The 53,072-nt window shown below is 45.7% G+C and carries 47 protein-coding genes and 1 tRNA gene (1 of these 48 only partly in view); 46 read left to right on the top strand and 2 right to left on the bottom strand.

Annotated features, from left to right (window positions below; genetic code table 11):
- Positions 1 to 288 precede the first annotated feature (288 nt).
- The 20 genes from P343_RS30020 to P343_RS29925 all read left to right on the top strand — a co-directional run bounded on the left by P343_RS30020 (position 289) and on the right by P343_RS29925 (position 22,713).
- On the top strand, positions 289 to 1,185 hold the full coding sequence (locus P343_RS30020; protein WP_023510555.1) for a YitT family protein: 897 nt from the start codon (positions 289 to 291) through the stop codon (positions 1,183 to 1,185).
- A gap of 597 nt (positions 1,186 to 1,782) precedes the next feature.
- Positions 1,783 to 2,478 (top strand): cell division ATP-binding protein FtsE, encoded by a 696-nt coding sequence (gene ftsE / locus P343_RS30015; RefSeq protein WP_023510554.1) that lies wholly within the window; start codon positions 1,783 to 1,785, stop codon positions 2,476 to 2,478.
- Positions 2,468 to 3,361, top strand: coding sequence for a permease-like cell division protein FtsX (gene ftsX / locus P343_RS30010; RefSeq protein ID WP_023510553.1), 894 nt, complete (start codon positions 2,468 to 2,470; stop codon positions 3,359 to 3,361). The genes ftsE and ftsX overlap by 11 nt, the downstream gene beginning before the upstream one ends.
- 248 nt (positions 3,362 to 3,609) lie before the next feature.
- Positions 3,610 to 5,070 (top strand): S41 family peptidase, encoded by a 1,461-nt coding sequence (locus tag P343_RS30005; protein WP_023510552.1) that lies wholly within the window; start codon positions 3,610 to 3,612, stop codon positions 5,068 to 5,070.
- Between the two features lie 4 nt (positions 5,071 to 5,074).
- Positions 5,075 to 5,473: a hypothetical protein gene (locus P343_RS30000; protein ID WP_023510551.1), complete on the top strand. Its 399-nt coding sequence runs from the start codon at positions 5,075 to 5,077 to the stop codon at positions 5,471 to 5,473.
- Positions 5,474 to 5,607: 134 nt separating this feature from the next.
- Entirely contained in the window at positions 5,608 to 6,807 is a 1,200-nt protein-coding gene (locus P343_RS29995; protein ID WP_023510550.1) for a PDZ domain-containing protein, read from the top strand.
- 380 nt (positions 6,808 to 7,187) lie between these two features.
- Positions 7,188 to 7,478 carry an AbrB/MazE/SpoVT family DNA-binding domain-containing protein gene (locus P343_RS29990; protein WP_023510549.1) on the top strand — a complete coding sequence of 97 codons (291 nt, stop codon included), beginning with the start codon at positions 7,188 to 7,190 and terminating at the stop codon, positions 7,476 to 7,478.
- 287 nt (positions 7,479 to 7,765) lie between these two features.
- A complete protein-coding gene (uvrB, locus tag P343_RS29985; protein ID WP_023510548.1) occupies positions 7,766 to 9,736 on the top strand; it encodes an excinuclease ABC subunit UvrB in 1,971 nt (656 codons plus the stop codon).
- 7 nt (positions 9,737 to 9,743) lie between these two features.
- Positions 9,744 to 12,623 (top strand): excinuclease ABC subunit UvrA, encoded by a 2,880-nt coding sequence (gene uvrA, locus P343_RS29980; RefSeq protein WP_023510547.1) that lies wholly within the window; start codon positions 9,744 to 9,746, stop codon positions 12,621 to 12,623.
- A gap of 119 nt (positions 12,624 to 12,742) precedes the next feature.
- A complete protein-coding gene (locus P343_RS29975) occupies positions 12,743 to 12,937 on the top strand; it encodes a PspC domain-containing protein (protein ID WP_023510546.1) in 195 nt (64 codons plus the stop codon).
- Positions 12,934 to 13,320, top strand: coding sequence for a phage holin family protein (locus P343_RS29970; protein WP_422784813.1), 387 nt, complete (start codon positions 12,934 to 12,936; stop codon positions 13,318 to 13,320). The genes P343_RS29975 and P343_RS29970 overlap by 4 nt, the downstream gene beginning before the upstream one ends.
- 495 nt (positions 13,321 to 13,815) lie before the next feature.
- Positions 13,816 to 14,736, top strand: a complete 921-nt coding sequence (gene hprK, locus P343_RS29965) for an HPr(Ser) kinase/phosphatase (RefSeq protein ID WP_023510544.1) — start codon at positions 13,816 to 13,818, stop codon at positions 14,734 to 14,736.
- Between the two features lie 39 nt (positions 14,737 to 14,775).
- Positions 14,776 to 15,597: a prolipoprotein diacylglyceryl transferase gene (lgt, locus tag P343_RS29960; protein WP_023510543.1), complete on the top strand. Its 822-nt coding sequence runs from the start codon at positions 14,776 to 14,778 to the stop codon at positions 15,595 to 15,597.
- 70 nt (positions 15,598 to 15,667) lie between these two features.
- Complete coding sequence (gene ppaX, locus P343_RS29955; RefSeq protein ID WP_023510542.1) at positions 15,668 to 16,318, top strand: pyrophosphatase PpaX; 651 nt, start codon at positions 15,668 to 15,670, stop codon at positions 16,316 to 16,318.
- Positions 16,319 to 16,572: 254 nt separating this feature from the next.
- Positions 16,573 to 18,132 carry a tetratricopeptide repeat protein gene (locus P343_RS29950; RefSeq protein WP_023510541.1) on the top strand — a complete coding sequence of 520 codons (1,560 nt, stop codon included), beginning with the start codon at positions 16,573 to 16,575 and terminating at the stop codon, positions 18,130 to 18,132.
- 219 nt (positions 18,133 to 18,351) lie between these two features.
- Positions 18,352 to 19,302, top strand: coding sequence for a thioredoxin-disulfide reductase (trxB, locus tag P343_RS29945; RefSeq protein ID WP_023510540.1), 951 nt, complete (start codon positions 18,352 to 18,354; stop codon positions 19,300 to 19,302).
- Between the two features lie 326 nt (positions 19,303 to 19,628).
- A complete protein-coding gene (gene rapZ / locus P343_RS29940) occupies positions 19,629 to 20,495 on the top strand; it encodes an RNase adapter RapZ (protein ID WP_023510539.1) in 867 nt (288 codons plus the stop codon).
- A 4-nt stretch (positions 20,496 to 20,499) separates the two neighbouring features.
- Positions 20,500 to 21,462, top strand: a complete 963-nt coding sequence (locus tag P343_RS29935) for a gluconeogenesis factor YvcK family protein (RefSeq protein WP_023510538.1) — start codon at positions 20,500 to 20,502, stop codon at positions 21,460 to 21,462.
- 17 nt (positions 21,463 to 21,479) lie between these two features.
- On the top strand, positions 21,480 to 22,412 hold the full coding sequence (gene whiA / locus P343_RS29930) for a DNA-binding protein WhiA (RefSeq protein WP_023510537.1): 933 nt from the start codon (positions 21,480 to 21,482) through the stop codon (positions 22,410 to 22,412).
- A 34-nt stretch (positions 22,413 to 22,446) separates the two neighbouring features.
- The gene (locus P343_RS29925; protein ID WP_023510536.1) at positions 22,447 to 22,713 is read left to right on the top strand and encodes an HPr family phosphocarrier protein; all 267 of its coding nucleotides are present in this window, start codon (positions 22,447 to 22,449) and stop codon (positions 22,711 to 22,713) included.
- Between the two features lie 66 nt (positions 22,714 to 22,779).
- Here P343_RS29925 and clpP read toward each other — a convergent pair whose 3' ends face one another.
- Complete coding sequence (clpP, locus tag P343_RS29920) at positions 22,780 to 23,364, bottom strand: ATP-dependent Clp endopeptidase proteolytic subunit ClpP (protein ID WP_023510535.1); 585 nt, start codon at positions 23,362 to 23,364, stop codon at positions 22,780 to 22,782.
- A 136-nt stretch (positions 23,365 to 23,500) separates the two neighbouring features.
- Positions 23,501 to 23,573: transfer RNA gene (locus P343_RS29915), tRNA-Arg, on the bottom strand.
- Positions 23,574 to 23,806: 233 nt separating this feature from the next.
- On the opposite strand from P343_RS29915, the gene P343_RS36430 reads away from it, so the two are divergent.
- The 26 genes from P343_RS36430 to P343_RS29790 form a co-directional block, all read left to right on the top strand.
- Positions 23,807 to 24,316 (top strand): CotD family spore coat protein, encoded by a 510-nt coding sequence (locus tag P343_RS36430; RefSeq protein ID WP_023510534.1) that lies wholly within the window; start codon positions 23,807 to 23,809, stop codon positions 24,314 to 24,316.
- 423 nt (positions 24,317 to 24,739) lie between these two features.
- Positions 24,740 to 25,681: a magnesium transporter CorA family protein gene (locus P343_RS29910; RefSeq protein ID WP_023510533.1), complete on the top strand. Its 942-nt coding sequence runs from the start codon at positions 24,740 to 24,742 to the stop codon at positions 25,679 to 25,681.
- Positions 25,682 to 25,942: 261 nt separating this feature from the next.
- The gene (rpoN, locus tag P343_RS29905) at positions 25,943 to 27,253 is read left to right on the top strand and encodes an RNA polymerase factor sigma-54 (RefSeq protein ID WP_023510532.1); all 1,311 of its coding nucleotides are present in this window, start codon (positions 25,943 to 25,945) and stop codon (positions 27,251 to 27,253) included.
- 392 nt (positions 27,254 to 27,645) lie between these two features.
- Entirely contained in the window at positions 27,646 to 28,680 is a 1,035-nt protein-coding gene (locus P343_RS29900) for a sugar-binding transcriptional regulator (protein ID WP_023510531.1), read from the top strand.
- Between the two features lie 15 nt (positions 28,681 to 28,695).
- Positions 28,696 to 29,703 (top strand): type I glyceraldehyde-3-phosphate dehydrogenase, encoded by a 1,008-nt coding sequence (gene gap / locus P343_RS29895; RefSeq protein WP_023510530.1) that lies wholly within the window; start codon positions 28,696 to 28,698, stop codon positions 29,701 to 29,703.
- Between the two features lie 146 nt (positions 29,704 to 29,849).
- Positions 29,850 to 31,037 (top strand): phosphoglycerate kinase, encoded by a 1,188-nt coding sequence (locus tag P343_RS29890; RefSeq protein WP_023510529.1) that lies wholly within the window; start codon positions 29,850 to 29,852, stop codon positions 31,035 to 31,037.
- Between the two features lie 51 nt (positions 31,038 to 31,088).
- Complete coding sequence (tpiA, locus tag P343_RS29885) at positions 31,089 to 31,850, top strand: triose-phosphate isomerase (protein WP_023510528.1); 762 nt, start codon at positions 31,089 to 31,091, stop codon at positions 31,848 to 31,850.
- A gap of 117 nt (positions 31,851 to 31,967) precedes the next feature.
- Positions 31,968 to 33,251 carry a phosphopyruvate hydratase gene (eno, locus tag P343_RS29880; RefSeq protein WP_023510527.1) on the top strand — a complete coding sequence of 428 codons (1,284 nt, stop codon included), beginning with the start codon at positions 31,968 to 31,970 and terminating at the stop codon, positions 33,249 to 33,251.
- A gap of 261 nt (positions 33,252 to 33,512) precedes the next feature.
- A complete protein-coding gene (locus P343_RS29875; protein ID WP_023510526.1) occupies positions 33,513 to 34,919 on the top strand; it encodes a branched-chain amino acid transporter BcaP in 1,407 nt (468 codons plus the stop codon).
- Positions 34,920 to 35,333: 414 nt separating this feature from the next.
- Positions 35,334 to 36,425 carry a hydrogenase small subunit gene (locus tag P343_RS29870; RefSeq protein ID WP_023510525.1) on the top strand — a complete coding sequence of 364 codons (1,092 nt, stop codon included), beginning with the start codon at positions 35,334 to 35,336 and terminating at the stop codon, positions 36,423 to 36,425.
- Positions 36,418 to 38,142, top strand: a complete 1,725-nt coding sequence (locus P343_RS29865; RefSeq protein ID WP_023510524.1) for a nickel-dependent hydrogenase large subunit — start codon at positions 36,418 to 36,420, stop codon at positions 38,140 to 38,142. Before P343_RS29870 ends, P343_RS29865 begins: the two co-directional genes overlap by 8 nt.
- A gap of 17 nt (positions 38,143 to 38,159) precedes the next feature.
- Entirely contained in the window at positions 38,160 to 39,416 is a 1,257-nt protein-coding gene (gene cybH, locus P343_RS37790; protein WP_023510523.1) for a Ni/Fe-hydrogenase, b-type cytochrome subunit, read from the top strand.
- Positions 39,401 to 39,844, top strand: a complete 444-nt coding sequence (locus tag P343_RS29855) for a Rieske (2Fe-2S) protein (protein WP_152525289.1) — start codon at positions 39,401 to 39,403, stop codon at positions 39,842 to 39,844. The genes cybH and P343_RS29855 overlap by 16 nt, the downstream gene beginning before the upstream one ends.
- On the top strand, positions 39,837 to 40,190 hold the full coding sequence (locus P343_RS29850; RefSeq protein WP_023510521.1) for a hydrogenase maturation nickel metallochaperone HypA/HybF: 354 nt from the start codon (positions 39,837 to 39,839) through the stop codon (positions 40,188 to 40,190). Before P343_RS29855 ends, P343_RS29850 begins: the two co-directional genes overlap by 8 nt.
- A gap of 4 nt (positions 40,191 to 40,194) precedes the next feature.
- A complete protein-coding gene (hypB, locus tag P343_RS29845) occupies positions 40,195 to 40,854 on the top strand; it encodes a hydrogenase nickel incorporation protein HypB (protein WP_023510520.1) in 660 nt (219 codons plus the stop codon).
- On the top strand, positions 40,839 to 43,169 hold the full coding sequence (gene hypF, locus P343_RS29840; protein WP_023510519.1) for a carbamoyltransferase HypF: 2,331 nt from the start codon (positions 40,839 to 40,841) through the stop codon (positions 43,167 to 43,169). The genes hypB and hypF overlap by 16 nt, the downstream gene beginning before the upstream one ends.
- A 24-nt stretch (positions 43,170 to 43,193) precedes the next feature.
- A complete protein-coding gene (locus P343_RS29835; RefSeq protein ID WP_023510518.1) occupies positions 43,194 to 43,418 on the top strand; it encodes a HypC/HybG/HupF family hydrogenase formation chaperone in 225 nt (74 codons plus the stop codon).
- A complete protein-coding gene (gene hypD / locus P343_RS29830; protein ID WP_023510517.1) occupies positions 43,402 to 44,511 on the top strand; it encodes a hydrogenase formation protein HypD in 1,110 nt (369 codons plus the stop codon). Before P343_RS29835 ends, hypD begins: the two co-directional genes overlap by 17 nt.
- A gap of 3 nt (positions 44,512 to 44,514) precedes the next feature.
- Positions 44,515 to 45,519, top strand: a complete 1,005-nt coding sequence (hypE, locus tag P343_RS29825; protein WP_023510516.1) for a hydrogenase expression/formation protein HypE — start codon at positions 44,515 to 44,517, stop codon at positions 45,517 to 45,519.
- Positions 45,520 to 45,641: 122 nt separating this feature from the next.
- Positions 45,642 to 45,860 carry a twin-arginine translocase TatA/TatE family subunit gene (tatA, locus tag P343_RS29820; protein WP_023510515.1) on the top strand — a complete coding sequence of 73 codons (219 nt, stop codon included), beginning with the start codon at positions 45,642 to 45,644 and terminating at the stop codon, positions 45,858 to 45,860.
- A 13-nt stretch (positions 45,861 to 45,873) separates the two neighbouring features.
- Positions 45,874 to 46,629 carry a twin-arginine translocase subunit TatC gene (gene tatC, locus P343_RS29815; RefSeq protein ID WP_023510514.1) on the top strand — a complete coding sequence of 252 codons (756 nt, stop codon included), beginning with the start codon at positions 45,874 to 45,876 and terminating at the stop codon, positions 46,627 to 46,629.
- Between the two features lie 120 nt (positions 46,630 to 46,749).
- Positions 46,750 to 46,983 carry a preprotein translocase subunit SecG gene (gene secG, locus P343_RS29810; protein WP_023510513.1) on the top strand — a complete coding sequence of 78 codons (234 nt, stop codon included), beginning with the start codon at positions 46,750 to 46,752 and terminating at the stop codon, positions 46,981 to 46,983.
- A gap of 265 nt (positions 46,984 to 47,248) precedes the next feature.
- Positions 47,249 to 47,998 carry an alpha/beta hydrolase gene (locus P343_RS29805; RefSeq protein ID WP_023510512.1) on the top strand — a complete coding sequence of 250 codons (750 nt, stop codon included), beginning with the start codon at positions 47,249 to 47,251 and terminating at the stop codon, positions 47,996 to 47,998.
- A 19-nt stretch (positions 47,999 to 48,017) separates the two neighbouring features.
- A complete protein-coding gene (gene rnr / locus P343_RS29800; RefSeq protein ID WP_023510511.1) occupies positions 48,018 to 50,351 on the top strand; it encodes a ribonuclease R in 2,334 nt (777 codons plus the stop codon).
- A gap of 232 nt (positions 50,352 to 50,583) precedes the next feature.
- Positions 50,584 to 52,179 carry an HAL/PAL/TAL family ammonia-lyase gene (locus P343_RS29795; RefSeq protein WP_023510510.1) on the top strand — a complete coding sequence of 532 codons (1,596 nt, stop codon included), beginning with the start codon at positions 50,584 to 50,586 and terminating at the stop codon, positions 52,177 to 52,179.
- A gap of 19 nt (positions 52,180 to 52,198) precedes the next feature.
- Positions 52,199 to 53,072, top strand: partial view of a urocanate hydratase gene (locus tag P343_RS29790; protein WP_201767680.1) — the 5' portion only. Its footprint extends 803 nt past the window's final position; only the first 874 of its 1,677 coding nucleotides appear in the window; it begins with the start codon at positions 52,199 to 52,201; the stop codon falls past the right edge of the window.

Genomic DNA, 53,072 nt, shown 5'->3' with positions numbered 1-53,072 from the left:
CGCCTCGGTGCCCATTTAAGGGCTGGCCAGTAACAAAGGCTTTCAGCCGTAGAGCAAACCACCCGTTCACACGGGTGGTTTTGATTTGATGGAGAAGTATTTCCTGGGAAAAGTTAGAAATCACCGTAAACGCTTGGCCAGTCCACGAAAAGTAATCCAAAACGCAGATTGACCATTTTCAGGCCTATGAATTAAAATAAAAGCATTCTATTAATTTTTTCATATATTGAATCCGGTTTGATAGCAAGCGTGATTAATATTTGATCATACCGGTAAAGGAGTTTATTCATGAACTTTTTCAAAAAAAGGGACAAACACGCGGTTGTGCCGCGTGGCAAGATAGCGGTGATGATGGATTTTGTATTGGTCATCATCGGCTCGTTTATCGTTGGTATCACATTTAATGCATTTATGATTCCGACACATATTGCTTCAGGCGGTGTGGCAGGGATTAGTATTGTGCTTCACTGGACACTTGGTTGGGAACCATCCTATGTCTTATGGGGATTGAATGTGCCGATTTTTGTTATTGGCTTGTTAATTCTCGGACGCAGCTTTGGCTTTGTAGATTATGCGATGAAGACTTTACTTGGGACCGTGATGCTGCCGTTTTCGGTATTCCTGACATCCGGAATTCCTGCGGCGACGCAAAGTCCGCTGCTTGGTGCGCTGTTTGGCGGGGTTGGTACCGGAATCGGTCTCGGCATCGTGTTTCGCGGCCGTGGTTCCACCGGGGGAACGGCGCTTGCTGGCCAGATTATTCAAAAGTTCACCGGTCTGTCCCTTGGTGTCTGTGTTTCTGTACTGGACGGAATTATCGTTATCACCTCAGCCTTCTTTATGTCACTCGAGGCGGCACTCTATGCATTGGTCAGCATCTACCTGACTGCCAAGATGATTGATGTTGTGCAGCTCGGTTTTAACACAGAAAAAATGGCGCTTATCATCTCTGAAAAAGAAGACGAGATGCGTCAGGCAATCCTGGAGGAAATTGATCGGGGTGTAACCCGGATCACCAGTCAGGGTGGATATACAGGCGATGATCGTCCAATGTTGATGACCGTTGTCTCACAAGGGGAATTGACGCATCTGAAACAGTTGGTCCGCTCGATTGACCCAGATTCCTTTTTTATCCTAACGAATGCAACCGAGGTCTTCGGCAAAGGCTTTTATCAACGGACATAAGGACATTCATAGATTCAGAAAAAACGCGTGACGTGTGGTTGCCCGCGTTTTTTTGTTAAGAAAATTTCGGCTCCACTTCTTCGTGTTTCGGTTTCTGTGCGTGGCAGCTAACCTGTTGAAAAAGTAGCCCAACTTATTGGTTGAACAGTCAACATATCGGTTGAATGGTGTTTCTTGAAACTAATCTGATATAAAATTCAAAATCGCTCCGAACTCAGCACACTTAATCTCAATGCTCAGTTCATTTTCGCCGCACGCAACAAGCTCTGAATTTGACAAACTTCTTCAGAATCGATGTTTTTCGACACGATTTTTCAGACGTATGACTGATTTGAAATTGAAATGTAATAATTTTCGTAGGGAATCTGTCGGATATCGATGGTATAATTGTCATTGATTAATAGAGTTAGTTGCCTTTCTACATAGTTTGTGCGCAAGGAAATAGGGTCGGAAGTCAAACGGGAGTGCTTTCCAATAAGTGAACCCACCTTATTTTCATGGTCAGTGCGAATGGTTTACATAGAAACGGGATAATCAGACAGATTTCTGGAATTAATGACAAAATGTGCGAAAAAGAGTTTTGGGGGAAGGGACTTTATGGAAGACGTTATTTTAATGGAAAATGTCTGGAAGGCTTATCCAAATGGGGTAATGGCGCTGAACGGCATTGATCTGTCTGTCAAACAAGGCGAATTTGTCTACATCGTTGGCCCAAGTGGGGCAGGGAAGTCGACTTTTATAAAAATGATTTTCAGAGAGTTGAAGCCTACGCGAGGCAAAATTTTCATAAACAACAAGAATATCGCGAATTTGAGAGAACGGCAGGTGCCGTATTTCCGCCGTAAGATCGGGGTCGTTTTCCAGGACTTCCGGCTCTTGCCGAAACTGACAGTCTATGAAAATGTGGCGTTCGCGCTCGAAGTGATTGAAGAACATCCGCGCCAGATCAAGCGCCGTGTCATGGAGGTACTTGATCTAGTTGGCTTGAAGCATAAAATGCGCTCATTTCCGGATCAGCTCTCCGGCGGTGAGCAGCAGCGTGTGTCCATCGCGCGTTCGATTTGCAATCGGCCTCCTGTCCTGATTGCCGATGAACCGACAGGAAACCTTGACCCTGAAACGTCCTGGCAGATCATGGATGTGTTTAAAAGGATCAATGAACAAGGTACAACGATAGTCATGGCGACACACAACAGAGATATTGTTAACAAGATCAGGCACAGAGTTCTGGCGCTTGAAGGCGGCATGATTGTGCGCGACCAGCAGGAAGGTGACTACGGCTATGAAGATTAGAACATTGAAACGGCATATCAACGAAAGCTTTAAGAGCCTCGGGCGAAACGGATGGATGACCTTCGCTTCGGTAAGTGCCGTAACCGTGTCTCTCGTTCTCGTCGGTCTGTTCCTGATGGTCATGTTTAACTTAAATAAGATTGCCGGCGATATTGAGAGCGACGTCGAGGTTCGCGTGTATCTGGATCAATCGATTACCCAGGCGCAGCAGGATGCGCTTCAACAAGATCTCAAGCAAATTAAAAATGTACAGTCTGTCCGCTTCCAGTCGAAGAAGGAAGGCTTGAATAGTCTGATGGAAAGTCTCGGCAATGACAAGAAGAGCTTTGCCGATCTTCAGAAAGAGAATCCGCTGCCAAATGCGTTTATTTTAAAAACAAAAAAACCTGAGCAAACCATTGCTGTTGCTCGAGAGGTGAAAAATTTACCAAATGTCACGGATGTGCGCTATGGAAAAGGAACGGTTGAAAAACTGTTCCACTTCATCCGAATCGCCAGAAATGTTGGCGTTGTGTTGATTATCGGGTTGTTGTTTACCTCTGTGTTCCTGATTGCCAACACCATTAAGCTGACGATTGTTGCCCGCCGCCGTGAGATCGAAATTATGAAGCTTGTAGGTGCGACGAACGCTTTTGTCCGCTGGCCGTATTTTATCGAGGGCTTGGTCATGGGCATTCTTGGTTCAGTAATTCCTGTTATTTTAGTTATGGTTGTGTACCGTTTTGCCTATTATAGTCTTGGGGGCAATTTACAGCAGATGTTTATCAAGCTGATTCCATACCACATCATGACGACGAACCTCAGCTTGCTGCTGGTCGGTATCGGCGCATTGATCGGAGTCTGGGGCAGCCTGAGTTCGGTGCGCAAGTTCCTAAAAGTCTGAAGCCGAAGCCACCCACTTTCTTAACGGTGGCTTTTTTTTTACCTTCGGCGTGAACGCGAAGATGGCTGGCGTTAACGGCGTTCTCGATCAAAAGATTGGAAGCCGCCGCCCTCTGCCGAGACAAGGGCATGCTATTGCTGTATGATTATGACTAAGTTCTACTGGTAAGAATGTATCAAAGATTAAAGACTAGCGGAAACGAGTATAAGTGGTCGGACAACCGGTGTTTATTGAGGAGGCATTTCTTTATGGAAAAATTCAGTGGCAAAGTGGTCGCTTTGCTTATGGCGATCTCACTGCTTGTCGGGGCTGGCGGCTCCTACGCGGTGCTTAGCTTTGTCCAACATCGCGGCGAAGCAGCTACAGCCACCGCGACGGCTAATTCGGCTGTGTCATCGGATAAGGATACAGCAAAAATTAAGGCAATTCATGATCTGATTGAGAAGCAGTATTTTCGGAAAGTCGGCAGTTCTAAGCTGTACGATGGTGCTATTAACGGCATGATTGAGGCGCTCAACGATCCATTTTCAAGCTACATGAACGCGAAAACGGCATCCGATTTTACCCAATCGCTGTCCTCATCGTTCCAAGGTATTGGCGCTGAAGTCCAGATGGTTGGTAAGCAGGTGACGATTGTTTCACCGATTAAGGGATCACCGGCGGAGAAAGCAGGTCTCAAGCCAAAAGACCAGATTATGACGATTAATGGAAAATCAACAGAAGGCCTGGATATAAACGAGGCGGTTAACAAGATCCGCGGCAAAAAAGGCACTGTTGTCAAGATTGGCATTAAAAGGCCAGGTGTCAATGATGAGCTGAACTTCGCAATTAAACGTGACAATATTCCGATTCGTACGGTTGATAGCAAGATCATAAAGCATAACGGACAGCCAATCGGCTACATCGCAATTACTCAGTTCAATGAAAATACGGATCAGGAATTTTCCAAAGCACTCAGCAAGCTTGAGGGTGATGGAATGAAAGGCTTGATCATTGACGTGCGCGGTAACCCAGGCGGCTATCTACAGGCTGTCGAAAAGATTGGCAATCTGCTCGTGCCTTCCAATAAGCCGATCGTTCAGATTGAGGATCGTGCCGGCAAAAAGCAGCCGTTTTATTCGAACTTGAAAAAGAAGAAGAATTATCCGGTAACCGCTCTGATTGACGGCGGCAGCGCATCAGCTTCCGAAATTCTCGCCGGGGCACTTCATGAAGCAGCGGGCTATCCGCTGATCGGTGTGAAATCATTTGGAAAGGGCACTGTTCAGCAAGGCATCGAACTTTCAGATAAGAGCGAGCTGAAGCTGACAACAGACAAATGGCTGACTCCGGATGGGCATTGGATTCACAAGAAAGGGATCAAGCCAACGATTGAAGTGAAACAGCCGGATTACTTCTATGTTGCACCGATTACGTTAAAGAAAGGTAAGACACTCAAAGCAGACGAAACCAGTGCGGCAGTTGCTGACGCGCAGAAAATGCTGCAGGCGGCCGGCAATAACCCAGGACGCACGGATGGTTATTTCAGCACACAAACTGTTCAGGCGGTCAAAGCTTTCCAGAAAGCACAAAAGCTGCCGGTAACCGGTGTGATTAACCAGAAGACAGCAGACGCCCTTCAACAGGCAACGTTAACGGCGATCAAGAATCAGAAAAACGACCGCCAGCTGAACGCTGCTCTTCAAGAAATTGCAAATGAAATCAAATAAATAAGTGTTGATCAAAAAAGACGTTCACGCATGCGGCGTCTTTTTTGTTGCAGCTGTAACGACCGGATTCTCGGAGCTGACGACCGGATTCTCGGAGCTGACGACCGGATTCTCGGAGCCAACGACCGAATCATCGGAACTGAAACCAGCTTATTCCGAAATGATCGATACTTTCACGAAAGTGATCGATAAAATTTTTGAAATGATCGATATATCCGCCGAAGTGATCGATAAATTTTCAGAAATGATCGATTCAACCAGATTTGCCTCCATGAATAAAAATTTTTCCTCCAGATCAAATCTTTTCTATCACTATTTTTCTGTGATTTGGCTGAATCAACTATTAATAGTAAATAATTTCCTGAAAAGCCAGCCGATGTGGGTACTACTCATGTATAATTAAATAGAGTCATACATCCATGCAGGAATACGGGTGTATTTTAGCGAAACAACAAGAAGAATGAATGATTAACGTGACCGAGTGGCTGCGATAGATAGAAAGTCTTTTAATCGAGATTGATTCTGGGGGAATTGCAGATGATTGACACCATAGGGTTTATACTTTCCGGCATAGCAACTTTTTTTCTGAATCCAATTGTCTATTTGCTTGTCATTGCGCTGTTTCTGTACAGCGCGCAGCGGGTGAGACGAGAGCGGCGCTCATTTCGAGTTAAAGCATATGGGATGTTCAACACGATCTTTGCAAGTATCGGGCCGAGTCTACTCATCGGACTATCAGGGTCTGTTGTGTTGACGCTTGCCGGTGTCGGTCTTACGCCCAGCGTTATCGTGCTCCTGTCCGGCGCTTATTTCGTGACGCTGCTCACCTGCCAGCAGCGCTTTCTGTCGCCGGCGCTCGCATGCGGATTGACGCTTGCCGCTGCTTATTTCATGCCGGTATTCACCACGCCCTATCCGCTTGTGAACCAATGGATCAAGGACATTCATACGATGGACTATTTATCTTTTGGTATTTTCATGACGGTTGGCTTGCTTGCTGAAACGGCGCTGATCTATTTCTGGGGTGCGCGCCAAACGTCACCACGGCTGATCAGCAGTCGGCGCGGAGGGCTGGTCGGCGCACATGAGGCCTGCCAGCTTTGGATTGTTCCACTGTTTTGTCTCGTCCCTGCGCCTGGTGCCATTCATGCGATTGGCCAATGGCCATTCATCTCTAATGGCACATCATTCAGTTTTGCACTATTTCCACTTGGTGTTGGTATCGCACAATTGATCACGCATGCGCTTCCGGTAGCGACGATCCAAAAAACCGCTCGCTGGATGCTGCTTACATCTTGCTCAACTGCTGTTTTTGTAGGCGTGTTTTACTTCTTTCATCTGCCAATTCTTGTTGTGCTGGGAGGAATCGCCGCGCTAATCAGCCGCTTGGTGCTCGTCTGGTACCATCATCATCTGCGCGAGACACGTCCCTTTTACTTTATCATGCCGAATAGGGGGCTGCGTGTTGTCGGCGCGATTCCCAATTCGCTCGGCGCGCGAATGGGGATTATTCCCGGTGAAGAAATTTTACGTGTCAATGATTTAGAAGTCAGCAGTGTTTATGATTTTTATGAGGCACTTCAGAAACATGCGGCATACTGCAAGCTTGAAGTGATTGACCGATTTGGTGAGCAGCGTTTTGCCAAAGGTCCGATTCATGAAGATGACGACCATAAGATCGGCTTGCTTTTGCTTGAAGCGGATGAGTGGAATCTGGAACGAAAGACAAATCCATGAGGGCTCGTTCGAATACTATCACTGGAACAAAAATCCGGAATTGGAAATAGTAATGACTCAATTTCCAGCCTTTTCATTAAAAGATGGAATCTAAGCTTTGGGTGACGCGCTGCCCGCAGAACTAAGAGCGAGAGCCATGCTACTGGTCCCGGCCGGTTGTTCCATTCCTTTTCACTATTGACTGTTAGAAACATGTTTTGTATAACTTGGAAATCCCGCGTGTGAAAAAGTGAGCAATCTATCTAAAACGGTTGCGCAAATTGTTTGCGGCTGATGTTCAAGCGGGTATTGTTTGGCATTAAAGTGCTATAATTTATGTAATTTAGATCTGTCTGCACTGTATGAGCTTAGACAAGATGGAGAGGAGGAACACAGGAACAATGAAATCAACAGGTATCGTACGTAAAGTTGATGAGCTGGGACGTGTCGTGATTCCGATTGAGTTAAGAAGGACGATGGAGATTAAAGAAGGCGATCCGCTCGAAATCTTCACTGAAGATGACCGCATTATTTTCAAAAAGTACGTTCCGAGCATGGCCTGCCAGATCACCAATGAAGTATCTCCGGATAATCTTGTGCTGGCCAATGGTAAACTGATTCTCAGTCGCAAAGCGGCGAAGGGAATTGTCGATGAAATTGAAAAATATATTGGTGAAGATATTAATTCGTAAGCTTGTTTGAACACACTTGAAACTTCTGTGGCGGGTCTGCCATGGGAGTTTTTTATTTTTATAGGCTTATAGAGAATAAAATTCATGGCTATCTTGTTCACGGAGACTTCGTGAGCGCATCAAGCATAAAAAAGTAATGAAAAATATTGGGAATATCCGTTCGTATTTCACTGTCATTTTCCCTTATATGTATGCTATACTTTAAGAAAGATTTTTCCCCATTTGGACAAATAATGCACTAAATTGATAAAAAAAATGAACAAATTCAAGGATTGGAGGATAACAACATGGATTTTCAGCTTGCGTCCCATTTTAAACCGCAAGGCGATCAGCCGGAAGCGATTGATGAGCTGGTCAAAGGTATAGAAAGCGGCGAGAAACACCAGACGCTGCTTGGCGCGACCGGTACAGGTAAAACGTTCACGATGTCGAACGTGATTGCGCGCGTGAAAAAACCGACGCTGGTCATCGCGCACAACAAAACGCTGGCCGGACAGTTGTACAACGAGTTCAAGGAATTTTTCCCTAATAATGCAGTTGAATACTTTGTCAGCTATTACGATTACTATCAGCCTGAGGCCTATATTCCGCAGACGGATACCTATATTGAGAAAGATTCAAGTATTAATGATGAAATTGACAAGTTGCGTCACTCAGCGACAAGCTCGCTTTTTGAACGCCGAGATGTAATCATTGTCGCCAGTGTGTCCTGCATCTATGGCTTAGGTTCGCCTGAAGAGTACGGATCACTTGTGCTGTCGCTCAGGCCCGGAATGGAAAAAGAAAGGGACGCGATGCTGCGTCAGCTGGTCGACATCCAGTACTCGCGAAATGACATCAATTTTACCCGCGGTACGTTTCGTGTACGCGGTGATGTGGTTGAGATTTTTCCAGCATCGCGTGACGACCACTGTATTCGGGTCGAGTTTTTCGGCGATGAAATTGAACGGCTTACGGAAATGGATCCGATGACCGGCGAAATTGTCGGGGAACGCGACCACGTTGCGATTTACCCGGCATCCCACTTCGTTACCGGGCAAGAGAAAATGAAACGGGCGATCGTCAACATTCAGAAAGAGCTTGAGGATCGACTGAAAGTGCTCAATGAAAATGGCAAACTGTTAGAAGCACAGCGGCTCGAACAGCGGACACGTTATGATCTTGAAATGATGGAAGAAGTCGGCTTCTGCTCGGGAATCGAAAATTATTCCCGCCACCTGACCTTCCGTAATCCTGGAGAATCGCCTTATACACTAATGGATTATTTTCCGAAAGACTTCTTAATCATGGTCGATGAATCGCACGCGACACTCCCGCAGGTTCGGGCGATGTATAACGGCGACCAAGCGCGTAAAAATGTACTTGTCGATCATGGCTTCCGCTTGCCTTCGGCGAAGGATAACCGTCCGCTCAAATTTGAAGAATTCGAAGAACGAATCAATCAGATTGTCTATGTCTCAGCGACTCCGGCAGACTATGAACTGGAACATTCGGGAAAACCGATCGAACAGATCATCCGTCCGACCGGCTTGCTGGATCCGGAAATTGAAATCCGCCCGATCAAAGGGCAGATCGACGACCTCTATGATGAAATCAACATTCGAATTAAGAAACATGAGCGTGTGCTGGTGACAACGCTGACGAAGAAAATGGCGGAAAACCTGACAGAATACCTAAAAGGCATGGGCATCAAAGTCAACTATTTGCATTCAGAAATCAAAACACTGGAACGTATCGAAATTATACGAAATCTGCGACGCGGGGAGTTTGATGTGCTGGTCGGCATTAACTTGCTGCGTGAAGGCTTGGACATTCCTGAAGTTTCCCTAGTTGCAATCTTGGATGCGGACAAGGAAGGCTTCCTGCGCTCTGAACGCTCATTGATTCAGACGATTGGCCGTGCGGCGCGAAATGCTGAAGGGCGCGTGATTCTATATGCCGATCGAATCACTGATTCGATGCGTATGGCAATGGATGAGACGGCGCGTCGGCGCGAGATCCAGAAAACATTTAATGAAGAACATCATGTTACGCCGCAGACGATACAAAAAGCCATTCCAGAATTGATCAAGGCCACTTATGAGGTAGAAAAACAAAACGATTCAGGCAAAAAGAAGAAGCAAAAATTGACGAAGAGCGAACGAAACAAAGCAATCCTCAGTATCGAAAAAGAAATGAAAGAAGCGGCAAAATCACTCGACTTCGAGCGTGCCGCAGAGCTGAGAGATGCACTCTTTGAATTGAAGGCGGAGGGATAACTCGCATATGGTACTTGAAAATATTGTTGTCAAAGGCGCACGTGAACACAATCTAAAGAATGTCAGTGTCACCATCCCGCGTGATAAGATGGTCGTTGTCACCGGACTTTCCGGATCAGGGAAATCTTCGCTGGCCTTCGATACCATCTATGCGGAAGGACAACGTCGCTATGTCGAGTCGCTATCCGCTTACGCCCGCCAGTTCCTCGGCCAATCGAATAAGCCGGATGTGGATGCAATTGAAGGACTGTCACCCGCGATTTCTATTGATCAAAAGACAACGAGTCATAATCCGCGTTCCACTGTCGGAACAGTGACCGAAATCTATGATTATATGCGATTGCTTTTCGCCCGGATCGGTCATCCGTTTTGTCCAACGCACGGCATTGAAATCACTTCACAGACGATTGAACAGATGGTCGATCGCATCTTAGCTTATCCGGAGCGAACGAAGCTGCAGATTCTTGCACCGCTGATTTCCGGAAGAAAAGGGACCCATGTAAAAGTACTTGAAGATATAAAGAAAAAAGGGTATGTCCGAGTCCGCGTGGACGGAGAGATGCGCGAGGTAGCTGAAGAAATAAAGCTGGAAAAAAATAAAAAGCATAACATTGATGTTGTCATTGACCGAATCGTTGTAAAGTCAGGCATTGAAGGCCGTTTGGCCGACTCGCTTGAAGCGGCGACTAAACTGACGGATGGACGTGTTGTTGTCGATGTGATCGGCGGTGAAGAATTGCTTTTCTCAGAACAGCATTCCTGTCCGTACTGCGGTTTTTCAATCGGCGAATTGGAACCGAGACTGTTCTCATTCAATAGTCCGTTCGGCGCCTGCCCGGCTTGCGACGGATTAGGGTCACGCATGGAAGTAGATCCCGATCTTGTCATTCCCGACCAATCGAAGTCGCTTGCAGACGGTGCCATTGTTGCCTGGGAACCGACCAGTTCGCAGTATTATCCGCAACTGCTTAAAGCAGCTTGTGCTCATTTCGGCATCGATATGAATGTCCCGGTTTCCAAGCTTCCAAAGGACAAACTGCAGCTGGTTCTCTACGGATCAGGGACCGAACGAATTCATTTCCATTATGAAAATGAATTCGGTGATGTCCGGGATAAGGACATGTATTTTGAAGGTGTGATTTCTAACATCGGCCGCAGGTATCGAGAGACAAGTTCTGACTATATCCGTGAACAAATGTCGGAATACATGATGCAGAAGCCGTGCCCGACTTGTCACGGCCACCGACTGCGCGAAGAAGCACTCGCGGTGAAGATCGGCGAAAAGCACATCAGCGAAATAACGGCAATGCCGATCAAGGAAATGCTTAGCTTCTTCAATGATCTCGAGTTGACGGAGAAAGAGCAGACCATTGCGCGCCTGATTCTTCGTGAAATCAGGCAGCGGACACAGTTTCTAATTGATGTAGGACTCGATTACCTCACGATGAGCCGTGCGGCAGGAACCCTATCCGGCGGTGAGGCGCAACGTATCCGTCTGGCGACACAAATCGGGTCACAGCTGATGGGTGTTTTATATATTTTAGACGAACCTTCAATTGGTCTTCACCAACGGGATAACGACCGACTGATCCATTCTCTGCTCGGTATGAGGGATCTGGGTAACACACTAATTGTCGTGGAACATGATGAAGACACCATGCTTGCTTCAGATTATATCATTGATGTTGGTCCAGGTGCCGGTGAACATGGCGGCACAATTACGGCTCAAGGTTCTCCTGAAGAAATTATGCATAATCCGAATTCACTGACGGGGCAGTATTTGTCCGGACGAAAATTCATCTCGATTCCGTTGGCACGTCGAAAAGTGACGAAAAGGGAGATCAAAGTTGTCGGTGCAGCAGCGAACAATTTGAAGAACGTTAGTGTCAGTTTTCCACTTGGCGTCATGACTGTGGTCACCGGTGTTTCCGGATCAGGAAAAAGTACACTCGTCAATGAAGTGCTGTTCAAAGCGCTTGCCCAGAAACTTCACGGACGTCGCGATGTACCCGGTGAATATAAACAAATTAAAGGCATTAAAGAACTAGATCGTGTGATTCAGATTGACCAGGCGCCAATTGGACGCACACCACGTTCTAATCCGGCCACATACACCGGTGTCTTTGATATGATTCGAGAGGTATTTGCTGCAACGAACGAAGCAAAAGTGCGCGGCTACAAGAAGGGACGTTTTAGTTTTAATGTTAAAGGCGGCCGTTGCGAAGCGTGCAGCGGGGACGGCATTATCAAGATTGAAATGCATTTCCTGCCGGATGTATATGTTCCTTGCGAAGTCTGCCATGGCAAACGTTACAATCGTGAAACGCTCGATGTGACGTATAAAGGGAAAACTATAGCTGATGTTTTGGACATGACGGTTGAAGAAGGCATGGAGTTCTTTAAAAATGTTCCGCGCATTAAACGCAGACTGGAACCGCTGTTTGATGTCGGCTTAGGTTATATTCGACTTGGACAGCCCGCCACAACCCTGTCCGGCGGCGAGGCACAGCGTGTCAAACTCGCCTCTCAGCTTTATCGCAGAACGAAAGGGCGTGCGCTATACATTCTAGACGAACCAACAACAGGTCTCCATATGGATGATATATCGCGATTGCTAGTTGTGTTGCAGGCGCTTGTCGACAGCGGCGACAGTGTGCTGATTATTGAACACAATCTTGATGTGATTAAGTGTGCCGATTATTTGATAGATCTTGGTCCGGAAGGTGGAAACGGCGGCGGGACAATCGTTGTAACAGGTACACCGGAGAAAGTGGCTGAAACGAAAGCCTCATATACTGGAAAGTATCTCAAACCGATTTTGGAACGTGACCGAGAACGGATGGCGCTCCATTTGCAGGAACAGCAACAGGTTGCGGAAAAAGCATAAGCCATTTAAAGACGCTGGGAGTCCTCTGAACGACACAGATTATTTGCCCAACTTTGCTTGTTAATTGGTATGGTGAAAGGGTATAGTGTAATAAGATAAAAAGGGCAGGAGGGATTGTTATGCAAAAAAGACTGTTTCGGTCAAATGAAAACAAAGTGCTAGCGGGCATACTCGGTGGTATCGGTGAGTACTTTAATATTGATCCAACAGTGGTCAGGCTGGGTTTTGTTGTACTTGCACTTGTGACCGCCATCTTTCCATGCCTGATTGGCTATATTTTTGCTTATTTCATTATTCCTGAACAGAGAGTGTGACGTATTTGTTTAAAAACTGGGTTGCCAAGAGCTTACTTAATATCATCATCAATATGGTGATCTTAATGACACTTGCCGGCTATTTGCATACAATGGTACACCTTTCCGGCATTGGCGCTGCCTTTGTGGCCAGCCTTATTCTATCATTTCTTAATCTCTTTATCCGTCCGGTGCTCATTTTGCTGTCGCTTCCAGCGACTGTTCTGACACTGGGATTCTTTATCTTTGTGATTAATGCTTTGTTGCTGCTTTTGACTTCGGCAATCATGGGTCCGGCGTTCCAGCTGGATGGTTTCGGCAGCGCGTTGATTGTGGCAATTATCATGGCGATTTGCCAGTTGATCATTAATAATTTTATTATCAAACCATTGCGGCGCGACTGATTGCGCCGTTTTTTTTTGCATTGTTGAACTTACCTGTTGATTTACGCTCCATGCGCTCGCTTTCCGCGGGGCGATCCGTGAGCCTCCTCGCTCGGGTACCTCGCTGCGGGGTCTCACCTGGCTCGCAATCAACGGGTACGGTCCCGCAGGAGTCTCGCACCTTCCGCTTCAATCAATTGAAGAGTAAAATCAACATTGAGGTTTAACATAGCCTTATTTTTACACGTATTAAATAGTATTGGAAAGAATATATGGTAAAATGAAGAAAATGTGACAATTAATCGGGAGACCAAACCCGATTTCATGAATAAACCTGTGAGAGCGGCGGACTGACAGACCGTCGTAATAATAGAAAGAAATGGAGGATAATACTCTCTCGCAGGCATGTACGCCTTGCCGGGCGGATTTTATGCTTTCGGAGCGCAAGTCATCCTGATTTGATCAGGTACGCGATGAAGAAAGAAAACGGAGATATTCCGGTGGCACAACTTTCTTATGAACAGAGTGCGTGTAAGCGAATTAATCGAGCATTTCGATTTAAAATTGGTCAGCGGCAATGAAGGGCTGGATCGTGAAATCATTGTCAGCGATATTTCACGACCGGGATTGGAAATTGCAGGCTATTTTACATACTATCCCCGAAGGCGTTTGCAGCTGCTTGGTCGTACCGAGCTTTCCTTCTTTAATGAACTGAGCATGGATGAACGGTATAAAAGAACGTCGCAGCTTTGCACCGCACAGACACCTTGCATTGTCATCTCGCGAGGGATCGAAGTACCGCAGGAGTTTATTATTTCATCGAACAAACGTAATGTGCCGGTGCTTCAATCGAAGATGCAGACGACTAGATTGAGCAGTATGATTACGAATTATTTAGAGTCCCGTCTTGCACCTATGACGGCTGTCCATGGCGTCCTTGTTGATGTATACGGGGTTGGCGTCCTGATTACCGGAGATAGCGGCGTTGGTAAAAGCGAAACCGCGCTTGAATTGGTCAAACGAGGGCATCGACTTGTGGCTGACGATTCGGTCGAAATACGCCAAGAGGGCGAGTCTGAACTCGTCGGTAGTGCCCCTGAACTTATTCAGCATCTGCTGGAGATCCGCGGCCTCGGCATCATCAATGTAATGACGCTGTTTGGCGCAGGCGCTGTTCGCAACTATAAAACAGTTTCCATGGTGATTCATCTGGAACTTTGGGATCAAAGCAAGGTGTATGATCGGCTTGGCCTAGATGAAGAAAAAATCAAGTTGATTGACACGGAAATACCTCGTCTGGTGCTGCCTGTTCGGCCAGGCCGAAATTTGGCAGTCATTATTGAAGTCGCAGCGATGAATTATCGTTTGAAAAATATGGGGTATCATGCGGCGCAGCAGTTTGCCGATCGATTGAATGATTCGCTGCATGATCGTTAATCAGACTAGGCAACTAAGAGACTTAGGGGTGAAAAATTAATGGTTCAAACGATCGAGCCAATCAATCGGGTCGCATTTCAATTAGGCTCAATTCATATTTATTGGTATGGCATTATTATTGCATCGGGGGCATTGCTTGGCTTGCTTCTTGCGATGCGCGAAGGAAGGCGCCTCAAGCTACCCGCGGATACATTTACAGATTTAATCCTATACGCTGCGCCTATTGCAGTGATCTCCGCCCGAATCTATTATGTTGCTTTTGAATGGGGCTATTATTCAAAACATCCTGGCGAAATCATTGCCGTTTGGAATGGTGGGATTGCCATTTATGGCGCGCTCATCGGTGCAGTATTGACGACGATCGTTTATTGCAAGTTACGTCATCTTTCATTTTGGAAGGTTGCCGATGTGGCGGCGCCAAGTGTGATTCTCGGTCAAGCAATTGGCCGCTGGGGGAATTTTATCAACCAGGAAGCGCATGGCGGCCCGACGACAAGAGCGGCGTTGGAACATATGCATCTCCCGGATTTTATCGTGAATCAGATGCTGATTAACGGCACATATTATATTCCAACTTTCCTCTATGAATCAGTCTGGAACATTATCGGATTCATTTTGCTATTGGTCATCAGGCGCGTGGTACGATTGAAAAGTGGCGAACTGTTTATGACCTATGTCGTTTGGTATGCAATCGGGCGCAGCTATATTGAAGGACTGCGTACCGACAGCTTGATGCTCGGACCGCTCCGTGTATCGCAATGGCTGGCCGTGGTGTTAATCATAGTCGGCATTGTATTGATCGCTTACTGGCGTATTTTTCAGAAAAACCGTCCGCATTATGGTGAACAAACACAACACTGAAATAAGCATCGCCGCCGTCTCTTTACCACGTTGCGGCGATTTTTAGCTTTTTAAATGGGAGGATTACCTTTTGATTCACACAGTACTGTTTGATTTAGATGGAACATTGATTGATACGAATAATTTGATTTTGACTTCCTTTCAATATACACTTGATCGCTATTTTCCAGGCAAATTCACGAGAGAAGATCTGATCCCATTCATAGGGGAGTCACTTGAAGAGAGCTTTGGAAGTGTCAGCCGTAAACTGACTCATGAGATGGTTGCAGTGTATCGAGAACACAACAGTCGTTATCATGACAAGCTCGTCAAGGAATTTCCCCAAGTAAGAGAAACACTGATTGAACTGAAAGCAGAAGGTTGTGCTCTTGGTGTTGTATCAACAAAAAAGCGGGATATGGTTGAACGAGGTCTAAATCTGATGCATATGTCGGATTTCTTTGAAACCGTCGTAACGAGTGATGATGTAACACGGCTGAAACCTGATCCTGAACCTGTCGAAAAAGCGATGAGCGCATTATCAGCGCAGAAGGATTCAACGATTATGGTCGGTGACAGCCCTGCGGATATCCTTGCCGGTGAAAACGCACATGTCCTCACCGCTGCTGTCGGTTGGTCACTCAAAGGTCGCTCGATGCTCGAACGACTGAATCCCGATTATCTGCTCAACAGCATGAATGATTTGCTTGGAATTGTCCGTACGGCAGATGTAAAATTATAAATCGCATATTAGAAAAAGTTCATGTTAAACATCCGGTAACGGTTTTTCGTTGGCGGATGTTTTTTGATTGTCTAGGAAATTATAAACGATCAACTTGTGAATTGCGCAGCGCGGCAGGATTTATGCACGCGCAACCGTTAATGAGCGTTTCGCACAGCATTGCTTCCACATTAACTTATCTGAAAACGCAACATGAACGATCAACTTCCGAACTGTAACGATGTTCGCGGTTTTTGATATTGCGAGACTTATCTATGATATACTTAACACAGTATGATGAAAAAGATGCACGGGGGCTCAATGATTTTATGGAGGAGAGAGACTGTACAAAAAAAGCGCGAGTCATCGCATTTCACTGTGACAGCGACTTTTTTTATCAGAAGGGGATGGCCTTTTTTCAGAAAGGCGATCTTGAACGTGCGAGCAAGTATTTGGATCGCGCAATCAAATTCAAACCTAATGAAGTGGAATACTTATGCCAGCAGGCAGAAATTTTGTCTGAGCTGGAACACTATGAATCGTCAATCCGCTTATTGAAAAAAGTGGTTTATGAACTAGACTCAAAGCTGACCGATTGTTATTTCTTTATTGCCAACAACTATGCGTATCTTGGTGAATTTGAAGAGGCGCTTGATGGAATTCAGACTTATCTTACGCTTGAACCGAACGGAACCTTTAAGCGCGAGGCCCAGGAACTATATCAAATGCTGACTTCGGAAATGAAGGAACTGGAGGAAGAGGAGTCAGAGTATGTGACCGTGCATGAGCGCGGTCGGCTTGCGCTTGAGCATGGCCATTTCGATGAGGCTATTCATTTTTTTAAGCAAGTCATTGAGGACGAACCGGATTTTCTGGCGGCACAAAACAATCTTTCCATTGCGTACTTCTCATTGGAGGAGACGGGTTATGCGCTTGAGACAGTAAATCGGGTGCTTGAAAAAGATCCTGGTAATATTCACGCGTTATGCAACCTTGCCACATTTTACTACCAGCTTGAAAATGAGAAAGATTTGCAGTCTGTTGTGGATCGTCTCGATTTGATTTTTCCATTATATGCCGAACATTGCGGCAAACTGGGGTCAACATATTTATTTATCGGGGACTACCAAAAAGCGTATCGATGGCTGCGCATCGCTGAAAAACGCGGCGCTCACCAGGATCAGGTCTTTCATTTCTGGATGGCGCTTTCCGCCTATCATTGCGGTAATGAAGAGGGTGCGAAACAGAGCTGGAGAAGAGTAGGCTATTTCAGTGATAAACCTTTTCATCCTTTTAAATACAGTAAGATCCAGGACATGATGTTCGAGCCGGGTGCCGGAGAAAATTTCATGGTCAAGGATTTAATTAATAAAGAAGTGTGGGAAGATATGAAGGCGTTTCAAATCTTTTCACTTTTTTATGCGGAACGAAACCAATACCGAACATTAATTCAGGATGTCGCAAAAAGCGGCACAAATGTAGAGATTATCCGGATTGCGCGGCGAATGCTTCACGAAATGGATACCGGCAAGCGTGATCTCGGCATTCAGATCATGAGTGAAGTCGAGAAATTAGCCGGCGGACCGAAGGAAACAATGAAACATCCGGAACTCTACAGCTTTTGGTCGGTTGTTGATTCATTTGCTCAAGATGACGAAACGGACATCAGTGGGTGGGCTGCTGCACTGATCTATTTATGGAAGAAAGAATTCGACGAGCCGGTTGCTCAAAAGACAATCGCAACTCAGGCCGGTACCACACTGTATCGTTTGCGCAAACATATACAAGAATTATCAGTTGCCCTTGAGAAACAATGGGAAGATCATTCTCAATAAGCCTGAAATTTCTTCATGAGCAATTTTCTGGACTTTGGATGCTTCATTCTTTAGCATAGAGTTATCAGTTGAGTAGATAATAATGATTATTAGAAAGCTTGGTTTCGCAAAGTCTTGGAAAGGGCGAAACCCTAGCTGCGCTTATACTATATTCCTTAACATTTCAAATTTTATAGTATAAATAATTCACAAACTTGCTAGGGAAGGAATGGATTCAAGTTGGCTGAACAAGAAAAAATTTATGATGTGATTATTGCGGGGGCGGGTCCTGCTGGGATGACAGCAGCTGTTTATGCGGCAAGAGCGAATATGTCGGTGCTGATGATTGAGCGAGGTATTCCCGGAGGACAGATGGCAAATACTGAAGCAGTTGAGAATTATCCGGGTTTTGAATCCATTCTCGGGCCGGATCTATCGAATAAAATGTTTGAACACGCAAAGAAGTTTGGCGCGGAATATGCCTACGGCGATATCAAGAAAATCGTGGATGGCCCAGACTTTAAAACGATTGACTGCGGCAGCAAGCAATACAAGGCTAGAACGGTGATTGTTACGACAGGTGCAGAGTATCGCAAACTCGGCGTTCCTGGTGAAAAAGAATTTGCCGGCCGTGGTGTTTCTTATTGTGCAGTTTGTGACGGCGCCTTTTTCAAGGAAAAAAAATTGACGGTCATTGGCGGTGGAGATTCCGCAGTCGAAGAGGGCACTTACCTCACCCGCTTCGCATCTAAGGTGACGATTATTCACCGTCGTGATCAGCTTCGCGCACAGAAGATCCTGCAAAATCGCGCCTTTAACAATGAAAAGGTCGACTTTATTTGGGATACGATCTGCACAAAGATAAACGGTAAGGATGGCAAAGTTTCCAGCCTGACCCTTCAGAATAAAAAGACCGGGGAAGAAACCGATTTTCCGGCTGACGGCGTATTTATTTATGTTGGTATGGATCCACTGACCAATGCAGTGAAGGATCTGGGTATCGTTGACGAGCAAGGCTATATTGTGACCAATGAAAAAATGGAAACAAGCATTCCGGGCATTTTCGCAGCAGGAGATGTTCGCCAGAAGGAATTGCGCCAGATTGTGACTGCGACCGGTGATGGCAGTATCGCGGCCGAGAATGCACAGAAATACGTTGAAAAAATTAAGGACGCTTCAGAAGTAAAATAATTGGGGGACCACAGCGTTGCATGTCTTAAGTCATGAGCCTTAGGACGACTGACGAGGGTGTTTTTCATGAGTGTTTAATGTTCATGTAATCTTCATGAAATGAAAAGGCGATATGATATTAATGAAATTGACCCCCCTTTTTATATAAAACATTTTTTAGCGGCACAAGCAGATTGCTGTGCTGCTTTTTTTGCGCTCATTTCCGTCACCCTCTCTTTTTCTTTCTGATTGATTTTTTTTCGAGTATACTATTTAATAAGAGGCATGGATTTGGCGAACTGATTTCGCCGTCTATGAAAATTTGATCGGTGAGGGACGGATGCAGGATGAAGGATATTCAAGTAGTGATCGTAACGGGGATGTCGGGTGCGGGGAAAACTGTTGCAACCCGTATATTTGAGGACTTGGGTTACTTCTGCATCGATAACTTGCCGCCAACCTTGCTCCCGAAATTTATTGACTTAATTGAAGATTCAGATTCGGAAAAGTTGAATAAACTGGCATTAGTCATGGATCTTCGCGGTAGGACGTTCTTTGATTCACTCTTTGCTTCACTGGACGCATTCAGTAAATCAGAAAAAATCAGACCGAAAATTTTGTTCCTTGATGCCAAAGATGAGACACTGGTGCATCGCTATAAGGAAACGCGGCGATCACATCCGCTTTCTCCAAAAAGCAGGCCAATCGACGGCATCCGTGCAGAACGAAAGAAACTTGAAGAAGTTAAAGGACTGGCACAATACTATATAGATACAACTGATATGACACCAAGGCAGCTGCGCGACCAGATCGCCCAAGAATTCGCTAGCGAAAGCGAAACCTTTCGCGTCAATTTGCTCTCCTTCGGCTTTAAATATGGCTTGCCGATTGACGCCGATCTCGTTTTTGATGTGCGTTTTCTGCCTAATCCTTATTATGTGAAACACATGCGTGAACGGACGGGATTAGACAAGGATATATCCGACTATGTGTTGAAATGGTCGGAAACGCAGCAGTTTCTAAAAAAGTTAATGGATCTGCTCCAATTTATGATTCCGCAATACAAACGCGAAGGCAAGGGACAGCTGGTCATTGCCATTGGCTGCACAGGCGGCAAACACCGGTCGGTCGCATTGACTGAATGGATTGCCAATAAACTTTCCGGAGATTTCCCGACAAACGTGTCGCACCGGGATATTGAGAGAGGAAAATAAAAGAATGACAGATCATAAAAAAGTAGTCGCTATCGGTGGTGGGACAGGACTGCCCGCGGTTCTTCGCGGACTGAAAAAGTATCCGGTTGATATCACCGCGATTGTGACTGTTGCGGATGACGGCGGCAGCAGTGGGGTGCTGAGAAATGAACTTCAGATCCCTCCTCCCGGTGACATTCGCAATGTACTGGTCTCGCTTTCGGATATTGAACCGATGTTTGAGCAGCTGCTTCAGCATCGATTTAAGTCTGATAGCGGGTTGAACGGCCACTCTATGGGCAATTTGCTGATTGCCGCGCTGACCTCAATTACCGGAGATTTTGTCAAGGGTGTGCGTGAGCTGAGCCGAATTCTTAATGTTCATGGTCAGGTACTTCCAGCTGCCGATCAGATGATAGCGCTTGGCGCAGTAATGAGTGACGGCAGCATTGTTGAAGGCGAATCACATATTCCTGAAGTGAATAAACGGATTGAACGTGTTTTCCTGAAACCGGCGGATATTCAGCCTTTACCTGAAAGTGTCCGCGCTATTCGTGAAGCGGACCTAATTACGTTTGGTCCTGGCAGTCTGTATACAAGTGTGATTCCTAACCTGCTTGTACCGGAATTGGCTGATGAAATTTACAGAGCTAAGGCGAGAAAAGTATATGTGTGCAATGTCATGACCCAGAAAGGGGAAACCGACCACTTCACGGCATCGGAACACATTACTGCGATTCATCGACATGTCGCGCATCCTTTAATTGATACAATCATTGTAAATAGCCAGCCAATTAAGCTGGATTTGCTGAAACGCTACGCGGCTGAGGAGTCGGAACCGGTACCAATCGATTGGAAGCAATTAAACGATTTGGGCATTGATGTAATTCACGCACCGCTGATAAAAACAGCCGGTGGCGTAGTTCGACATGATGAAGCGGTTGTGGGCCGCATGCTTATGTCCTTATTTACTGAGAAAAAAGTGTAAGATCTGGGGGTATTGGCATGTCATTTGCCGCAGAAACAAAAAAAGAACTAACAATGCTTGAGGTGGATGACTGTTGTGCGCGCGCCGAACTTGCCGCGCTCACGCGAATGAACGGATTCATTTCAATACGCAATAAACGGATCCAACTGGATATTGCGACGGAGAATGCCGCGATTTCGCGGCGTATTTTTCGACTAATTAAGCAGGCTTATCACTATCAGGTTGAGATTCTTGTCCGCAAAAAGATGCGACTAAAGAAAAACAATGTCTATATTGTCCGGTTAAAGGAAACTGCTCGTCCGTTCCTTGAAAATCTGAAAATAATTGATGATAACGGGCAATTCACGCGGGAAATCGCTCATGAACTGATCACGGAGGAATGCTGCAGACGTTCGTATCTCCGCGGCTCATTTCTCGCAGGCGGTTCATTGAACCATCCCGAATCGTCGTATCACTTAGAAATTTTTTCGAATTATGAAGAACATACGTATTCTTTGGCTAAACTGATGAATACGTTCAATCTTAATGTCAAAATATTGCCGAGAAAGAACGGGTATATCATTTATATGAAAGAAGGCGAGAAGATCACCGACTTTCTAAGCATTATCGGCGCGAATAAAGCCCTGTTTTACTTTGAGGATATCCGCATCGTCAAAGACATGCGTAATTCCGTCAATCGTCTCGTGAATTGTGAGACGGCGAATCTGAATAAGACGGTCAGCGCGGCCATGAAGCAAATGGAGAATATCCGGCTGATTGAAAAAAGCATCGGTCTTGAGGAATTGCCGGAAAAACTGAGAGAGATCGCCGAAATCCGTCTCAAAAATCCGGACATTACATTAAAAGAGCTCGGTGAGATGGTCAGCGGTGAGCCGATCAGCAAATCCGGCATCAATCACCGCTTTCGGAAGATCGATGCAATCGCCAATCGGATTCGTCAAGGGCAATAGCGCCGCCATAAACAGGGAAAGGAGGCATTCCCTAATGTTGGCGAAAAAAGTGACCGTCAGGCTGGAAAACGGTCTGCAGGCGTGTCCTGCCGCATTGTTTGTGCAGAGCGCAAATCTATTCAAATCACATCTGACTCTTGAAAAAGATGGTCATGTGGCAAATGTAAAAAGCATTATGGGCGTGATGAGTCTTGCTCCGGCTTATGGAGAGAGCTTTTTGCTTAGGGCGGAGGGAGAGGATGAAATGGATGCTCTCGCCGCCCTTGCTTCATTTGTAGAAAATGAACAAATGAATGCCTGAAAATGATAGCGCTTACTATACTATACAAAAAAGGTCGAAGCACGAGGCTCCGACCTTTTTTGTTTATTATTTTGATGCAACCATAATATCGTCGATCAAGCCGTATTTTTTCGCTTCCTCAGCAGACATGAAGTTGTCGCGGTCTGTATCGCGAGCAATAACTTCATAAGGCTGACCCGTTCTGTCAGCATAGATATGATTCAATTTTTCGCGAATACTTATAATTCGTTTCGCGTGAATCTCCATGTCCGACGCCTGGCCCTGCATGCCGCCGAGCGGTTGGTGAATCATGATTTCACTGTTCGGCAGTGCATAACGTTTGCCGATTTCCCCGGCGGTCAGCAGGAAGCTGCCCATGGAAGCAGCCATGCCGATGCAAATTGTAGATACTTTTGGTTTAATAAACTGCATCGTATCGAAAATGGCCATTCCTGCGGTAATTGATCCGCCCGGGCTGTTGATATAAAGCGAAATATCTTTTTCTGAATCCTCTGCTGCCAAGAAGAGCAGCTGTGCAACAACTGCATTGGCGACATTATCGTCAATAGCTGTGCCGAGCATGATGATGCGGTCTTTCAGCAAGCGTGAGTAGATATCATATGCGCGTTCTCCGCGGTTTGTCTGCTCAATGACTGTAGGTATTAAAGGCATTGAACGAACCCCCTTTTCCATTGAAAAAGTTATTTTTCCCATTACCAACATCCATGATACATTAAAGGTCAATATAGGTCAAATTTTAAGGACAAAAAATAAAGACCAGCCTGATGGCTGATCTTCTTCTTTTTGATGCGCTCGAAGGGAGTCGAACCCCCGACACATGGTACCGGAAACCATTGCTCTATCCACTGAGCTACGAGCGCATAACGAAACATTCATTCGCTGACATTTGTCTATTCTAAGCGATTCACTCCACTTTTGCAAGCGATTCTCGTAAATGTGTTTATTTTTACTGGGTGCTTGATGATAAAAATCGTACAAAGCATCTGCCCAAATTTAGGCTAAAAGGCAAAAATTAGGTATTCTCATTAGGGCAAGGCCTCACTCGGACTCATAGGTTATTAGTGTACTTCAATTGACGAGGAGGAGCAAAATTATGGAGGTTTCACCTTATTCAAACACGCACATGCCAGTTAATCCTGGAAATGTGGGTAACGTTGGAAACGTCGGTAATGTGGGGAACGCCGGCAATGTGGCAAATGTAGGCAATGTTAGCAATGTAGGAGCGATCAGCCCGATGCCTACTCCGAAGCCTGAATACAAACCGGCATACAAATTTCCGAGTCCTGGAAAAGGAAAAGGAAAAGGTGCGATGCCGAGCCCTTATGGCCCAAAGGCTGGGGTCGGTGCTGGAAAAGTAACAGAAAATACTTTGCATTGCCCGCCGACGCAGGGCGGAACGATTTATGATCCAGAGAGTGTCAATGTTCAGCACATTTATAAGCCGGTTATTGTCAAACATATTCATAAGATGCATACCGTTAGAAAAACCCATTACATCTATGAACATCAACATTACTATCCGCACACAATGTCTGAGACATGCGATGAACGTCATTATGATGTTCAATGCGAAAAGCCGTTTTTTCCAAAGCCATACTGCTAACCTAAGAAAAAGTCGTTTATCATCAAGCTGATTAATAACGTATGTAGAGCCCTTTGTTCTTAAAAACAAGAGGCTCTTTTTTCAACTGTCTACGTATAGTCCCATAAGGGTGCATTTTGAGAGACAGATCGTTACTTTGTTTGTGCTAAAGTTAATCCTACATTTGTGTTCTGCGAGCACACCATGTATTATAGTACGTGGCGGCATTCGGCCATGGAAACATAGGTTGTGTCCGGACTAAATACGATGTCCCGCTGAAGGAAGTGATCGCTCAATGAGTTCTGACAGTTCGAATCAAAACCCTGGTCCCAGTCATTGGTATGGGGAAGTTTATATGGCATCAGACGTCCCTGGGCGATTCACACTGGCTTCAGCGGGCGGATTATCTGTGTAGGCTTCCTCTGAAATAAGAGGAGGTGCACCATGATTGATATTTATTTAACAGATGAACAGGACAGATTGATCAAAAAGGATGAATTGGCAAAGGGCTGCTGGATCAATCTGACTCGGCCTTCTGAATTAGAAGTGCAGAAGGTTGTAGATGGAACGGGTATTCCATCGGACTTTATTCGTGACTCTTTGGATGATGACGAACGTTCACGTATTGAGAAAGAGGATGACACGGTATTGATTATCGTCGATTTTCCGGTGCTCGTTCAGGATGAGTCCGACTCCGCGCCCTATGATACAATTCCGCTTGGTATTATTGTTACGCCATTTTATTTTATTACGGTCTGCCTGCAAAGCAATCCGATTATTGATGATTTTATTAACAATCGAATCCGGAACTTTTTTACGTATAAAAAAACACGGTTTACTTTGCAAATTCTTTATGTAATTGCCCGTTATTATTTAAAATACCTGAAAACGATTGACCGCAGAACTTCGCTTATCGAGCGAGAACTGCATGAATCGATGCGTAATAAAGAGCTCTTTAACTTATTAAGTCTTGAAAAGACGCTCGTTTATTTCACGACTTCATTAAAATCTAACAATATTGTCATGGAAAAAATGACAAAACAGCGTTTCCTGCGTATGTACGAGGATGATCAGGATCTTCTTGAAGATGTCATTATCGAAATCAAACAGGCAATTGAGATGTCGGAAGTGCACAGCAATATCTTAAGCGGCATGATGGACGCGTATGCTTCCGTCATTTCAAACAATGTGAATGTGGTGATGAAATTCCTGACAACCGTTACGATCGTGCTTTCAATCCCGACGATGGTGGCGAGTTTCTGGGGCATGAATGTTGATTGGATTCCATGGCAACATGCTTCGCACGCATTCTTGATTCCAATCGGCATCGCATTGGGATTCGCAGGGATCACTGCACTGTTTTTCTGGAAAAAGAAATACTTTTAACATTAATGAATAGTAGAAAAGGATACAGCGAATTGGTCGCTGTATCCTTTTTAATATATGATCTCGGAGAACCCAAGTAAAGAGGAGAACAGTTCTTCAGCTCACAATGAAAGTCGAGACGGATAAGAGCGGGAACGATCTACGTGAGTCGAGTCGCTCAATGTTCGTTAAATGATCAATTAATTCGACAAAAACTGCTTATGTAAGCGTAGTCATTTTATGCTTCAATTGCTATAATAATAATAAAGGAGGTGGAGCGAGATGGGATTAGCACTTGTTCAGAAGCAATCTTTGAAACTAAAAATGGCGCCGGCACTTTATCAATCCGTGACGGTTTTACAGTGCAATAATGAAGAATTATCCAGATATCTTCATGAAAAAGCGCTTGAGAACCCGCTTCTTCGCGTTGAAGCTCGTGACTATCGCCGGGATTATTCTTATAATGCAATTGGAAACAGTGCCAAAAGCACCTCGGAGGTTATTGAGGAAACGGCGATAGATGTACTTGATTTTCGCGAATTGCTGCATCGTGATCTGCACCAGATGCGGATTGGGCGTGCATGCATGGAAGCGGCAGATTTGTTAATTGATTCGTTGAACGATAACGGTTTTCTAGATGAAGAACCGGAAGAGATTCTAGATCGTTTAGGAAATGATGAAGCAGACCCGGCCGAAGCACTGGCCATGGTCCAGTCGCTTGATCCTGCTGGCGTAGGTGCCCGCTCGCTCACTGAATGTCTCTGTCTCCAACTGCAGAGATCAGAACCGCGTTGCCCCCTCGCAGAGTCTATTTTAACGGACTATCGGGATTGTTTAATGAACGGTGACTGGGCAGAACTGGCTGAAATTCTCGGTACAACGGAAGAAGAGATCAATGAGGCGATCGCTCGCATCCGCAAGCTGAATCCGAATCCCATAGCCAATATTCAAGATGAACCAACACAATACATCATTCCGGATGTCGTTATTTCCAAAAGAGGAAATAGCCTCGTTTGTGAACTTGAGGATCAATATCTTCCAACTATATCTGTGAACACAGATGATTATAAGGCATATATGGAAGCAGCTGATGCTGAAACAAAACGCTATTTACGCGAAAAATATGAGGAAGCAGATTGGCTCCTGTCCGGTGTTTCCAGGCGTAAGCAGACCTTGATGAAACTGGCTGAAATGCTGATGAATTATCAGGAAGACTACTTTCAAACCGGAAGCCGTGAAAAGTTACGCCCGTTTGCGATGAAAAAGGCCGCGGAACAATTGTCTGTTCATGAATCAACGATCAGCCGCGCAGCCGCAGGCAAGTATATTCAGACAAACTATGGACTTTTTCCAATGAAAGATTTTTTTGTGCGAGCGGTGAAACCACAACAGGGGGCACTCTCTGCCTTTCAAATTCAATTTGAAATTAAACAGCTGGTTGATAACGAAGATCAAAAAAAACCTCTCTCCGATCAGATGCTCTCGCAATTGCTTGCACAGTCGGGGATTCGTTGCTCCAGACGAGCGGTCACCAAGTATCGCCAGGCATGCGGGATTGGATCAACGATCGAACGCAGAGCGGCACAAAACTGATCACCGTATAATATACGGGACAATGTTTGTCCCAGACGGACAAGCGTTGATAAATTTTACAACGCTTTATTTGTTTTGATTTGTCGAAATGGGGTATACTTCACATGGACAAAAAAAGCACTAGAGGAAAATTGGAAACGTGGAGAGCAGGTCATGAAGCTGTGGCATTTTTCGAAATTTGCAGATAGTTGCGAATCGAGAAAAGCGCAACCGATCAACATTTTCTTAGAATGTGACAGTTTTGCGTCATTAAAATGTCCTTTACAAACATTTACATGTTTATGCTTGTAAACGCTGATGAAAGTTGCTATCATGATACATGGAGCAGATGGGACATAAAATGACTGTGTGGGACATTTTGAGACCTGTATAGGTCGATCGAGGGGGACGCTGTGGAACATTTGCTTGATCTTCAGAAAAGGCTGATCCCGGATGTCTTAGACATAATGTCCAGTCGCTACCGTATTCTTCAATCCTTACATTTTCTTCAACCGATTGGCAGGCGAAGCCTGTCATCCCACTTGGGGATGACAGAGCGCGTCTTGCGAGGTGAGGTCACGTTCCTTAGCCAACAAGGGCTAATCCAGATGGCGTCAAGCGGCATGTATCTGACGGAAAACGGAGAAGCCATTGTCAAGGCTCTTGGCACAGTGATGAAGAATATTTCCGGGTTGAAGAACATGGAAAAGCAATTGGAAGAGGTTCTCGGCGTTTCCAAAGTTGTCATTGTCTCTGGCGACAGTGATCAGTACGCAACGGTCAAGAATGAGATGGGGCTGGCCTGCGTCAAGGAAATCGAACGCGCGCTGGGCGAGAACAATATCATTGCGGTAACCGGGGGCTCTACGCTCGCGGCTGTTGCAGAAATGATGCGTCCGCTCAGAAAAGCGCATCAGGATCTCCTGTTTGTGTCGGCGAGAGGCGGTCTTGGCGAAAAGGTCGAAAATCAAGCGAACACGATCTGCGCCAAAATGGCGGAAAAAGCTGAAGGGCGCTATCATCTGCTCCACGTTCCCGATCAGCTCAGTGACGAGTCCTATCACAGCTTGATGGAAGAGCCCAGCATTCACCGGGTGATGCAGCATATCCGCCGTGCAACCATTATTGTGCATGGCATTGGTGATGCGAAAACGATGGCTGTGCGCCGTCATTCCGGTGAAGAGTTTCTCAGAAGGGTCGACACGGAGCATGCTGTGGCCGAGGCTTTTGGCTATTTCTTTGATCAGACAGGACGCGTAATCCACAAGGTTCAGACAATTGGTTTACAATGGGAGGATCTTTTCGGAGCGCGATCTGTAATTGCCGTAGCCGGGGGCAAGTCTAAGGCTGAGGCAATTCAGGCTTATTTTAAGAAAGGCCCAGATTCCGTGCTCATCACGGATGAGGGAGCAGCACAAAAGATTTTAAAAAATTTCCAAACCATTTAGGAGGTCATTATTAACATGACAGTTAAAGTTGGTATTAACGGTTTCGGACGTATCGGTCGTCTGGCTTTCAGAAGAATCCAGGATGTTCCAGAATTGGAAGTTGTTGCAGTTAACGACCTTACAGATCCAGCAATGCTTGCAAACCTGCTGAAATATGATACAACTCAAGGTCGTTTCAACGGCGAAGTTAAGGTTGAAGAAGGCTACTTCGTAGTTAACGGCAAGAAAGTTAAAGTTCTCTCACAACGTGACCCTGCTGAATTGCCTTGGGGCGAACTCGGCGTTGACATCGTTCTTGAATGCACAGGCTTCTTCACTTCGAAAGACAAAGCTGAAGCACACATCAAAGGCGGCGCTAAGAAGGTCGTTATCTCTGCTCCTGCAAAAGGCGATTTGAAGACAATCGTATTCAACGTTAACAATGATTCACTCGATGGTTCTGAAACTGTTATTTCCGGTGCTTCTTGCACAACGAACTCTTTGGCTCCTGTAGCAAAAGTATTGAATGACAAATTCGGCATCGAAAAAGGCTTGATGACAACGGTTCACGCTTATACAGGCGACCAAATGACTCTTGACGGCCCACACAGAGGCGGAGATCTTCGTCGTGCACGTGCCGCTGCTGAAAACATCGTTCCTGCTTCTTCAGGTGCTGCACAAGCAGTTGCACTTGTTATCCCTGAACTGAAAGGCAAATTTGACGGCTCAGCTCAACGTGTCCCTGTTAAATCTGGTTCAGTAACGCTGCTCTACGCAACACTTGCAAAGAGCACTACAGTTGAAGAAATCAACGAATCGATCAAAGCAGCTGCTAACGAAACGCTCGGCTACAACGAAGATCCAATCGTTTCTTCTGACGTAATCGGCATTACTTACGGCTCACTGTTTGACGCTACTCAGACAAAGATCCTTGATGTTGACGGCAAACAACTCGTTCAGGTCGTTGCATGGTATGACAACGAAATGTCCTATACATCACAGCTTGTTCGTACGCTCGAATACTTTGCAAAACTTGCAAAATAATTTTTACCTAACTTTTTGAATAGAACTTGAATAGCGGAAACCGTTGTTGTTTCCGCTTTTTTAACGAATACTGTTCTTGTCGGCAGTGCCTTGGACTGCAGCCTGGCACAATTGCTGATGAAATAAAGTTGAGAGAGGGCTTTGACATGGCAAAGAAAACCATTAAAGACATTGATGTTAAAGGCAAAAAAGTTTTTGTCCGTGTTGACTTCAATGTTCCGCTTAGTGGCACAACAGTAACGGATGATACACGTATCCGCGCTGCACTCCCTACAATCAATTATTTGATTGAAAATGGTGCAAAAGTGATTCTTGCTTCTCACCTTGGCCGTCCAACAGCGGAAGACAAGGATTCCTTCAAGATGGATCCTGTTGCCGCTCGCTTGAGTGAATTGCTCGGCAAGCCTGTTGCGAAGACAGACGAAGTTGTCGGACCTGAAGTTGAAGCAGCAGTTGCAAAGTTGAATGCAGGAGACGTTCTCCTTCTTGAAAACGTTCGTTTTGAAAAAGGCGAAAAGAAAAATGATCCTGAACTCGCAAAAGCATTTGCATCACTCGCTGATGTTTATGTAAACGACGCATTTGGTTCTGCACACCGTGCACATGCGTCAACAGCAGGTATCGCTGAATATCTTCCGGCCGTAGCAGGCTTCCTTCTTGAAAAGGAATTGAAGATTCTCGGCGCATCCCTTGAAAACCCGAAACACCCATTCACTGCTATCATCGGTGGTGCAAAAGTAACGGACAAAATCGGCGTTATCGAAAATCTGCTTGATAAAGTAGACACTCTGATCGTTGGTGGCGGTCTTTCCTATACTTTTGTTAAAGCTCAAGGTTATGAAATCGGCAAATCTTTGCTCGACAAAGACAAACTGGATCTCGCTAAGAAATTCCTTGAACTTGCTAAAGAAAAAGGTGTTAACTTCTTAACACCTGTTGATACGGTTATCGCAGATGAATTCTCCGAAACAGCAAACAAAGATGTTGTCGACATCGACAAAATGCCTGAGGGCTGGCTCGGCGTAGACATCGGTCCTAAGACTGTTGAACTTTATTCTGATGCAATCAAGAAATCTAAGCTCGTTGTTTGGAACGGACCAATGGGGATCTTCGAAATGGAACCTTATGCGAAAGGTACTGAAGCAGTAGCTAAGGCTCTTGCTGAAGCAACGGACGCAACAACGATCATCGGTGGCGGCGATTCTGCAGCTGCTGTTGAGAAATTCCATCTTGCAGACAAAATGACGCACATCTCTACAGGTGGCGGCGCTTCTCTTGAATTGATGGAAGGCAAGGTTCTTCCAGGCGTTGCTGCTCTTGATGACGCTGAATAATCTGGACAAGATAACTAAGAACTAACCGCAAGAAAGGGTAGGTGTCCATTCATGTCACGTAAACCGATTATTGCCGGAAACTGGAAAATGAACAAAACGGTTAAGGAAGCACACGAATTTGTTGAGGCTGTTAAGGACAAGGTTCCTGCAGCTGATCTCGTTGAATCAGTCGTTGCCGCTCCTTTTCTCGCACTCGATCGCATCGTTGCTGATGCCAAGGGTTCAGATCTGAAGATCAGCGCTGAAAACGTTCATTTTGAAAATTCCGGTGCGTTCACTGGGGAAGTTAGCCCGGTTATGCTTGAAGATCTTGGCGTTCAATATGTAATCATTGGTCATTCTGAAAGAAGAGCAATGTTTGCAGAAACGGACGAAACAGTTAACAAAAAGGTACTTGCTTCGTTTGCACACAATCTGACTCCGATTGTCTGCGTTGGTGAAACGCTGGACGAACGTGAAGGCGGTAAATGGCAATCTGTTGTCAAGAACCAAGTAACAAAGGCATTTGCCGGCGTGCCAAGTGATCAGGCTGTTGATGTTGTTGTCGCTTATGAACCAATCTGGGCGATTGGCACTGGCAAATCTGCTTCTGATGAAGATGCTAATGAAGTTTGCGCTTATATTCGTGCAACAATTGCTGACCTTTATGATGAAGCAACTGCTGAAAAAGTTCGTATTCAATACGGCGGTAGTGTAAAGCCGGCAACAATCGCAGGCTTGCTTGCACAATCCGATATTGACGGCGCACTTGTAGGTGGCGCTAGCCTAGAACCTGAATCATTCCTTGCTCTGCTTGAAGCAGTAAAAGGCTGATTTCTGCAGATAATACTTATTAAATGAAATGGTGCAGGAAACTGACCGTTTTGTCCGGACATAACGGTCAGTTTCCAAATCCTTTAATAATTTTATATGAATAAGGAGAGATAAAGTATGTCTCAAATCGTTGAAGTTTACGGACGCGAAGTGCTCGATTCTCGCGGTAACCCAACTGTTGAAGTTGAAGTTTATACAGAAGACGGCGGCAAAGGCCGCGCACTCGTTCCAAGTGGTGCATCCACTGGTGAACACGAAGCTGTTGAATTACGCGATGGCGACAAGAGCCGTTACGGCGGCAAAGGCGTTCTGAAAGCTGTAAAGAACGTTAATGAATTAATCGCTCCTGAAGTTATCGGCATGGAAGTTCAAGACCAAGTAGCTCTTGACCAAGCAATGATCGATCTCGACGGAACAGAAAACAAAGGCAAATTGGGTGCCAACGCAATTCTTGGTGTTTCCCTTGCTGCTGCTAATGCAGCTGCTGATGAACTTGGTCTTCCACTGTACCGTTACCTCGGCGGTGTGAATGCAAAAGTTCTTCCTACACCAATGATGAACATCCTTAACGGTGGCAAGCACGCTGACAACAGCGTTGACTTCCAGGAATTCATGATCATGCCTGTAGGCGCAGATTCGATTAAAGAAGCTGTTCGCATCGGTGCTGAAGTTTATCATGCTCTGAAATCCGTTCTCTCTGCTAAGGGTCACCTGACTGCTGTTGGTGACGAAGGCGGTTTTGCTCCTAACCTGAAGAACAATGAAGAAGTGCTTGATACGATCCTTGAAGCGATCGAAAAAGCAGGCTTCAAACCAGGCGTTGATGTTAAGCTCGCAATTGACCCTGCTTCTTCTGAACTTTATGAAGACGGCAAGTACAACTTCAAGGGCGAAGGCGTTGTAAGAACAACTGACGAAATGATTGAATACTACACTAAGTTAGTTGATAAGTACCCGATCATCTCGATCGAAGACGGTCTTGATGAAAACGATTGGGAAGGCTGGTCAAAACTGACTAAAGCAATCGGAGATCGTGTTCAGTTGGTTGGTGACGACCTGTTCGTTACGAACACGGACTACCTGAAGAAAGGTATCGACCTTGGCGTTGCTAACTCGATTCTCATCAAGGTTAACCAAATCGGTACGCTGACTGAAACACTGAACGCAATCGAAATGGCTCAAAAAGCAGGATACACTGCTGTCGTTTCCCACCGTTCCGGTGAAACAGAAGATACTTCAATCTCTGACATCGTTGTTGCAACGAACGCAGGTGAAATCAAGACCGGTTCCCTTGCAAGAACTGACCGTATCGCTAAGTACAACCAATTGATCAGAATTGAAGATGATCTCGCTTCTTCAGCTGAATTCCTTGGCGACGCATCTTTCTACAACGTAAAATAATCTGTCTTTACCAAACCCTCGCTTCTTCAGCGGGGGTTTTTGTATTTATATGGGAATCGTTTCCAATTCGTTTAATTATGCAAAATGTTCAAAACTAATTTTCTTAAGACCTTTACATAGGACCAGGTAACATGTAGAATATTTTTTACAACTTAATGGGAAAATAAAGAGAAATATGTCAAATAAATAAATATCTGAAAACAGAGATAAATAGAGACCCATAAGTTGTGTATTAAGGTTATACAGAAGGAGATTTTAAGGATGAGTTTATTCAGAAAGAAGCCGATGGATTACACGATCCGTCAGGCGAGTGGTAAGAACGGTTTACAGAAAGCGATGGGCGCTTTCGACTTGACGATGCTTGGTGTCGGTGCAGTCATTGGAACAGGTATTTTCGTTATGACCGGTATTGTTGCGGCAAATGCCGCCGGACCGGCAATTATTTTATCCTTTGTTCTCTCGGGTATTGCGTGCGCGTTTGCCGCTTTGTGTTATGCAGAATTCGCATCGATGATTCCTGCTTCAGGAAGTGCTTATACGTACAGCTATACCGTTTTCGGTGAACTCTTTGCTTGGATTCTCGGCTGGGATTTAATTCTCGAATATGGCCTTGCCTGCTCCGTTGTAGCCAGTGGCTGGTCAGCTTATTTTCAGGAGCTGATGAAGGGTTTTGGCCTGCATCTGCCAACAGCGATCAGTGCTGCCTTCAACCCGGGTAACGGTACTTATGTGGATGTTATGGCAACCGTCATTGTGCTTTTATTGTCAGCGATCCTACTCAGCGGAGTGAAGGAATCGAGCCGAATTAATGATATTATGGTATTGATAAAAATTGGGGTTATCCTTTTGTTTATTGTGGTCGGTGTTTTTTATGTTAGACCTTCCAACTGGTCGCCTTTTATGCCTTATGGATTTGGCGGCGTGATCAAAGGGGCAGCGACAGCATTTCTTGCATACATCGGTTTCGATGCCGTGTCTTCAGCTTCCGAAGAAGTTCGGCGGCCGCAACGTGATATGCCGATCGGTATCCTTACTTCGCTTGGCATCTGTATGGTCCTTTATATCGCTGTTTCCGTTGTCCTGACCGGTATGGTTCCTTACAAGAATCTTAATGTAGGAGACCCAGTGGCCTTTGCTCTTCGCTTTGTTCATCAAAATTGGGTAGCTGGATTTGTATCCCTCGGTGCAATTCTTGGGATCACGACTGTGCTCTTTGTCATGATGTATGGACAAACCCGATTGTTCTTCGCAATCAGCCGTGACGGCTTGCTGCCGACGTCCATTGCCAAACTGACGAAAAAGTCGAAGACACCGATATACAGTATTATTCTGACTTGGATCATGGCGACCGTGTTCTCGGCGCTTATTCCACTCGACGAACTCGCTCAGCTTACCAATATTGGCACACTGTTCGCATTCATTGTCGTTTCAATCGGTGTTGTTGTTCTTCGCGTGAAGCGACCGGATATTAAACGGAATTTCAAGGTGCCATTCGTCTATGTTATTCCATTCTTGGCCGTTCTCTCATGTGGCTTCCTAATGATTAACCTGGAAGCACAGACTTGGATTCGATTCTTAATCTGGTTTGGTATTGGCCTTGTCATTTATTTAGTTTATGGCTACCGCCACAGTGTGCTTGGCCAATCCAATAATCAACAAAACGAATAACCTGGATCATGATGTTCTAAATATACATTAGAAAAGAAGAGATTTATGCTTCTTTTCTTTTTTTTGTACTATAGGAAAGTACATAATTTTAAGGATTATAGTATAAGTGCAACTATGACTTCGCCTTAGTCGTAGGCTTGGCAAAGCCAAGTTTTCTAATATTTTTAATTACGATACACCCACTTGTAATGCGCTCAGCGGTAATTTACGTGAAGTTAGATAAGCGTTTATTTGATTAAAGAATCAAGTATTATAGATCAAATATTTCAGAAAAGCTGTGACTAATGTCATATGAATAAAAAAATCTGTTTTTTATGATAAGTGTACTTACTACACTTATGATCTAAGATCAGTAACAATTCAATACATTTATATTAGATTCACATCATGCCGAACGCAGGGGGGCAGATTGATATGAAACAGGATGAGCCAACAATCTATGAAAGCGTTTTACAAAAAGGTTATTCTAGAAGGACTTTTCTAAAAATGTGTGCGGCATTAGCAGCAACGATCGGATTAGATTTCTCACAATCTGGCAAAGTCGCACATGCACTTGAAACGAAAAAGCGCGTGCCGGTCATCTGGCTGCAGATGCAGGATTGCACGGGCTGCTCAGAGTCCTTTATCCGCTCTTCTTATCCAAAAGTGGAGAGTGTGATTTTCAATATGATATCACTTGAATACATGGAAGTGCTGAGCGCTGCCGCTGGTTTTCAGACTGAGGAAGCAGAACAGAACGTGTTGAAGAAATATGCAGGTGAGTACATTCTGATCGTTGAGGGCAGTGTCCCTAAAGAAGCAGGCTATCTGACGATCGGAGGACGCTCAGGTGGTGACCTCTTGAGAGAGGCTGCCGAACATGCCAAAGCAGTGCTTGCGTTTGGTACATGTTCTTCATGGGGCGGCATCGCCAAGGCGAAACCGAATCCGACCGGAGCGCAGCCGATTTCGGCTGTTCTCAAAGGTATTCCGATTATCCGTGTCCCCGGCTGTCCTCCTATTGCCGAAGTCATGACAGGCGTGATTGCACATATTGTCACCTTCGATCAGCTGCCGGAGACCGATATGCTTGGCCGTCCCAAAGCCTTTTTCAGACATAGAATCCATGACAAGTGCAATCGCCGTGCGTACTTTGATGCCGGATTGTTCGCAGAATCTTTTGATGATCCGAATCTGAAGGCAGGATACTGTCTTTTTAAACTCGGATGCAAAGGACCGACAACCTATAATTCATGTGCGGAAATGCGCTGGAACGGTGGTGTCAGCTATCCGATTCAATCAGGAAATCCGTGCATCGGCTGCTCGGAAGCGGATTTTTGGGATAACGGCCCATTCTATACCCATTATTCAAAGATTCCGCTGACCCAGACAACAATCAATCCGGAAACGTGGGGCGCTGCTGCTGTCGGTGCTGCCGCGCTTGGCGTCGGCGCACACGCAGGGATTACCGCCGCAGTCAAGCATCATAAAGAGAAACAGCAGGATAAGGGTGATCAGAATGAGTAAACGTATTGTGGTGGATCCTGTCACACGGATCGAAGGCCATTTGAGAATTGAAGCGGATGTTCAGAACGGAAAAATCACAGATGCTTTCAGCTCGGGAACAGCGATTCGAGGGATCGAACTTGTAGTAAAAAATCGTGATCCGCGTGATGTCTGGGGTTATGTACAGCGTATTTGCGGTGTCTGTACATCTTCTCATGCGCTCGCTAGTATTCGCGCCGTTGAAGATGCACTTGATATCCACATTCCGCATAATGCCAGCTTAATCCGCAATATGATGAATGGTGCACTTAATCTTCATGACCATATCGTTCATTTTTACCACTTGCATGCCTTCGATTGGGTCGACGCGATCAGCGTGCTGAAAGCCGATCCTAAAGAGACAAGCCGGATTGCACAATCAATTTCGCCATGGCCGAATTCGTCACCTGGCTATTTTAAAAGTGTCCAAGATAAGATTAAGCGAGTTGCAGATAGTGGTCAGCTAGGTATTTTCGCTAACGGTTACTGGGGGCATTCAGCATATAAGCTTCCTCCAGAAGTCAATCTTCTCGCAGTCGCTCACTACCTCGAAGCGTTGGACTGGCAGAAGGAGATTGTCAAAATACACACGATTTTCGGCGGCAAGAATCCGCATCCGCATTATCTGGTCGGGGGCATGGCGACACCGCTTGATATTAATATGGATAACGGCATTCATTCAGAGAAGCTGGAGCAAATTGATCAGTTGATCACTCAGGCTCATGACTTTATTCATCAGGTTTATATTCCCGATCTGATGGCGATCGCCTCATATTACAAGGATTGGGGCAGTAAGGAAATCGGCGGCGGCTTGAACAATTATCTGTGCTATGGCGATTTTTCTACAAAAGACATTCGTGATACGAAACTGTACCGCTCGCCGAGAGGCATTATTCTTAATGGAAACATGAATGAAATCTTGGATGTTGATCCGCATGATCTGAATCAAGTGAGTGAACGAATTGATCATTCCTGGTACACCTATGATGGAAAAGATACCGGATCCCGTCATCCGTGGAAAGGCTCGACGGAAATGAATTATTCTGGACCAAAGCCTCCGTATGAATATCTGGATACCAACAAGAAATACAGCTGGATTAAATCGCCACGCTGGAAAAGCCATCCGATGGAAACCGGTCCGCTTGCACGGCTGATGGTTGGTTATGCCGCGAATAAAGGCGATTATCGAGCAATCGCTGATGACGCGCTGAAAAAGCTGAAGCTGCCGCTTTCCGCTATGCATTCAGCACTCGGGCGTACCTTGGCACGCGGTTTGGACGCAGGTATGATTGTCGGCTGGATGCGCGATGATTTCAATCAGCTCATCAGCAATATTAGACAAGGTGACCAGACGACTTTTGACAATTCGAAATGGGAGCCTAAGACTTGGCCTGACCACGCTTTTGGCGCGGGGACAAGTGAGGCGCCGCGCGGAGCGCTCGGTCACTGGATTGAGATTAAGAATGGAAAAACCGCCAACTATCAGGCGGTTGTGCCGACGACGTGGAATGCGTCGCCAAGAGACAGCGCGGATGTGCTAGGAGCCTACGAATCTTCACTGCGTGGTGTGCCGGTTGCCGATCCGAAAAATCCTCTGGAGATTCTGCGTGTTGTCCATTCCTTTGATCCATGTCTTGCCTGTGCGGTGCATTTGACCGATCTAACCGATCAGAGCAAGACATCGATTCATGTGCAGTGAGCGAGGAGGGGAAAACGATGAAAATGCTAACAGGGGTGAAGCCGGCGATCCGCCAAAGATTAAGAGAAGGTGCACTGAAGAATCAGCAAACCGAACAAGCGGATGTGCAGGCAGTAAAAGCTCGTGAAAAGCAATCGATCTATGTCTGGGAGCTTCCAATTCGCATCTTTCACTGGGTGAATGCTGCATGTATCATGGTGCTGATGGTGACCGGAATTTATATCGGGCATCCGTTTATCACACCAGCAAACAATGGTGAAGCTTATTATGACTTTTTCATGGGCTGGGTGCGTGACATCCACTTTTTCACTGCGTTTATTTTTACGGCCAATCTAATTTTTCGCGCATATTGGACGTGGAAAGGCAACCATTATGCCAAATCGCAAATCTTGCAAGTTAGTTTCTGGCTTGGGCTGATTGAGACACTTAAAGGCTATCTTTTTCTGCCCAATCATAAACCGCATTACATCGGTCATAACCCGCTGGCACAGCTCAGCTATTGGATTTTTATCGGCTTGGGATCGGTGATTATGGTGCTGACTGGGTACTATTTGCTGTTTCAGCCGCAGCCGGACACGATCTATGGAAAAATGTTTGCCTGGGTACCCTTCATTTTTGGCGGGTCAGACTTCACGGTCCGTTCATGGCATCACTTGGTGGCGTGGGCATTTATGGTATTCATTGTGATTCATGTGTATATGGCATATCGCGAAGATTGGATGGCAAAGAACGGGACGATGTCGTCGATTTTTACCGGCTATAAATTTGAACCGGAGCATCGTGCCGAAGAAGCAGCTCATGAAATTCCCGAGAAAATTACAATTTTGGGTATTGGCAACACGCTCTATTCTGATGAAGGTGTTGGCGTGTACGCTCTACCGTTATTGGAAAAGGCGCTTGCCGATGTTCCAAACCTTGAATTTGTTGACGGATCTACGGAAGGGATGCAGCTGCTTGGCCCTGTGGAAAATACGCAAGCCTTGATTGTTCTTGACGCAATTAATGCAAATGTGAAACCGGGCACGATTATCAAGCTCGAGAAGGCACAGATTCCTTCTTTTAACGGGATAAAAATGTCGGTACATCAGATTGGGTTTCAAGAAGTCGTATCGGCTGCGCAATTGAGAGAGCGTGTACCTAAAAAAATGGTGCTGTTTGGCATCCAGCCTGCTTCACTTGAACTCGGAACTGAACTGACAGATACAGCCAGAGCGTCAATTGCCATTTTGACGAATAAGGTCAAGCAGCAGATCAATGATTGGCGGTCAAACTGATGGATCGCCGTTCGTTTTTGAAAGAAATGATTCATGATTTGGCTGACGTTGGCAAGCAAATTGCCGGACCATACATCGAGGAAAAACTTGATAAGATTGACCGTGCAACTGATCTGATCACCGGGGTGAGCTGGTTCACGCTCGGTGAGCTATCCAAAGGCTATGATGAGCAGTTGGTGAATGGGATTTTGATCAGTTTCTTCACAGAGAAAGAACACATCTTGGCGTGCTCGAAAACATGTCTTGATTGTCATGAACTGGCGCACTGGATTTCATATCAGGAAGAGCTGAGGTGTCCGGAATGCGGCCGATCCTATTCCTTACGCCATCAAGAAGGAACATTGAATCTTAAGCACTACACTGTAAAAAAGGACACAGGTGGCTGGCAGATCGCGCTGCCTGCACAGGGAGCTGCTTTTCATGCATGAAATGGGCTTAATGGAGGACGCGATTCAGATTGTTTCCGAAGATGCCGAAAAGCATGGGTTCAGGAATATTGACAGTGTCACTTTAATAGTAGGTGATTTGAGCAATGTGCTGCCTGACGCGCTTCAATTTGCTTTTGAGGCGATCAAAAGGTCCGGAGAGTCTCCGTTACTCAGTGCTCAAACGCGACTTGATCTGATCAGGGAGAGGGGGCGTGCTAAGTGCACCGTCTGTGAAATTGAGTACGAGCCGACCCAATATCTCGCCATTTGCCCAGAATGCGGGATGCCTTTTGGAGTGCTTCTATCAGGTGAAACCTTTAAAATAGAATCATATGAAGGGAGTTGAGCGCATGAAAGTAACCTTGAATCGAAATGTAATGGAGAACAATGATGAAGCAGCAGCTTTCAATCGCGATCTATTCAATAAAACGCAAACGCTGGTTATCAACTTAATGAGTTCCCCGGGAGCCGGAAAAACAACGATTTTAGAAAAGACGATCGGCGCGCTTAGCGGCGAATTCAGGATGGCAGTTATTGAAGGCGATATTGCAACGGAACGCGACGCAGATAGGATTCGTGCCCTAGGCGCGCCGGCTGTTCAAATTGCGACGGAAGGTGAGTGTCATCTTGATCCCCGCATGGTTGCCAAAGTGCTTCCGGAAATTGATTTGGACACGGTAGATATTCTGTTCATTGAGAATGTCGGCAATCTCGTTTGCCCATCTGAATTCGATCTCGGGCAGAATCACCGTGTTGTTGTGCTCAGTACGCCTGAAGGAAACGATAAAATTCCTAAGTATCCGCTCATGTTTCATGTGACGGAGCTCGCGCTTATTAATAAAATTGATCTAATTCCATATGTGGCCTTCGATATGGACAAGGCAGAAAAAGATTTGTCGGGCATTAATCCAAAGTCACGCCTCTTACCCGTTTCCGCCAAGACAGGAGAAGGGTTCGAAACGTGGCTTAATTGGATCAAGGATGCGTATCAGGCGTGCGTAAAGCAGTAAGCGTCATTGTCCGCGGACGTGTGCAAGGCGTCGGGTTTCGCCCGTATGTCTATCAGCTGTCGAAGCAGCTTGGACTGAGCGGAACAGTGCAGAACAATATGGATGGTGTCCACATTGTTTGGGAAGGAGAAAATGCAGCGATTGAAAAGGCAATTGCGCGTCTATCCACTGAGAAGCCACGCCTGGCACGGATTGATTATATCTCCAGCAAATCTGTTGCGGTGAACCAGAGAACTGGATTTCGCATTATCGAAAGCGACCGGGACGGAAAATCAGCACTCGTGATTCCGGTTGATGCAGCAGTCTGTGATGATTGCCTTGATGAAATGCGAGATCCGCATAACCCGAGATACCGGTACCCATTTATAAATTGTACACAATGCGGGCCGCGTTACACGATTATTGAAGGTTTGCCCTATGATCGGCCGTTTACATCAATGAAGCAATTTCAGATGTGCTCCCGTTGTCGGAACGAGTATACAAACCCGATGAACAGGCGTCACCATGCCCAGCCGACTGCCTGTGCCTCATGCGGACCTGAATTGTCCCTGCTTTCAATGAATGGACAAACGACAGCTAAAGGCGAAGAGGCATTGATTCTTGCCGTGCAAGCGCTCGAAGCGGGGAAAATTGTGGCAGTAAAAGGCATTGGCGGATATCACCTCGCCTGTGATGCATCCAATCTTCAGTCCGTAGAACGGTTGCGTGCGCGAAAACAGCGGCCTAGCAAACCGCTCGCGATCATGGCTCCACTTGAGCATGTTCGGCGAATCGCAGTCCTTTCACGTGAAGAGGAGGCACTGCTTACTTCGCCTGCTGCACCGATTGTCTTGCTGAATAAAAGTGCCGCTTTTTCCGAGTATTTACCTGAGCTGATTGCGCCTGGGATGCAGACTATTGGCGCGATGCTTCCGTATTTACCATTACATCATCTCTTATTTGATGATGGTGCCTATTCCTATCTTGTGATGACGAGTGCGAATCCATCCGGATTACCGATGCTCTATAAAGATCAGCAGGCTGTTGATTATCTGTCGGGTATCGCAGATTTAGTGCTTACGCATAATCGGGAAATTGTTAATCCAATCGATGATTCTGTTGTTCGGGTGAGCAGTCATGCCCCTTTATTTCTCAGGCGTGCCCGCGGCTATGTACCCGATCCCATTCAATCATTGGAAAATGTGGACGGAATCGTCGCGCTCGGCGGGCAGCTGAAAAATACATTTTCGCTCGGTAGAAATCATCAGATTTTCGTAGGGCCACATCTTGGGGATCTCTCGGATGTGCGAAGCCTCGATCACTATGAGAAGACATTAAGTCATTTATTGAAATGGATGGGTGTAACTTTTCAAACCATCGCGCTTGATACTCATCCTCTTTACAGTTATCGAGAAATTACCGGTAAATGGCCGCTTCCTATGGTACAGGTGCAGCACCATCATGCCCATATGGTTTCATGTATGGCAGAGAATGGACTGAGTGAGCCATGCCTTGGCATTATTCTGGATGGTACCGGATATGGAACAGATGGTGCAATCTGGGGTTTTGAAGTGCTTTATGGAAATGCCGGACAATGTCGGCGACTGGGACATCTTCGCTATACGCCGCTTCCTGGTGGAGACCGTGCCGTGCGTGAGCCATGGCGAAATGCTGCGGCAATGCTGGTCGCTTTGCTTGGCGACTCTGGTGAGAAACTTGCGGAACAGTTATTTCCAGAAAAGAGAGAAGCGCTGCCTATAATCTTTCGTATGGCAGAGAAGCAAATCAACAGCCCACTTGCAGGCACTTGCGGCAGGCTGTTTGACGCGATCAGTGCGATACTTGGGCTATGCCGTGTATCCACTTATGATGGTGAAGCGGCGGTACGTCTTTCAGAAGCGATGGATCCGTGTGGTAAGCCGGTAGCGGCTTACCCTTATGAAATTCGGAAAAAAGAGAAGCTTGAGGAAGCAGATTTTTCCGTAATGCTGAAGCAGATTGCTGAAGATCGTCTGTCCGGATTGCCGTCGGAACTACTGATCCGCCGTTTTCATGAAACCCTTGTATCGGCGCTCGCCCGGATGGCTGATCTGGCGGCTGCTCAATACCCGAAAAGTAAGCGGAGGATCGTCTTATCGGGAGGAAGTATTAACAATCCTTATCTATCATCGAGACTCTATGACAGATTGGTAGACCATGGATTTACGGTATACACGCATCACCTTCTCCCAAGTGGCGATGGTGGGCTCAGTCTTGGACAGATCATCATTGCGGCTCAATGGATAAAATCCGGAGCCGGAGTTTTACATAATGGATGTGCAAACTTTGAAAAATAAGGAATTTTGGGGAGGATGAGCAGAATGTGTGTAGGTGTTCCCGCAAAAGTCATTGAAAAGAACGAATTTACAGCACTTGTGGATGTGCTCGGTACAAAAATGGAAGTTGGTATTTTATTTGTACCCGATGTAGAGATCGGCGAATATGTGATTGTTCACGCCGGGCAAGGCATGTCCATTATTGATCAGACATTCGCTCAAGCGAGTATCGAAGAATGGGAGAAGATGGCCCGTGCGGACATTATTTGAACCGAAGGATTCAGCTGTAGCCCGAGAACTTGCTCAAAAAGTGATAAAACTTGCGGATCGATGCAAAGAAAAAACGGGTGTTACACCGGCGTTCATGGAGGTGTGCGGTTCGCACACAATGGCGCTGGCACGATCAGGGATCAAACTGATTCTGCAAGACCACGTCCGATTATTGTCAGGACCGGGCTGCCCGGTATGCGTCACCGATCAGAAACAAATCGACGCGATGATCGAAGTTGCTGAGGCACAGAATCGAATTGTCTGCACCTTCGGCGATATGATGCGTGTGCCTGGATCAAAAAGGAGCTTACTGAGCGCGAAAACGGAGGGGCGTGATGTCCGAATTGTGTATTCGCCACTTGACGCGGTGCGTATCGCTCAAGAAAATCCGGATCGCGAGGTTGTTTTTCTCGGTGTCGGCTTTGAGACGACTGTACCGGTGCTGGCCGCAGCACTTCAGCTCGCCGAACTCAAGCAAGTTGAAAATTTTTCAATGTGGGCAACGACGAAACTCGTTCAGCCGGTATTGCGCACATTGCTCTCCGTCAAAAAGGTCAAGATTCACGGGTTTTTGCTTCCTGGTCATGTTTCGATTGTGCTCGGTGAGCAGGCTTATCAATTTTTAGCCGATGAATTCCATATGCCAGGCGTGATTACTGGTTTTGAAACTGTTGAAATGCTGAGCGGAATTTATAAGCTCTTGCAGATGGTACTTAATGATCAACCGGCAATTCTCAATAATTATAAAAGTGTTGTCCGGCCAGACGGAAATCCCATTGCGCAAAAAATCATGAACGAGTTCTTCACACCTTGTGATGAGACGTGGCGAGGCATGGGGATGATTCCTCAGAGCGGGCTGGACATTCGTGACCAGTACAGTCATTTAAATGCGAAGAAAAAATTTAATGTCACAGTAGGCGAGCCAAAGAAAACGCTTTGCCGTTGCGGTGACATGATCTGCGGTCTAGCAACTCCGGATGAGTGCATTCTGTTTGGAAAAGCGTGTACGCCAATCCACCCGGTTGGCCCATGCATGGTTTCAGATGAGGGCAGTTGTTCCGCTTATTACGCTTACATGAGAAAGGAAGGATGACCGATGGATCGAAAAGTAACACTCGCGCACGGAGATGGTGGGGAACTCGCTCATAAACTCATCCAACAGATTTTTGTATCAGCCTTTGGTAATCAGAGCGAGTCACGCTTTGATGCCACCTTCCTTTCTCTGTCTTCCGGCAAAATAGCGGTGACAACAGACAGTTTTGTTGTCAATCCACTATTTTTCCCCGGTGGCGATATTGGAAAGATCGCTGTATCCGGAACCATCAACGATCTGAGCGTTGCAGGTGCTGTTCCCTATTGCCTCACAGTAGGATTCATTATTGAAGAAGGTTTTCCGCTTGCTGATCTCAGAAAAGTTGTGAAGTCGCTTGCTGTCGAAGCGGAGAAAGCCGGTGTTCAGGTAGTCGCCGGTGACACAAAGGTTGTTGAAAAAGGCGGTGCTGACGGCCTCTATATCAATACGACCGGTATCGGCTTGCAGCGAGAGGAATCAACCATTGATCCATCACGGATCGCTTCGGGAGATGCTGTACTGATCAGCGGGCCGATTGGCGATCATGGTATCGCCATTCTGGCTGCGCGCGGCGAGCTTGGGCTAATGACTGATCTTGAAAGTGACTGCGCACCACTTAATCACATGATTGATGCGGTAATTTTAGGTGGTGTCGACGTCAAAATGATGCGTGATCCAACGCGTGGCGGTGTCGCGACAACCCTTGTGGAACTCGCCGAGGATTTTGATGCTATAATTGAATTGGAGGAGGAGAAGCTTCCAATCCGAGATCAGGTCAGAGGGGCAAGTGATTTACTGGGCTTTGATCCGCTCTATTTGGCCAATGAAGGCAAAGTTCTTTTTATAGTCTCCGAATCGGATCGACAAAAGACGCTTGAGCTTCTTCATCAGTTTCCCGAAGGTCGAGATGCAGCAGTGATCGGCCGTGTCACCGGCAAAGGTGTCGGACAATTACTGCTGGAGACGCCGCTTGGCAGTAAAAGGCGCCTCCACCGCCTGTCCGGTATGATGTTACCTAGAATTTGCTAATTGCCACTGTATCTTCACTTATGAACAGTAAGAGTCCTAGGACGGGTTCGAATACTTTAGTGTATTTTGTGAAGTTATCGGATAAGCATTTGTTTTGATAAAAAATAAAAGAGGTGTTTTGCATGGGATTATCAGGAATCGGTATACCGGGATTAATTCTTATACTTGTCATTGCGCTCATCATTTTCGGGCCTTCCAAGCTTCCTGAAATTGGAAAAGCATTCGGAAAGACATTGAAAGAATTTAAAAAGGCAACACAGGATTTAACCGATGACACGAAAACAGAACAAAAACAGGCGATCACAGAAACGGAGAAAACCGATAGCGGGAAAAAGGCATAAGGATTGGTGATCGATGACCGATAAAAGCATGTCATTAATCGAGCATTTTAATGAACTTCGAAAACGGATAATTTTAATTTTCATTGTCTTTATCTTAAGCGCTGCAATCATGCTGTTTTTTACGAAGCAGGTCTATCTTTGGTTAATCAGTGATCTTGGCGTTGAAAATAAACTGGCCGTTCTGGGACCGACCGAGATTGTCAGTGTGTACTTTCTGATTGCGGGTATAGTCGCGATAGCGATAACGATACCGTTTGCTGCTTGGCAGCTTTGGCTTTTCATTGCTCCGGCGCTCACTGAAAAAGAGCGGAGAATTACACTTTCCTATATACCGGCCATTTTTTTACTTTTTATTGCGGGAATCGTATTCGGTTATCTGGTTGTCTTTCCGAACATTCTTCACTTTCTGCTTAATATGAATGACGGCATGTTTCATGTGTTTTTCACAACGGATCGTTATTTTCATTTTATGATCAATGTCGTTTTGCCTTTTGGCATTCTCTTTGAACTGCCGGTAATTGTCGTTTTTCTGACCAATCTCGGAATTTTGACTCCGGTAAGAATGCGAAAAATGCGTCGGATCGCTTATTTTGTTTTAATCGTGATCGGCGTTGTCCTGTCACCGCCTGATTTTGTGTCCGACACGGTCATGTCGATTCCACTGCTTCTGCTGTATGAAATCTGTGTGACTGTGGCCTCGATTACGTATCGAAGAAAAGAGAGACGGCTCAGAGCGGCTGAAAAGCAACTAAGTAACTCGGTCGATTGAAGGTAATTTATCCAATATCGCTGAAAATTCCTAGTGCTGCTGTTGCTCTTAAAACGTCCGTATGGTACATTTAGAATAATGACTGAATGAACGTTGATTCGAAGATAGGAGTACATGACGATGCATACATTATTGTTAACTGTTATGATTGTTTCAGCCGTAATTGTTATTGCGCTTGTCCTGATTCAAAGAAGTCAGGGCGATGGTTTATCCGAAGCGATCACCGGCGGTGCGGAACAATTGTTCAGCAAACAGAAAGCAAGAGGGATCGAAGTCGGCATCAAGAGACTGACCATCTTTTTCTCAATCCTCTTTTTTGCCTGTGCGTTCTTGATTGGCTACTATTTCAAATAAATGTTAGAATCGATAAAACCGGAGCTGAACCTCCGGTTTTTGGTTTATATGCCGAGTGTTCTGCCATTGAGGCCTCTTTTTGGCACACCTTGACACATAGAGGACATTAAAGTCATCATATCCTATGGAAATCCATACTGGTGACTGCCTTTAAACTTCTTGTTTCCTTTAGACCTAACAGAAGATATAGCGTATAATGTATTTGGAAGAAGATGCCTTTTCAACGGCAAAAATTGGATGACTTTAATTGGAGGATGAGGGAAGGATGGAAATCAGACCACCGAAACCATTTTTCCTTGAATCCGGATCACGTTCTGTACTGCTTCTTCACGGCTTTACGGGAAATTCAATTGATGTCCGGCAGCTTGGCCGCTACTTGCACCAACGCGGGTATACGTGTTACGGACCGATTTATTCCGGTCACGGCGGGGAGCCTGAGGCATTGCTTCAGACAAGCCCGGATGATTGGTGGCGGGACGTCCGTCAAGCTATTGACTTTCTGCACCAGCATGGCCAGTCTGAAATTGCGGTCTGCGGCCTTTCGTTAGGCGGGGTATTTTCCCTTAAATGTGGATACACTTTTTTAGTGAAGGGTATTGTTCCGATGTGCGCGCCGGCTTATGTTGACACGCAGGGACGAATTTTTGCCGGAACGCTGAACTATGCACGAAATTATAAGCAGTATCAAGGAAAAAGTGAAGAGACAATTGCCGCCGAACTGAATGCGTTTGAAAAGAAAATTCCAAAAGTTCTCGAGCAGTTAAGCACGCTGATCGATGAGGTACGGGTAAACAGCGAAAAGATCACGGTACCCGCTCTTATCGTTCAAGCGCGAAAGGATGAAATGCTTGAACCGGAAAGTGCGCAGTTCATTTATGACACCATTCAGTCCGCGGACAAACAACTAAAATGGTATGAAAATTCAACACATGTGATTACGATAGGAACAGAAAAAGCACAGCTGCACCAGGATATCTATGCGTTTCTTGAAAGCCTGGATTGGTCTGTTTCCTAAAGACAGGGAGGTTTACTACATGGCGGAAGAGCGCATTCAGAAAATCCTGAATTATATGCGGGAAGAAACTTACCGGCCGATGACATTGAAAGAGCTTGAGGCAGAATTTCAGGCAACTCAATCAGAGGATTTCGCTGATTTTGTAAAATTATTGAATGAATTGGAAGAAAAGGGACTCGTGATCCGTACCCGGGCCGATCGTTTTGGACTTCCGGAAAAAATGAGTTTAATGACAGGTAGAGTACAGGCGCATGCCAAGGGCTTTGCTTTTATCATCCCGGAGGATGAAAAACTGGACGATGTGTTTGTCGGTCCGAACGATCTTGCAGGTGCGATGAATGGCGATACCGTCGTGATTCGTGTGTCACACAAATCAACGGGCGAGCGTCCTGAAGGCACTGTAATCCGTATCCTTGAACGCGCGATTACCAAAGTGGTCGGCACGTTCAATGCCGGACGCCATTTCGGTTTTGTCATACCTGATGACAACAAAATAAATGGTGATATCTTCATTCCGGAAAATGCCGAACATGGTGCGATGGAAGGGCACAAGGTTGTCGCAGAGATTACAAAGTATCCGGAAGGCCGCAAGAATGCTGAGGGCATGATCACGCAGATTCTTGGTCATAAGAATGATCCGGGTATTGATATTTTATCGATCATTTACAAACATGATCTGCCTCTTGAATACCCGCCAGAAGTGCTGTCGGAAGCTGAGGCGATTCCGGATGAATTGACGGAGAAAGATTATGAAGGCCGCCGCGATTTGCGTGGAGAAACGATTGTCACCATTGACGGTGAGGACTCCAAGGACTTGGATGACGCAGTAACCGTATCAAAGCTGGAAAACGGCAATTACAAGCTAGGTGTACATATTGCCGATGTCAGCTATTATGTGACTGAAGGCTCGTCGCTTAATGCCGAAGCCTATGAAAGAGGGACGAGCGTATATCTGGTGGACCGCGTTATCCCGATGATCCCGCATCGTCTGTCAAATGGGATTTGCAGCTTGAATCCGCATGTCGACCGGCTAACCCTCAGCTGTGAGATGGAAATCAATCCACAAGGGGCTGTTGTTGGTCATGACATTTTTCCAAGTGTAATTCGATCAACGGAACGTATGACATACAATAATGTGCGTAAGATCTTGAAGCGCGAAGATGAAGAAGTTCTGGAACGCTATCATGATATGATTCCGTTCTTTGACCTGATGGCCGAACTCGCTGAAATTCTTGAAAAACATCGCCAGGAGCGCGGTGCAATCGATTTCGACTTCACTGAAGCGAAAATCATCGTTGATGAACAAGGAAAACCGGTTGATGTTGTTGTACGTGAACGGACAGTTGCCGAGCGGCTGATTGAATCCTTCATGCTTGCAGCAAATGAGACCGTCGCTGAACATGTGGATAAGCTGCATTTACCATTTATCTATCGTGTCCATGAAGAACCGAATCCGGAAAGACTGGAAAAGTTCTTTGATTTTGTTGTGAATTTCGGCTATGTGCTGCATGGTTCTCCGGACAATGTCCATCCGCGCACGCTCCAGTCCTTGCTGGAAAAGGCGAAAGGACAGCCTGAAGAAGCGGTCATCAGCACGGTGATGCTGCGGTCGATGGCGAAAGCGAAGTATGATGATAAATGCTTGGGCCACTTCGGCTTGTCGACCGAATATTACACGCACTTCACCTCGCCGATCCGACGTTACCCGGATTTAACGGTACATCGCCTTTTGCGGAAATTCTTGTTTGAGAAGAAAACCGATCCGAAGACGCAGGCGTTCTGGAAAGCAGAGATGCCGGAAATTGCCAAGCATACTTCTGAGTGTGAACAGCGCGCTGTGGAAGCGGAACGAGATACGGATGATCTGAAAAAGGCTGAATACATGCAGGATAAAGTCGGTGAAACGTTCAACGGTGTGGTCAGCGGTGTAACAAATTTCGGCTTGTTTGTTGAATTGCCGAATACAATTGAAGGCCTTGTCCATATTAGCTATCTGACGGATGATTACTATCACTTCAGTGAAGAGAATATGGCGCTGGTTGGTGAGCGAACCGGGCATTTGTACCGAATCGGCGATGAGATTGAAGTGCGTGTACTGGCCGTCAACCTTGAGGAACACGCTGTTGATTTTGAAGTTGTCGGTATGAAGCCGCAAAAGCCGCGTCAACGTAAATCAAGACCGACCATAATCCAAGGCAAGACTGGTCCTGGTAATGGTGACCAAAAGAAACGCTTCGGTGATAAAAACGGAAGACGTTCCGATTCGCGAAATGGCAATCGGGGTAGCCACAATGGTGGCAGCCGTGGCGGCAATAGTAATACCTTCGCAAAAAACAAGGGAAGAAGCAAATAATTAAAGAGTTGCAGCGAAGAGAATGCATCCCATTCTCTTCGCTATTTTTTTTGAAAAAAACTATATTGACAAATAGTTAAATCAGGCTATAATTGCTTTTAAACAAATTATCAAAAGCAAATGGAAAAGTAACCACTATTTATCATATAGTGATATTTTTTTAAGCTAATAACCAAGTAATTATATAAGAATAATATCAATTTAATGCTATAACCCTGAAAGGAGGAATCTTATGATGAGTCAGGATGCGCAATATTACGTTCAGTCAAATGACATTGGTAAGAAAAGAAAGGAACCCACAAAGGAAACCAAAATTGTATTGAACGGAAATGATCTGTCCATAGAGCAAGTAATTGCTGTTGCGCGAAAGATGACAAAAGTCGAGATCGCAGATGAAGCGCTCCAGAGGATTCAGGCTGCTAGAAAATTTGTGAACGACCAGGCAGATGCCAATTTTCCCACATATGGCTTTAATCGCGGTGTCGGCCTTAACAAAGACAGAGTCGTACACGCCAATCATTATGAAAAATTTAATCACAATCTGATCTTGTCTCACAGCATTGCTATTGGCACAGAAGCTTCCGAAGAGCAGGTTCGCGCGACCATGTTAATACGATTGAATTCGCTGCTGCAAGGGTATACAGGGATCCAGGTTCATATTGTTTTTTTATATAAGGAATTTCTAAATAGAGGAATTCGTCCTGTCATGCTTGAAAGAGGATCTGTTGGAGCGGCGGATCTCGGACAGCTCTCTTCAATTGGCATGACGATGATTGGCGAAGGAATGGCTTATTATAAACGGCACCGTATGCCTGCGAAAGATGCGCTGGAACAAGCGGGGCTGCAACCGGCTACTTTAGGACCTAAAGATGGGCTGGCTATTGTCAGTTCTAATGCATTTGCGTTAGGAAAGGCGGCTCTCCTTGTTCATGAACTTGACCAGTTGGTGGATTCAGCTGATCTGATTTACGCTTTGTCCTTAGAAGGATTAGACGGAAATGTGTCGCCATTATTTGAAAAAGTAGTTGATGCGAAGAAACTTTCTGGCCAGAAAAGAAGTGCAGCGTTCGTTCGTGATTGTCTCAGAAACAGCTATTTATGGGATGGTCATGCAAGAAAGCATCTTCAGGATCCACTGAGTTTCAGGGGAGCTTTCAGCGTGCATGGATCGGTTAGGGATGCGTTGGATTATGTAAGAGAGAATTTGACCATTTGTATGAACGCGTCTGAAGATAACCCTTCCATACTTCTCGATGAAAAAAAGATTGTATCAAGTGCTAATTATGAGATCACCACGTTAGTTTCTGGAATTGAAATGTTGAGTATTGTACTGGCTCATTTATCGAAGATTGCTTGTTACCGAATTATAAAACTCAGTTCTCCCGATTTTACTGGATTGACACGTTTCCTTGTTCCAAGAGATTCATCGATTATCGGGTTTGCGACCATACAGAAAACATTCGCGGCACTTGATGCGGAGATCAGGCATCTTTGCCAGCCAGTCTCTATGGACTTCTTTCCACTTGAAGGCGATATTGAGGATCACGCGACAAATTCTGTCTACGCTCTCGAAAAAGCGCGCTTAATTATTGATAACCTATATTACATTCTTGGAATCGAGGCGATCCATGCAGCGCAGGCTATAGATCTTCGCGAACATATTCATCTCGGTATTGGAACAAGAGAAGTCTACGAAACAATCAGGCGGTCGATCGGTTTTCTCGATAAAGACAGAGATTTGTCTCTAGATATTGAAAAAGCGTTTCGGATCGTTAAAAGCAAAGAGATCCTCAGAAACGCTGAAAAAGCAATCAGGCAAAAAGAGTAATCACATTTTTATGAAGGAGATCTTAAAGATGGAACAGATTAAGGCGCAAAGAGGAGCTGACCTTCGCTGCAAAAGCTGGCGGCAAGAAGCACTGCTCCGTTTGCTGGAAAATGTTTTGGAAAATGCGGAAGATCAGGAGAATTTGGTGGTTTACGGCGCGCTTGGAAAGGCAGCGCGAAACTGGCCGTCCTATCACGCGATTGTCGCAACGCTTAAAGATTTAGAAGAAGATGAAACGTTGATCATACAGTCTGGAAAGCCGATTGGAATAATTAAAACCCATACGAACGCACCGCTTGTGATCATGGCGAATGGCAATCTTGTCGGGCAGTGGGCAAAAAGTGATCATTTTTATGAATTACAAAAAAAAGGATTGATCTGCTGGGGAGGGCTGACTGCAGGCGACTGGCAGTATATTGGATCCCAGGGCGTCATTCAAGGAACCTATGAGATTTTCCAGACGATTGCTCGTAAGTATTTTCATTCTGATTTAAGTGGTCGCTTTATTTTAACAGCTGGTTTAGGTGGGATGGGAAGCTCCCAACCGTTAGCAGGAGTGATGGCTGGAGCAGCGATTCTTTGTGTCGATGTGAACGAGGAGCACATCGATAAGAGAATAAAAAGCGGTTATCTGCAAAGAAAAACAGCAGAACTTGATGTGGCTTTGCGTTGGATACAGGAAGCAACTGAGAACAAACAAAGTGTGTCCGTTGGCCTGATTGGAAATGCGGCTGAAATTTATCCTGAAATCTTGAAACGGGACATTATTCCGGACATTGTCTCTGATCAGACTGCAGCGCATGACCTTATCTATGGCTATATACCGGCGGGTTACCGGTTGACTGATGTTGAGACAGTGCGTCAAAGCGATCCGGAACGATTGGCAAATGATG

The organism is Sporolactobacillus laevolacticus DSM 442 (assembly GCF_000497245.1).
GTDB lineage: Bacteria > Bacillota > Bacilli > Bacillales > Sporolactobacillaceae > Sporolactobacillus > Sporolactobacillus laevolacticus.
The sequence above is the reverse complement of the archived record's forward strand: the minus strand, read 5'-3'. Positions and strand labels throughout refer to the sequence as shown.

Excerpts from the sequence above, each read along its gene's own strand:
- P343_RS30020 (WP_023510555.1), top strand. The coding sequence starts at position 289 with ATGAACTTTTTCAAAAAAAGGGACAAACACGCGGTTGTGCCGCGTGGC.
- ftsE (WP_023510554.1), top strand. The coding sequence starts at position 1,783 with ATGGAAGACGTTATTTTAATGGAAAATGTCTGGAAGGCTTATCCAAAT.
- ftsX (WP_023510553.1), top strand. The coding sequence starts at position 2,468 with ATGAAGATTAGAACATTGAAACGGCATATCAACGAAAGCTTTAAGAGC.
- P343_RS30005 (WP_023510552.1), top strand. The coding sequence starts at position 3,610 with ATGGAAAAATTCAGTGGCAAAGTGGTCGCTTTGCTTATGGCGATCTCA.
- P343_RS29995 (WP_023510550.1), top strand. The coding sequence starts at position 5,608 with ATGATTGACACCATAGGGTTTATACTTTCCGGCATAGCAACTTTTTTT.
- P343_RS29990 (WP_023510549.1), top strand. The coding sequence starts at position 7,188 with ATGAAATCAACAGGTATCGTACGTAAAGTTGATGAGCTGGGACGTGTC.
- uvrB (WP_023510548.1), top strand. The coding sequence starts at position 7,766 with ATGGATTTTCAGCTTGCGTCCCATTTTAAACCGCAAGGCGATCAGCCG.
- uvrA (WP_023510547.1), top strand. The coding sequence starts at position 9,744 with ATGGTACTTGAAAATATTGTTGTCAAAGGCGCACGTGAACACAATCTA.
- P343_RS29975 (WP_023510546.1), top strand. The coding sequence starts at position 12,743 with ATGCAAAAAAGACTGTTTCGGTCAAATGAAAACAAAGTGCTAGCGGGC.
- hprK (WP_023510544.1), top strand. The coding sequence starts at position 13,816 with ATGAACAGAGTGCGTGTAAGCGAATTAATCGAGCATTTCGATTTAAAA.
- lgt (WP_023510543.1), top strand. The coding sequence starts at position 14,776 with ATGGTTCAAACGATCGAGCCAATCAATCGGGTCGCATTTCAATTAGGC.
- P343_RS29950 (WP_023510541.1), top strand. The coding sequence starts at position 16,573 with ATGATATACTTAACACAGTATGATGAAAAAGATGCACGGGGGCTCAAT.
- rapZ (WP_023510539.1), top strand. The coding sequence starts at position 19,629 with ATGAAGGATATTCAAGTAGTGATCGTAACGGGGATGTCGGGTGCGGGG.
- P343_RS29935 (WP_023510538.1), top strand. The coding sequence starts at position 20,500 with ATGACAGATCATAAAAAAGTAGTCGCTATCGGTGGTGGGACAGGACTG.
- whiA (WP_023510537.1), top strand. The coding sequence starts at position 21,480 with ATGTCATTTGCCGCAGAAACAAAAAAAGAACTAACAATGCTTGAGGTG.
- P343_RS29925 (WP_023510536.1), top strand. The coding sequence starts at position 22,447 with ATGTTGGCGAAAAAAGTGACCGTCAGGCTGGAAAACGGTCTGCAGGCG.
- clpP (WP_023510535.1), bottom strand. The coding sequence starts at position 23,364 with ATGCCTTTAATACCTACAGTCATTGAGCAGACAAACCGCGGAGAACGC.
- P343_RS36430 (WP_023510534.1), top strand. The coding sequence starts at position 23,807 with ATGGAGGTTTCACCTTATTCAAACACGCACATGCCAGTTAATCCTGGA.
- P343_RS29910 (WP_023510533.1), top strand. The coding sequence starts at position 24,740 with ATGATTGATATTTATTTAACAGATGAACAGGACAGATTGATCAAAAAG.
- rpoN (WP_023510532.1), top strand. The coding sequence starts at position 25,943 with ATGGGATTAGCACTTGTTCAGAAGCAATCTTTGAAACTAAAAATGGCG.
- gap (WP_023510530.1), top strand. The coding sequence starts at position 28,696 with ATGACAGTTAAAGTTGGTATTAACGGTTTCGGACGTATCGGTCGTCTG.
- P343_RS29890 (WP_023510529.1), top strand. The coding sequence starts at position 29,850 with ATGGCAAAGAAAACCATTAAAGACATTGATGTTAAAGGCAAAAAAGTT.
- tpiA (WP_023510528.1), top strand. The coding sequence starts at position 31,089 with ATGTCACGTAAACCGATTATTGCCGGAAACTGGAAAATGAACAAAACG.
- eno (WP_023510527.1), top strand. The coding sequence starts at position 31,968 with ATGTCTCAAATCGTTGAAGTTTACGGACGCGAAGTGCTCGATTCTCGC.
- P343_RS29875 (WP_023510526.1), top strand. The coding sequence starts at position 33,513 with ATGAGTTTATTCAGAAAGAAGCCGATGGATTACACGATCCGTCAGGCG.
- P343_RS29870 (WP_023510525.1), top strand. The coding sequence starts at position 35,334 with ATGAAACAGGATGAGCCAACAATCTATGAAAGCGTTTTACAAAAAGGT.
- P343_RS29865 (WP_023510524.1), top strand. The coding sequence starts at position 36,418 with ATGAGTAAACGTATTGTGGTGGATCCTGTCACACGGATCGAAGGCCAT.
- cybH (WP_023510523.1), top strand. The coding sequence starts at position 38,160 with ATGAAAATGCTAACAGGGGTGAAGCCGGCGATCCGCCAAAGATTAAGA.
- P343_RS29850 (WP_023510521.1), top strand. The coding sequence starts at position 39,837 with ATGCATGAAATGGGCTTAATGGAGGACGCGATTCAGATTGTTTCCGAA.
- hypB (WP_023510520.1), top strand. The coding sequence starts at position 40,195 with ATGAAAGTAACCTTGAATCGAAATGTAATGGAGAACAATGATGAAGCA.
- P343_RS29835 (WP_023510518.1), top strand. The coding sequence starts at position 43,194 with ATGTGTGTAGGTGTTCCCGCAAAAGTCATTGAAAAGAACGAATTTACA.
- hypE (WP_023510516.1), top strand. The coding sequence starts at position 44,515 with ATGGATCGAAAAGTAACACTCGCGCACGGAGATGGTGGGGAACTCGCT.
- tatA (WP_023510515.1), top strand. The coding sequence starts at position 45,642 with ATGGGATTATCAGGAATCGGTATACCGGGATTAATTCTTATACTTGTC.
- tatC (WP_023510514.1), top strand. The coding sequence starts at position 45,874 with ATGACCGATAAAAGCATGTCATTAATCGAGCATTTTAATGAACTTCGA.
- secG (WP_023510513.1), top strand. The coding sequence starts at position 46,750 with ATGCATACATTATTGTTAACTGTTATGATTGTTTCAGCCGTAATTGTT.
- P343_RS29805 (WP_023510512.1), top strand. The coding sequence starts at position 47,249 with ATGGAAATCAGACCACCGAAACCATTTTTCCTTGAATCCGGATCACGT.
- rnr (WP_023510511.1), top strand. The coding sequence starts at position 48,018 with ATGGCGGAAGAGCGCATTCAGAAAATCCTGAATTATATGCGGGAAGAA.
- P343_RS29795 (WP_023510510.1), top strand. The coding sequence starts at position 50,584 with ATGATGAGTCAGGATGCGCAATATTACGTTCAGTCAAATGACATTGGT.